The sequence below is a fragment of the Smaragdicoccus niigatensis DSM 44881 = NBRC 103563 genome, from assembly GCF_000380645.1.
Classification (GTDB): Bacteria; Actinomycetota; Actinomycetes; order Mycobacteriales; family Mycobacteriaceae; genus Smaragdicoccus; species Smaragdicoccus niigatensis.
Window position 1 is genome coordinate 1,030,069 of sequence record NZ_AQXZ01000019.1, and the last position, 55,439, is coordinate 1,085,507.

Below are 55,439 nucleotides of genomic sequence, written 5' to 3' on the forward strand. Positions count from 1 at the left end.
GGTGACCTCATCGTGGCCCGCTTCGATGCGAAATCTCGAAAGCTCGGTGATCGGTGCCGTCATCTCGATCAGGTGGGTGCCGACGATGCAACACACAGCGGTGAACTCCTCCATGTCCCACATGGCGAGCGCTTCCCGAATCAACGTCCGGCCGACCACGCCGCCCGCCACTCCATTCGACAACTGAACCGTGGCCCGACGACGGAACGGCGTGCGTCGAGAATCACCCAGCGCATCTTCGACCGTCGCGAAGCACGGAACGTACCGCTCGATTCGGTTGCGCGAGATGATCAACCGAACTTCGGGGTCGCTGGCCGCGATCGACAACGGGACCGCCGGCCAGGTCGCGATATGCCATCGCGCGCTCGTGAAGACGGCCCACGCCGACGGGGCCGGAACAGCCAACCGGTCGACGTTGACGATGATCGAACGTGGTTCGGCCACAGACTCTTTGATGATCGAATCGCGCAGGCTCAGATACGACGTCGAATCCAGGGTACCGGTTGGCTCCAACACGACGGCGCCGCCCAGCAGCCATCGCCGGTCGATCCGCAGCAGACTGTCCGACGCGCTCATCCGGCTCATCTTCTCTGGCTTGGGCTTCATACGCGGCGAGGTGTTGTCGGATCACCCGTATCGCATCTCTCCAGAGCACGCGGGCTCGCTGGGTCTGGGACCGCCTGTTCCCCTTCGAGATGCCCCCACCGGAGCCGTTTGAAACAGCATCCGTCGAAGTACACCGAAACAGTTCAGCGCGAGAGATTCAACGTCAGTTCGGTCAGCTTGGTGGCCGCCGCGCACGGGTCACCGTGCGGGAATCCGGGCACGTACTGCACCCACCATCCGATGATCCCGGAGTCGGGCGCACCGGCGGTCACTCCACACGAGTCCGGATCGTTCGGACGCTGCTCCTGGAGCGCCCTGCGGCCTTGGATGTTCGTCTCGGTGACGATGTACTTGAGCTTGTCGAGCGTCGCGCGCTCCACCTCGAGCGACCCGTTCTCGAACCAGTTGAACGTGACCTTGATGCTGCCGCTCGATCCGGTCACGTCCCAGCGGCAGATCGCACCGAAGAAGATGCGCTGGATATCTTCGCCACCAACAGCTTTGGTGATCTCCTCGTCGGTGACGGTGTCACATTCGGTGAGCAGGTTGCGGAACTGGCGGCCGGGCTGGTCGCCCTGGGCGACGTAGGCGTCCGTGGTCGGCGTGGGCGCTCCGCCGACCGGATAGGCCTTCCCGTCAGTGGTCTGGCTGCAACCGGTCAACGCGACCGCGCTGAGGGCAACCGCGAACAAGGCACGCTTGGCGATCATTTCGGCACCCTCGCAACGGTCAGGTCGGCGAGCTTCTTCGCGGAATCGCAGACATCGCCCGTAGGCGTGAATCCACCGTAGGACACCGACCAGTGAATGAAGTCGTCACCGAACTGGACGCCGATTTCGCACAGCCGCTCCGGAATGAACCCCTTGAACCCGGGATGGCCCTCGATCTCGATCTTCTCTGGCGTGCGGCCGATTCCGCCCGACCCTTGCGCCTCGCGGCCGATCGGGCTGCCGCGGTACCACGAGAAACTTACGTGCGGGACGGCGAGGCTGCCCGCCTCCCACACACAGCCCACCGAGTTGCGCGTGATGATGGGAAACGACGTCACACCGATGGCATCGGCGACCTCTTGGTCGGTCACGCCGCCGCACTCGCCGAAGAACGGTCCCAGCGCCGCCACCTTCGCCGACGACGGCCCTGCCCCAGAACTCGACGGCGTGTCATCTTTCGTCGAGGAGCATCCGCTCACGACAAGCGCCACTGCCACGAGCGCGACGCCGAGAAGCGGTCTGTTTCCCACGATCTTGACAATACCGATCGCCGGACGTGGCTGCCCGGAGGTTCTCACCGCCCAAAGGTTCATCTCAGGGCGAGCACGACCTTGCCGGCGGCCGTCCGATTCTCCAGCGACGCGATCGCCGCCGCGGCCTCGGCCACCGGCCGAACGATCGGCTTCGGCGCAGACAAGCGACCCGACGCGAGGAGCGGCTCCACCTCAGCCCATTGCTGGCGGAGGGAGCCGGGATTGGTGAACAGCCATGCGCCCCAGCCCACGCCACGCACGTCGATGTTGTTGAGCAGCAGTCGATTCACGCGAACCGTTGGAATCTCGCCGCCGGTGAATCCGATCACCAGAAGACGCCCTCCCGTGGCCAGACTGCGCAGGCTGTCGGTGAAGCGGTCGCCGCCGACCGGGTCCACGACGACGTCCACGCCGCGACCACCCGTCAGTCCCTTCACCGCGGCGAGCCAGCCCTCGGTGAGTACGACATCGGTGGCGCCGTTGGCCCGCGCCACCTCCGCCTTCTCCTCGGTGCTGACGACGGCGATCGTCCGCGCCGCCCCGAGTAGCGGCGCAAGGCGCAGCGTGGACGTACCGATTCCGCCGGCCGCGCCGTGTACGAGGACGGTCTCGCCGTCGAGCAACTGGGCGCGCGTGCGCAGTGCAAAGTGCACCGTGAGGTCGTTGAAGAGCAGGCCGGCGGCGCTCGTCAGCTCGACCGATTCCGGAATCGTGAACACCGACTGAGCGTCGACCGCCACGACCTCGGCCAATCCCCCACCGAATGGCGTCAGGGCCGCCACGCGGTCCCCCGCCGCAAAGCCCGAGCCCTCCGGTGCGGACCGAACGACTCCCGCGACCTCGTTGCCGGGGACGAACGGAAGGTTCGGCTTGTACTGGTAGAGGCCGCGGGTCTGGAGTGCGATCGGGAAGTCCACGCCCGCCGCCGCCACGTCGATGACGACCTTGCCGTCACCGTCCGGCTCCGGAATATCGACGACTTCCACTGCCTCCGGCCCATCGAGCCGGGAAATCTGGACTGCGCGCATGAATGCGAACATACCGACACCTTCACTGCGGCACGCGCATACGGTTAGTCACGTGACCAAGCGGGTTCTCATCCTCATGCGCCACGGAAAGTCCGCGTACCCCGAGGACGTCGACGATCACGACCGTCCGCTTGCCGGCCGCGGGCAACGCGAAGCCAAGCTCGGCGGCGACTGGATCCGCTCCTCGCAGCCGCAGGTCGATCTCGTCCTGTGCTCCACGGCAACCCGCACGCGGGAGACGCTCGCCGCGACCGGTATCGAGGCACCGGTCAACTACGAGCCGTCCATCTACGGGGGCAGCCCGCATCAGCTCATCGATCTCGTACGCGAGGTGGTCGAGCCCGCCGAGACCATCCTCGTCGTCGGCCACGCACCCGGAATTCCGTGGACGGCGTGGGAACTCGCGCACAATCGAGATTCCCTGGCAGCCGCGGAGATCAGCCAGAAGTATCCGACGTCAGCGATCGCCGTTCTCGAGTTCGACCGTGATTGGGGAGAGATCGGACCCGGCACCGGGGATCTCGTCCGGTTTCACGTGCCGCGCTAGCCGGCAGTTCAGGGTGCGTCTGCGAGCCGTCCAGCCATCCGCACACCAAACCCACAGAACCACCCCTACCAGCGTCGAATTTGGTGTGGAGCTGGCCAGCAGGGGTGTTTCTAGGGGAACTGCGCGTGCCGGATGCGTTCGCACACGGAGATCTCGTAGTCCGCGTAGAAACTCGACCGACCTAATTCCTGGCCACGCCGATGATCGACGTCGCGCCGCCAGACATCGTGCGATTCGAGATTCTCGAATTCGACGATGGACACCCGTTCCCCGTCCTCGGCCACGAACGTCTTGATCGAGACGAATCCCGGCATGGTCCGAGCCTTGTCTTCGAGGTAGTCGGCGGTCTCGTCGTAGCCGTTCGCAGCGGCGTCCGAACGAAGTCGAGAGCGGAACACGGTGACGATCATGTCCACAGCTTATTGACGCCAAAAGGCCGCCCATGCAATCGCATGAGCGGCCTCTTGACGTGCTTGTGGCTTAGCGGAAGTCGCCGTAGCCGTAGTCGTCCAGCGGAACGGCCACACCGGAGCTGACGCCGAAGCCATCCGGGCTGTAGTAAGTGTCGTCGTACGACGGCACCGCGTACGCAGCTGCGCGAGCTTCCTCGGTCGGCTGCACCTGGATGTTCCGGTAGCGGTTGATACCGGTACCAGCCGGGATCAACTTACCGATGATGACGTTCTCCTTCAGACCGATGAGCTTGTCCGAGCGGCAGTTGATGGCCGCGTCGGTCAGAACTCGAGTGGTCTCCTGGAAGGACGCCGCCGACAGCCACGAGTCGGTCGCGAGCGATGCCTTGGTGATACCCATGAGCACCGGACGACCCGAAGCCGGCTCGCCACCCTCGGCCACGACGCGACGGTTCGAGGATTCGAACTCGGCCCGCTCAGTGAGCGAACCGGGCAGGAACTCGGTCGAGCCGGAGTCGATGACCGTGACGCGACGGAGCATCTGGCGGACGATGACCTCGATGTGCTTGTCGTGGATCGACACACCCTGGCTGCGGTAGACCTCTTGCACCTGGTTCACCAGGTACACCTGGACCTCGCGCGAACCCTGGACGCGGAGAACCTCGTGCGGGTCGGCCGAGCCCTCGAGGAGCTGCTGTCCGACCTTGACGTGGTCACCGTTGCCGAGCGGACGCTCGCCACCGTCTTCGTGCTTGAAGACACGCAAACGCTGACGCTTCGACAGCTTGTCGTACACGACCTCTTCGCTGCCGTCGTCCGGCACGATGGTGATCTTGTAGAACCGGTCGTCGTCCTCGAGGCGAATGCGGCCCGCGACCTCGGCGATCGGTGCCTTGCCCTTCGGGATACGCGCCTCGAACAGCTCCTGGACACGCGGCAGACCGCCGGTGATGTCCTCTCCCGCGACACCACCCTGGTGGAAGGTACGCATGGTCAGCTGGGTACCCGGCTCACCAATCGACTGGGCCGCGACGATACCGACGGCTTCACCGATGTCGACGAGCTTTCCGGTCGCCATCGAACGGCCGTAGCAAACCGCACACACACCGGTGCCGGTGGTGCAGGTCAGGACCGAGCGAACCTTGACGTCGGTGACACCAGCACCGAGCAGCGCGTCGATCGCCGGGTCACCGAGGTCGTGACCACGGGTGACGACGACGTTGCCGGCTGCGTCCTTGGCGTCTTCGGCCAGGGTCCGAGCGAACGCGCTGGTCTCGACGTGCGGGGCACGAACGAGTCCGGTCGCGGTGGGCTCGGCGATCTTGACCATGATGCCGCGCTTGGTGTTGCAGTCCGTCTCGCGAACGATGACGTCCTGCGACACGTCGACCAGACGACGGGTCAGGTAACCCGAGTCAGCGGTACGGAGAGCGGTGTCAGCGAGACCCTTACGAGCACCGTGCGTGTTGATGAAGTACTCGAGAACGGTCAGGCCTTCCTTGAAGGAAGACTTGATCGGACGCGGGATGAACTCACCCTTCGGGTTGGTAACCAGACCCTTCATACCGGCCAGCGAGCGGACCTGCGTCATGTTTCCGGCAGCACCGGACTTGACGATGATCGGGATCGGGTTGTCGTCCGGGTAGTGCGCCTCCATGGCCTTACCGACCTCTTCGGTCGCCTCGGTCCAGATCTTGACCAGTGCCGAGTTGCGCTCGGTGTGGTTGAGAGCACCGCGCTGGTACTTCTTCTCGATCTGGTCGGCCTGAGCCTCGAACGCCTCCATGATGGCGGCCTTCTCCGGCGGCACCAGAACGTCGGACATCGACACGGTGACACCCGAACGGGTGGCCCAGTAGAAGCCGGCGTCCTTGAGCTTGTCGACGGTCTGCGCGACGACGATCATCGGGTAACGCTCTGCGAGGTCGTTGATGATCGCAGCCTGACGCTTCTTCGGCATCTGCTCGTTGATGAACGGGTAGTCCCGCGGCAGGAGCTCGTTGAAGAGCACGCGACCGAGAGTCGTGAACGCCGTCCACGGCTGACCGTGCGTCCAGCCCTCCGGGAACTGCGCAGCCTCGACCTCAGCCGACGGACGCTGCTCGGTGAGGCGGACCTTGATCTGCGAACGCATCGTGAGCACGCCACGGTCGACCGCCATCTGAGCCTCGGCCGGCGAGGAGTACACGCTGCGCTCCGGCTCGTCGCCCGACGCCGCCACGTAGGTGCCGGTGGCACCCTCTTCGAGCTTGGTCAGGTGGTAGAGACCGGTGACCATGTCCAGACGCGGCATGGCGAGCGGACGACCCGACGCCGGCGACAGGATGTTGTTCGACGCCAGCATGAGGATGCGAGCCTCAGCCTGGGCCTCCGCCGACAGCGGCAGGTGGACAGCCATCTGGTCACCGTCGAAGTCGGCGTTGAACGCCTCACAGACGAGCGGGTGCAGCTGGATGGCCTTACCTTCGACGAGCTGAGGCTCGAAGGCCTGGATACCCAGGCGGTGCAGCGTCGGTGCACGGTTGAGCAGAACCGGGTGCTCGGCGATGACCTCTTCGAGCACGTCCCACACGGCCGCGCGCTGACGCTCGACCATGCGCTTGGCGGACTTGATGTTCTGCGCCTGGTTCTGGTCGACGAGACGCTTCATGACGAACGGCTTGAACAGCTCGAGCGCCATGAGCTTCGGCAGACCACACTGGTGCAGCTTCAGCTGCGGACCGACGACGATGACCGAACGGCCCGAGTAGTCGACACGCTTACCGAGCAGGTTCTGACGGAAACGACCCTGCTTACCCTTGAGCAGGTCCGACAGCGACTTGAGCGGACGGTTACCAGGACCGGTCACCGCACGACCACGACGGCCGTTGTCGAACAGCGCGTCCACCGACTCCTGGAGCATGCGCTTCTCGTTGTTGACGATGATCTCGGGAGCACCGAGGTCGATCAGTCGCTTGAGGCGGTTGTTCCGGTTGATGACGCGGCGGTACAGGTCGTTGAGGTCGGACGTCGCGAAACGTCCACCGTCGAGCTGAACCATCGGGCGAAGCTCCGGCGGGATCACCGGAACGGCGTTGAGGACCATGCCCATCGGCGAGTTGCCGGACATCTGGAACGCGGCCACGACCTTGAGTCGCTTGAGCGCACGCAGCTTCTTCTGGCCCTTACCGCTACGGATCGTCTCCCGCAGGATCTCGGCCTCGGCCTCGATGTCGAAGCCCTCGATGAGCTTCTCGATCGCCTCGGCACCCATGGCACCGGTGAAGAACTCGCCGAAGCGGTCTTCGAGCTCACGGTAGATGAGTTCGTCGACGATGAGCTGCTTCGGAGCGAGCTTGACGAAGGTCGTCCAGATCTCGTCGAGGCGGTCGAGCTCGCGCTGAGCACGCTCGCGGAGCTGCTTCATCTCCCGCTCGGCACCGTCCTTGACCTTGCGGCGGACGTCAGCCTTGGCACCCTCGGCTTCGAGCTCGGCGAGGTCGGTCTCGAGCTTCTGGGCACGCGTGGCCAGGTCGATGTCTCGACGGTCCTCGACGCCCTTCTTCTCGACGCCCATTTCGGCCTCGAGCTGCGACTGGGCGTTGTGACGGCCCTCGTCATCCACCTTGGTGATGACGTACGCGGCGAAGTAGATGATCTTTTCGAGATCCTTCGGCGCCAGGTCGAGCAGGTAGCCGAGGCGGCTCGGCACACCCTTGAAGTACCAGATGTGCGTGACCGGAGCGGCGAGCTCGATGTGGCCCATACGCTCACGGCGAACCTTTGCGCGGGTCACCTCGACGCCACAGCGCTCGCAGGTGATGCCCTTGAAGCGGACACGCTTGTACTTACCGCAGTAGCACTCCCAGTCCCGCGTAGGACCGAAGATCTTCTCGCAGAAGAGTCCGTCCTTCTCAGGCTTGAGCGTGCGGTAGTTGATCGTCTCCGGCTTCTTGACCTCACCGTAGGACCACTGGCGGATGTGGTCAGCGGTGGCGAGGCCGATCCGGAGCTCGTCGAAGAAGTTGACGTCGAGCACGTAACTTCCTTTCCCCAATTGTTGGGTGTTGTTCTGCGTCAGGAAAGAACAGGGGCCCGGCGGCGGCTGGCGCCGCCGGGCTCGCGAAACCTAGTTCGCCAGGTGGTCTTCGAAGGTCGCCGAGGACTCGTTGCGGGACAGGTTGATGCCGAGCGTCGCGTTGGCGCGATCGAGCTCGTCGTCCTCACTGTCACCCATCGAGATGGCTGCACCGTCGCTCGAGAGAACCTCGACGTTCAGGCACAGCGACTGGAGTTCCTTCAGCAAGACCTTGAACGACTCCGGAATACCTGGCTCCGGAATGTTCTCGCCCTTGACGATCGCCTCGTACACCTTCACGCGGCCGACAACGTCGTCGGATTTGATCGTGAGGAGTTCCTGCAGCGTGTAAGCGGCACCGTAGGCCTGCATGGCCCAGCACTCCATTTCACCGAAGCGCTGACCACCGAACTGGGCCTTACCACCGAGCGGCTGCTGCGTGATCATCGAGTACGGACCGGTCGAACGCGCGTGGATCTTGTCGTCGACGAGGTGGTGCAGCTTGATGATGTACATGTAGCCGACCGAGACGGGGTACGGGAACGGCTCACCCGAACGACCGTCGAACAGCACGGCCTTACCGTCCTCGTTGACCATGCGCTCACCATCACGGTTCGGCAGGGTCGACGCGAGCAGACCGGTGATCTCGTCCTCACGGGCACCGTCGAAGACCGGCGTGGCCAGGTTGGTGTCCGCCGGAACCTCAGCGAGGTCTGCCGGCAGGTTCTTCGCCCAGTCCGGGCTGCCGTCGATCTTCCAACCGGTCTTACCGATCCAACCCAGGTGGGTCTCGAGGATCTGACCGATGTTCATACGACGCGGAACACCGTGGGTGTTCAGGATGATGTCGACCGGAGTTCCGTCGGGCATGAACGGCATGTCCTCGGCGGGGAGGATCTTGCCGATAACACCCTTGTTTCCGTGACGACCGGCGAGCTTGTCACCGTCCTGGATCTTGCGCTTCTGCGCAACGTAGACACGGACGAGCTCGTTGACACCCGGAGGCAGATCGTCGTCGTCCTCGCGGCTGAACACGCGGATACCGATGACCTTGCCGGACTCACCGTGCGGAACCTTGAGCGAGGTGTCACGAACTTCGCGCGCCTTCTCACCGAAGATCGCGCGGAGCAGGCGCTCCTCCGGGGTCAGCTCGGTCTCACCCTTCGGGGTGACCTTTCCGACGAGGATGTCGCCGTCGCGGACCTCGGCACCGATGCGGACGATGCCGCGCTCGTCGAGGTCAGCGAGGACCTCGTCGGAGACGTTCGGGATGTCCCGGGTGATCTCCTCGGCACCGAGCTTGGTGTCGCGAGCGTCGATCTCGTGCTCCTCGATGTGGATGGACGTCAGGACGTCCTCCTCCACGAGGCGCTGCGAGAGGATGATGGCGTCCTCGTAGTTGTGGCCTTCCCACGGCATGATCGCCACGAGAAGGTTCTTGCCGAGGGCCATTTCACCGTTCTCGGTGCAGGGGCCGTCCGCGAGGACCTGTCCACGCTCGATGCGGTCGCCTTCGTCGACGATCGGCTTCTGGTTCGCGCAGGTGCCCTGGTTCGAGCGCGTGAACTTGTTGAGCCGGTAGCCGCGGCGCGTGCCGTCGTCTGCCATGACGGTGATGTAGTCAGCCGAAACCTCTTCGACCACACCGGACTTGGTGGCGACGATGACCTCGCCGGCGTCGACTGCAGCACGAAGCTCCATGCCGGTACCGACGATCGGCGCCTCGCTGCGGATCAGCGGAACCGCCTGACGCTGCATGTTCGCACCCATGAGGGCACGGTTGGCGTCGTCGTGCTCGAGGAACGGAATCATCGCGGTTGCGACCGAGACCATCTGGCGCGGCGAAACGTCCATGTAGTCGACCTCGGTGGCCGGGACGAACTCGACTTCACCGGTCTCCTCGCCCTTGCGGCGAACGAGAACGCGAGGCTCCGTGAAGCGGCCCTCGTTGTCGATCGGCGAGTTCGCCTGTGCGACGACGTAGCGGTCCTCTTCGTCGGCGGTCAGGTACATGACCTGGTCGGTCACCTGGCCGCCGATGACCTTGCGGTACGGCGTCTCGATGAAACCGAACGGGTTCACGCGGGCGTACACCGACAGCGAACCGATCAGACCGATGTTCGGGCCTTCCGGCGTCTCGATCGGGCACATCCGGCCGTAGTGAGACGGGTGAACGTCACGAACCTCGAGGCCGGCGCGCTCACGCGACAGACCACCCGGACCCAGCGCCGACAGACGACGCTTGTGGGTCAGACCCGAGAGCGGGTTGTTCTGGTCCATGAACTGCGACAGCTGCGACGTTCCGAAGAACTCCTTGATCGCCGCCACGACGGGACGGATGTTGATCAGGGTCTGCGGGGTGATCGCTTCGACGTCCTGCGTGGTCATACGCTCGCGGACGACGCGCTCCATACGAGCCAGACCAACGCGGATCTGGTTCTGGATGAGCTCGCCGACAGTGCGCAGACGACGGTTACCGAAGTGGTCGATGTCGTCGGTGCCGACTGGAACCTCGACGCCGCCCGGGACGGTCATCATCTTCTCGCCCATGTGCAGGCGCACGAGGTACTCGACGGTGGCGACGATGTCGTCCTCGGTGAGAACCGTGTTGCTCGTCGGCTCGGACAGGCCGAGCTTCTTGTTGAGCTTGTAGCGACCGACGCGAGCGAGGTCGTAGCGCTTCTCCTTGAAGAACAGGTTCTCCAGAAGGGTCTGCGCGCTCTCCTTGGTCGGCGGCTCGCCCGGACGCAGCTTGCGGTAGATGTCGAGGAGGGCCTCGTCCGTACCCGCGATGTTGTCCTTCTCGAGGGTCGACATCATGATCTCGTACTGGCCGAAGCGCTCGGTGATCTGCTCGTTGCTCCAGCCGAGGGCCTTGAGCAGGACGGTGACCGGCTGACGACGCTTGCGATCGATGCGGACACCGACGGTGTCGCGCTTGTCGACGTCGAACTCGAGCCATGCACCACGGCTCGGGATGACCTTGACCGAGTGGAGTTCCTTCTCGGTGGTCTTGTCGATCGACTCGTCGAAGTAGACGCCCGGCGAACGAACGAGCTGCGAGACGACGACGCGCTCGGTGCCGTTGATGATGAAGGTGCCCTTGACGGTCATCATCGGGAAGTCACCCATGAAGACGGTCTGGCTCTTGATCTCACCGGTGTTGTTGTTGATGAACTCGGCGGTCACGAACAGCGGCGCGCAGTACGTGAGGTCCTTGTCCTTGCACTCGTCTTCCGAGGCCTTGACCTCGTCGAAGCGCGGGTCCGTGAAGGACAGCGACATCAGGCCGTTGAAGTCCTCAATCGGGGAGAGTTCGTCGAGGATCTCCTCGAGACCCCCCTTGATGACATCGTCACCGCGGTCCGTGGCGCGCTGACGCCAATCCGGCGCGCCGATCAGCCATTCGAAGGAATCCGTCTGGAGATCGAGTAGCCCGGGTACTTCGAGCGGCTCGTGAATCTTTGCAAAAGATGCCCGTTTCGGGGCTCCAGGGATTCCGGCAACTACTGCCTTGGTCTGGCTAGAGACTGCCAAGATGCGTCCTTCCAGCACCTCACGCGGACCGCGCAAGCGCGATCATCGCTGTCTGCTTTGTTCAGGGATTCGCTGGTTACAACCGGAACGAACCCACCGAAAACAAGCTTCGAGCGAACACACTTCTAGCTTTTTAGGGCCTAACAGTGTGGCTTTTGGCAGTGAAATCGGGAGGTGGACAGGAGGCAGCCAGCGCAACGACCAAACTTACACCGATTCCCGAACATTGTCTAATCCGGGGCACCAAGATTTAGGGGGTAGTCAAAACTACCACCGCTCGGACGCGATCGCGCCGCGTTTCCGTATTCAGCGTCTGCAACGTCACAACCGCAAGAAAACAGACTGCAGCCTGCGGATTCATGTTGCGTCGGCACTCCTTTGTCCCGAGACAAGAGTGACGCTTGGGTGCCACGGGCGTCAAGCCCCGGCGCCGCGTTTCACATTTATCGCGTGTGATTGTTGCTGTCCGGCAGACCGTTTGACCAACCCTCGACAGGCAGAAGGGACCACCGCAGCATCACTCGCTGCGATGGTCCCCTAGTCCGCTGTGTGGGCGCGAATCAGCGCCCGGCACCCATGGGCTGCGACGTCGCCTTCATGTCCTCGATGATGGCGTGCTGGGCCGCCGGGGGCAGGGTGTGCAGGATCTGGCGAACGCGCTCCTGGCGTCGGCCGAGGCCCTGCCGGTACGGCAGACCCGGGGTTGCGGTCATCTGCGGAATGATGCCTTCGATGTCCTCGACACCACCGGTGTTGTGGCCGGCGTCGGCGAGCGCCTGCTCGCGTGCAGCCTGCGCTTCGTCCTTCTCCTCCGACATACCGATCGGCCCGATCATGCGGCCGTTGAGGAACTGCTTGACGACCGGCTCGTCGCTGGTCAGCAGCACTTCGCGGGGTCCGAACATCACCAGGTTGCGACGGAACAGCATGCCGATGTTGTCGGGCACCGTACGGGCGAGGTTGATGTTGTGCGACACGATGAGGAACGTGGCGTCGATCTGCGCGTTGATGTCGAGGAACAGCTGGCTGATGTAGGTCGTACGGACCGGGTCCAGACCCGAGTCCGGCTCGTCGACGAGGATGATCTCCGGGTCGAGAACGAGCGCACGGGCGAGGCCGGCACGCTTGCGCATACCGCCGGAGATCTCACCGGGGAGCTTGTACTCCGCACCGGTCAGACCGACCATCTCCATCTTCTCCATGACGATCTTGCGGATCTCGGACTCGCTCTTCTTCGTGTGCTCACGAAGTGGGAACGCGACGTTGTCGAAGAGGTGCATGGAGCCGAACAGCGCGCCGTCCTGGAAGAGCACACCGAACTTCTTGCGAACCTCGTAGAGCTCCTTGTGGTGGCACGTCGTGATGTCGACGTTGTCGATGTAGATGTGCCCCTCTTCGGGCATCAGCAGCCCGATGAGCGACTTCAGGAACACCGACTTACCGGTACCGGATGGACCGACCATCAGGCTGATCTCACCCGGCGGCAGCGTCAGCGTGACGTTCTGCCAGATGTTCTGGCGACCGAACGACTTGGTGACACCCTCAACCCGAACTTCGAGCCCCATGTCGAACCTCCACGATTGAATCTGGTCGGCCGTTTGCAGAAATCACGCAGCCGAGTAGTGAGTGAACTGGATCACGTTGTTCCCATGATATGCAGGCTTCCGCGATTCGGGGGTGGGAGATTTGTGAAAAGTGTGACGCAATTTACGCGTGTTGCCTTGCGGCGACACCGTGTCGCACGTTCAATGTCCGGTTCGGCGCACGCTCAGCGGCGAAATTCGGGTATCACCCGCTCCGCGAACAAGCGGGCCGACGACTCGTCGTAGGCAAGGTCGGCGAAGTTCGTGATCGCATAGGCAAGCCCCAGGTCCTGCAATTTCTGTAACTGCTCCACGACCTGCTCGACGGTACCGACGAGTGGCCCGCTCCGGAACATTCCCGAAAAGCGGCGCAACTCGGATTCGGAGATGAGCGGACGGTAGTGCGCGTCGATCCAATCCAGCCTGTCGGCGACGTCCTTCTCGGTCTCTCCGATCACCACGTTGTAGTTCGCCGATCGGATGATCTCGTCGAAGTCGCGGCCCAGATCGCGGGCGTGCTCGGCCAGGATCGCCGACTTCTGGGCGAAGGTCTCCGGCGTGCCGTCGAAGTTCGTGTACTGCGCGTACTTCGCGGCGATCCGCAGCGTCTTCTTCTCGCCCCCGCCGGCGATCCACAACGGAATGCCGCCGGGTTGCCGGGGCAATGGCTGCACGATCGCGCCGTCGACCTGAAAGAACCGCCCGTCAAGCGTCACGTTCCCGGTGCGCCACGCCTGCGTGAAGATCTGGACGCCTTCCTCGAGGGCGCGCAGTCGATCACCCGCTCCGGGGAAGCCGTATCCGTACGCTCGCCATTCGTGCTCGTACCACCCGGCGCCGATGCCCATCTCGACGCGTCCGCCCGATACGTGATCGACCGTCGCGGCGACTTTGGCGAGGTAGGCCGGGTTCCGGTACGCGATGCACGTGCACATCTGGCCGAGCCGGATACGTTCCGTCGACGCCGCGAAGGCCGCCATGAGCGTCCACGCTTCGTGGGTTGCCTCCTGCGTCGGAGCCGGCACGGTGTGGAAATGGTCGTAGACCCAGAGCGAATCCCACGGTCCGGCGTCGGCTTCCTGCGCGAGGCGCTTGATCAGAGGCCACTGCTGCGCCGGTTCGACGCCGACGAGGTCAAGGCGCCAGCCCTGTGGGATGAAGATTCCGAATTGCACTCCCACAACGCTACTCACGCCGCGAAAAACCCGCAGGGAGCCAAAGGGTTGACTTCCGCCGAACCCCGTGCGGTGCTTCGGAAATGCAAAAACGCCCGGTCCGAAGACCGGGCGTTGACGCAGTAAGAAGTACTTACTTGACCGAGACGCTAGCGCCAGCGGCGACCAGCTTCTCCTTGGCAGCCTCAGCGGCTTCCTTGGCGACCTTCTCGAGGATCGGCTTCGGAGCACTCTCAACGAGGTCCTTGGCCTCCTTCAGGCCGAGGCCCGAAACGATCTCACGGACGACCTTGATGACCTGGATCTTCTTGTCGCCAGCGCCCTCGAGGATGACGTCGAACTCGTCCTGCTCCTCGGCAGCCTCAGCCGGAGCACCGGCAGCAGCGCCACCGGCAGCCGCGATGGCGACCGGAGCAGCAGCGGTGACCTCGAAGACCTCTTCGAACTTCTTGGTGAACTCCGACAGCTCGAGGAGGGTGAGCTCCTTGAAGGCGTCGATCAGCTCGTCAGTGGTGAGCTTCGCCATGATGGCGTTCCTTTCGTTGTCCCGTCGCTGATCCGCGACCGGGAATGGTTTGTGATGCGCGGTTGCGGATCAGCTATTCGGCGGCCGTGTCGGAAGCATCGGTGGCGGGAGCGCCACCTTCTTCTCCGGCCTTCTTTTCCTGCAGCGCCAGCGACAGGCGTGCAACCTGCGACGCCGGAGCGTTGAACAGGCCAGCAGCCTTCGCGAGGTTGCCCTTGAAGGCACCCGCGAGCTTGCTGAGCAGAACCTCACGCGAGTCGAGGTCTGCAATCTTGTTGACTTCGTCGACGGACAGCGTCTTGCCGTCCATGAAGCCACCCTTGACGATCAGCGCCTTGTTGTCCTTGGCGAATGCCTTGATGGCCTTCGCCGCGTCCACCGGCTCGCCCGTAACAAAGGCGATAGCGGTGGGGCCGACAAACAGGTCGTCGAGTCCGACGACGCCCGCTTCTGCAGCGGCACGCTTGACCAGGGTGTTCTTGGCGACGGAGTACGTGGCGTTGGCACCAAGTGCGCGACGCAGCTCGGTGAGCTTGCCGACCGACAGACCGCGGTATTCGGTCACGACGGCAGCCGACGAGTTCTTGAACTGCTCCGTGATCTCTGCGACTGCAGTGATCTTTGCGGCGTTTGCCATACTTCGCCTCCTCTCTGGTTCTCGAGTCCTACGTCCAGACGAGGCCAAAGCAGCGAAACGATTTAGGGCCGGAAACGACAGGAGCCCCGGACGCAGAGCGCACCGGGGCAAGAACACTTTCAGCCTGAGCTGAAGTCCCTTATCTCGATTCATCCTGCGTGGGTCGCCGGTCGGGCCGGACCTTCAATCGCTTTGCAGCGATGACCTACGGTCTTCGGTAGAACGTGATTGGGCGGCCATCGAATACTCGAAGGCCAGAAGTTAGAGTACGCGGCGAGGATTCGAAATCCAAAACGGAGGCAACGATGCCAACTGATCTGGAGATACGCGCGGGATTCGCCGACGCGAATGGGCTGAAAATCGCCTACGAGGACATCGGTAACCCGAACGATCCGCCGATGCTGCTGATCATGGGTTTCAGCGCGCAGTTGACCGCGTGGCCGCTACCGCTGGTGGAGCGATTGGTCGAGGGCGGCAATCGCGTCATCCGTTTCGACAATCGCGATATCGGCCTCTCGAGCAAGATCTCTGGGGCCCGCGTCGAAGGCAACAACCTGGTTCGCGCCGCACAATTCTGGACACTCGGGCGGCCCGCCAAGGTCCCCTACACCCTCGTCGACATGGCCAAGGACGCCGTCGGCGTGCTCGATCACCTTGGCATCGAGTCGGCGAACGTCGTGGGCGCCTCGATGGGTGGAATGATCGCCCAGATCGTCGCCGCCGAGCACGCCGACCGGGTCCGGACGCTCAGCTTGGTCTTCACCACGACGAACGAACCATTCCTGCCGCCGCCGTCCGCTCGCTGCTTCAACGCGCTCTTCGGCGGACCGGGAGCCAACGCCGGCCGGGCCGAACGGATCGATTTCTCCGTGCAATTCATGAAGAGCATCGGCGGACGCAAGTACCCGGTCAGCGATGCCAAAATCCAGGAAGAAGCCGAGAAGAACTACGAGCGCAGCTACTACCCCGCCGGAATCGTCCGGCAGCTGGCCGCGACGATCGGCACGGGCAGCCTCGTGCAGTACACCAAGCGGATCAAGAGTCCGACGGTGATTCTGCACGGCACCGACGACCCGCTCGTGCGTCCCCAAGGCGGCAAGGCGATCGCGCGCCGGATCCCGCACGCGCGACTTCACCTCATCGATGGCTGGGGCCACAACTTCCCCGAGGAGCTGATCCCCGACATCGCCGCGATTCTCGTCAACAACGCGGCGCAGGGTCGCTAGCCGACGCCTACTTCGTCGTCGGCGTCGCCTCGATCTTCGCCGTCACTTCGATCGTGGTCTTCGTCGCGCCGTCGATGTACTCGCAGGTGAACTTGTCACCCGCCGGCACCACCTTGAGGCCGGTTCCGCAGTTCACGGCGACCGGGTGACCAACCTCTTTGGTCTTCTGGTCCGTGAGGTCCTTGGACAGCTTCGCCAGGTCGTAGACCGCGTCGAGGCTCGTGATCGACTTGATCGATCCGTCTTGGAGCACAACGCCGACGCGGACCTTGTTGTTCTCCAGGTCCGCGGTGCAGACGTAGGTCTTGCCGTTCTCGGAGTTGTTCATCTGCTCCGGGCAGTGCACGGCCGACACCTTCTTGTTCAGACCGCTTTGCTCGTACGACTTGTTCAGTTCGTCGGCGACCGTCGTTTGCAGATCATCGACCGTGACTGGCTTCGAACACCCCGCGATCGCAAGGAGCGGGAGGGCAAGGACGGCAGCGAAACGGGCAGTGCGCATGAGATCTACCGTATTGGAGCGACGCCGAGTTCGCTTGTGGAGTAACGCATACAGCTACCTGGCGTCACTTGGATTCGTGGAGTTCCCAGCTCGTCGCGCCGTTCTCCCCGACGGTGACGATCATCGTGCCGGACTTGGTGCTCGACCGCATCGCGCACTCGAAAGTCCCGCCGGTGGGCACCTCGATGAATTCCGCGGACCCACAGTCGACGACCGCATCGCTCTCCGACAAGCTCTCCATCAGGTCGCGTTCGGTCTCCTTGGTGTCCAGGCGCTGCAGCTGGCCGCTGGTTCCCGCGGCCGTGGTCGTCTTCTCGGCGCTCACCGTCGTGCTCGCAGCGGGAGTGCTCGGCGCGGAACTGCACGCACCGAGAACCAGAGCCAGACCGCCGACGGACACGAGGAACGAAAGTCGCTTCACTCTGGGTGATGCTAGGGGCAGACCGCCGGGTTCGCCTGTCGAGCAAATCCGGGGCCAGACTTCCGCACACGAAAATCGCCGCCCAGGACGAATCCTGAGCGGCGACTTCACGAACTACGAGGTCTTAGTCCTCGAGCAGGTTACGCACACGGTTCGGGTCAACCGGGATGCCCGGGCCGAACGTCGTGGTGACGGTGATCTTCTTGACGTAGCGGCCCTTTGCGGTGGACGGCTTCGCACGCAGAACCTCATCGAGGGCAGCGCCGTAGTTCTCGACCAGCTTGCTGGTGTCGAACGAGGCCTTGCCGATGATGAAGTGCAGGTTGGCGTGCTTGTCAACGCGGAAGTTGATCTTTCCGCCCTTGATGTCGTTGACGGCCTTGGTGACGTCCGGGGTCACGGTGCCCGTCTTCGGGTTCGGCATGAGGCCGCGAGGTCCGAGGATACGAGCGATACGACCAACCTTGGCCATCTGGTCCGGCGTCGCGATCGCGGCGTCGAAGTCGAGCCAGCCGCCCTGGATACGAGCGATGAGCTCGTCCGAACCGACTGCGTCAGCACCAGCTGCTTCCGCCTCATTCGCCTTCTCACCCACGGCGAAGACGATCACTCGAGCGGTCTTACCGGTTCCGTGCGGCAGGTTCACGGTGCCGCGGACCATCTGGTCGGCCTTACGCGGGTCGACACCGAGGCGCATAGCCACCTCGACGGTCGCGTCGGTCTTGGTCGACGAGGTCTCCTTGGCCAGGTTGGCCGCCTCGAGTGGGCTGTACAGCTTGGTGCGGTCGATCTTCTCGGCCGCGGCGCGGTACGCCTTGCTTGTGTTTGCCATTTCTTACTGTCCTTCTGATGGTTCAGTCGTGGTGAACAGGCCTGGCCGGCCTTCCCACGTCGGCGCCGCTGACAATTCAGCAGAGCTCGAATGATTCTTAGTCGGTAACCGTGATGCCCATCGAACGAGCGGTACCGGCGATGATCTTCGCGGCCTGCTCGATGTCGTTGGCATTGAGGTCTTCGGACTTGGTCTTGGCGATCTCACGGACCTGGTCCATGGTGACCTTGGCGACCTTGACGCGGTGCGGCTCCTTCGAGCCCTTCTGCACGCCTGCAGCCTGAAGCAGCAGCTTCGAAGCCGGCGGGGTCTTGAGCTTGAACTCAAAGGTCCGGTCTTCGAAGACCGAGATCTCTACCGGGATGACCTGGCCACGCTGCGACTCGGTAGCCGCGTTGTAGGCCTTGCAGAACTCCATGATGTTGACACCGTGCTGACCGAGCGCGGGACCAACCGGAGGTGCCGGGTTAGCCATACCTGCCTTGATCTGCAGCTTGATGACCGCAGTGAGCTTCTTCCTCTTCTTGGGTGGCATTTCCTTATTCCTGTCTCATCTCTGCGGCTGTGACCACAGAGCCGGTAGCCGGAACGTGGGTTTCCGGCTGAAAACACTGCGCTGTCTGGGCGAGCGCCCAGAGCGGCGCAGTGTTAGATCTTGGCGACCTGGGTGAAGCCCAGCTCGACGGGGGTTTCACGACCGAAGATCGACACGAGGACCTTGAGCTTCTGGGCCTCGGCATTGACTTCGCTGATGCTGGCGGGCAGCGTCGCGAACGGACCGTCCATGACGGTGACAGATTCGCCGACCTCGAAGTCCACGAGGATCTTCGGCTTGGCGACGGCTTCCGCGATCGTCTCGTCGCCGGCGGCTGTCGCCGGCTTCTTGACTGCGGTGTCCTTGGGGGCAAGGAACTTGACGACGTCCTTGATGCTCAGCGGCGACGGACGCGAGGTCGCGCCGACGAATCCGGTAACACCCGGGGTGTTACGGACGGCCGACCAGGACGCGTCGTTGAGCTCCATGCGGACGAGGATGTAACCCGGCAGCACCTTGCGGTTGACCTGCTTGCGCTGGCCGTTCTTGATCTCGGTGACCTGTTCCTTGGGCACTTCGATCTGGAAGATGTACTCGCCGACGTCCAGGTTCTGAATGCGGACCTCGAGGTCCGTCTTCACCTTGTCTTCGTATCCGGCGTACGAGTGGATGACGTACCAGTGACCCGGCAGAGCACGCAGCTCGGTCTCGAGCGCCTTCACCGGGTCGACGACAGCAGCGTCGACACTGTCGACGGCCGTGCCCTCTTCGGGGAGGTCGTTTTCCGAGGTCATTAACGCGCTCGCTTCCTTCGCTTACGTGGGCGGTTTGGTTAACCGAAAAGCCAGGTGACGCCCTTGATGAACAGCACGTCGAGTCCACCGATGTAAGCCACCATGAAGACCACGAACACCAGCACGACGGCGGTGTACGTGACCATCTGCTTCTTACTCGGCCAGATGACCTTGCGCAGTTCAGCCAGGACTTCCCGGAGGTACTTACGAATGCGCTTGAAGATGTTCGGCCGAGCCGTATCCGTCTTCGACGCCTTCTTACTGCCGGTGGGAACGGCCTCGACGGCAGTCGACTCGACTGCCGTTCCGGCCGGGCGAGTGGTTCGCGTGGACCGCTTGCCGGTCGGCTTCGCGGTTGTGCCTTCGGGCTCCTCGCTCACCATTCACCCTCTCCGTCAGTTGCACCGTGGGCAGGGGCGACAGGATTCGAACCTGCGACCTGCGGTTTTGGAGACCGCTGCTCTACCAGCTGAGCTACACCCCTTCGGATTCCCCGGCCCTCTTCAGGACCTGGTAACCCACATTTCTTCCGGGATAACACAACACACGCGCTGCCTACTTCGCAAAGCTGGGCAGGGCAGCGCGCAGCACTTGAGTTACCTCGAATGCCTACTGTACTGGACGCCACGCTCTCGAAAGAAATCGCCGCGAGGCATCCAAGACAGGTCAGGCGAGACGGACCGTAGCCGTTGCCCGACCGAAGATCCGACGACCGTCCTGCCTGGCTGTGATGGCGATGACCGCGGTCCGGTCCTCGTCGTCGACCGACCGCACTCGACCAGAGAATTCGACCTCGGCAGCCTTGTCCGCCGCCACGTAGACCGGGCTGGTGAATCGGACGCTATAGGCCTTGACCGCGCCCGGGTCGCCCAGCCACGAGGTCACGAAACCGGCCCCGAGACCCATGGTCAGCATGCCGTGTGCAACGACGTTATCCAGGCCGGCGAGCTTGACGACTTCGTCGCTCCAGTGAATTGGATTTGCATCGCCGGAAACGCCCGCATAATTCACCAGATCGCCGCGAGTCAGTTTCACCACGCGTTCGGGCAATTCCTCGCCGACCGAGATCTCGTCAAACTTGCGTAACGCCATGCATCATCACTCCTCTGACAGCGTCCGAAACGTCGCTGTCGACGTCATCGCCGCTGCGCGCGATGAGCGTGGTGAAAGTCGTCTGAATGAGTTCGCCGTACTGATTCGTCACGAGATTCTTCGTGACGATGATGTCGGTTCCGGCCATCTGACGAAATGAATCGACATAAACATCGCAGGTGAGGCGATCGCCTACCTTGATCGGCTGGTGAAACTCCAGCACCTGATCGGTGTGCAGGATAGAGCTGAGGTCGTATCCGTGGATGAGGTCCTCGAACAGTCGCTTCTGCGCGATGATGCCGACCAACGAGATGAAGGTCAGCGGAGCGAGAAGACTATCGTGTCCGAGTTCCGCTGCATCAGCTTCGAACCAGTGGGCCGGGTGGAAATCCTGAACCGCGCGAGCGTATTCGCGAACCTTTTCTCGACCGACTTCATAAAAGTCGTCGACGCGATAGTGGGAACCCACCATCTCGGCCGCATTTCGCGTCGGGTTGAATTCGACCCGGGCCACCGACTCTGTCGAAGCGACTGCAGTAGAAACGCCATTCGTCACGAGCGAATTCACCTGTCTGGCCGTTGCCGATAAACGTCAGTTCGTAACGTACCGTCCCAACAGCCTGACAGTCGGTAGCGAACTACCGCGATTCGCGGTGCGCCCGGTGAGTGTTGCAGTTCGGGCAGTACTTCTTTATCTCGAGGCGATCAGGATCGTTACGCCGGTTCTTCTTCGTGATGTAGTTCCGGTGCTTGCACTCCTCGCACGCCAACGTAATCTTCGGGCGCACGTCCGAGCTCTTCGAGGCCACGCTTGCCTCCCCTCCCAGGTCGATTTCTCGATATAGTTACGACTTCCAGTCGGAAGCCGCTGTTGTAGCGATGGGCGGACTTGAACCGCCGACACAACGATTATGAGTCGTTTGCTCTACCGACTGAGCTACACCGCCTTGCGGCAAGGTGCACACCGAACCAGGCGCTGTAACACCAAACGCTGCGAGCCCCCTAACGGAATCGAACCGTTGACCTTTTCCTTACCATGGAAACGCTCTACCGACTGAGCTAAGGGGGCCTACCCCGTTTGCGTGGCTTTCGCCGTGCTTTCGGGGCCTAGAGAAGGTTACACACCGAAGGTTCCAACTGCCAAACCAGCATGTGAGGGCCCCCAGACCGGACCGGCCGGAGATCACAAAATGCCCCGCGACGGGGCTCTGCGAGCCTGGTCACGGGGCATTTTTGGAACCTGTGGCAGATGTAGGATTCGAACCTACGTAGCTTGCGCGACGGATTTACAATCCGCTCCCATTGGCCGCTCGGGCAATCTGCCATGCCAGATCAGACGAGTCCGATCCGGCGCTAACGAGGATACAACGAAGCGGGTGCCTCAATGCAAACCCGGTGGCCGGGGTACCTTTTCTATCGTTCTTATCGGCCCACCCAGCGCAACGCACAGGAGTGAAAGTGGCGGATTCGTCGTTCGACGTGGTCAGCAAGATCGATCGGCAGGAAGTCGACAACGCCTTGAACCAGGCGGCGAAGGAGCTTTCGCAGCGGTACGACTTCCGCGGCACCGGCGCCAAGATCGAATGGTCGGGAACCGAGGCGATCATCCTGCAGGCCGAGGCCGAAGAGCGCGTGAAGGCCGCTCTCGAGGTCTTCCAGGAGAAGCTAATCCGTCGCAACGTCTCGCTGAAGGCGTTCGACGCCGGCGACCCCGTCGCCTCCGGGAAGATCTACAAGATCACCGGCAAGCTCGTCGAAGGCATCAGCTCGGAGAACGCAAAGAAGATCTCGAAGATCATTCGCGACGAAGGCCCCAAGGGCGTCAAGGCCCAGATTCAGGGCGATGAGCTCCGCGTGAGCAGCAAGAAGCGTGACGACCTGCAGGCCGTCATCGCGTTGCTCAAGGGGCAGGAACTGGATATCGCCCTGCAGTTCGTGAACTACCGGTAGTTCCCGACTTACCCCACGCGTTCGATCGTGTAGGCGACGAGGCGGTTCATGGCCTCGTTCGCCGGGCCCTGCGGCAGCCGAGCAAGCTCTTCCTGTGCCTGCTTGGCATAGCCGGCCAGCGTTTCCTTCGCGTGCGCCATCGCGTCGGATGCGCGCAGCAATCTGAGCGCTTCGTCGACGTCGGCGTCGTCGGTGATCGGACCGGCGAGGAGCTCCCGCAGGCGGGCGCCTTCTGCGCTCGTGTCCGCGAGGGCGTAGAGCATCGGCAGCGTGCGCACGCCCTCGCGCAGATCCGTGCCCGGGATCTTGCCCGACTGCTCGGACAGCGAGCAGATGTCGATGAGGTCATCGGAGATCTGGAATGCGGTACCGACGATGTCGCCCAGACGCGCCAGGCGATCGATCTGCTCATGCTCGGCGCCGGAGCACGTGCCGCCGAAGCGGCCCGCGGCAGCGATGAGTGAACCGGTCTTCTCCCACACCACCCGCAGATAGTGATCCACCGGGTCGCGGTCCTTGGCGCCGATCGTCTCGCGCATCTGACCCGTCACCAGTTCGGCAAACGTCTCGGCGATGATGCGGACGGCCTCGGCACCAAGCGTCGAGACCAAGCGCGAAGCGTGCGCGAAAAGATAGTCGCCGGCGAGGATCGCGAAACTGTTCCCCCACCGTGCGTTGGCGCTCGGCGCTCCCCGACGCATGTCCGCTTCGTCCATGACGTCGTCGTGGTACAGCGTCGCAAGATGCACGAGTTCGACCACCGTCGCTGCGGTGATGATGTCGGGATCATCCGGATTCGGCCCGAGCTTGCCGCTCAAGATCGTGAAGAGTGGCCGGAATCGCTTTCCGCCGGCCTTGGCCAGGTGAAGTGCTGCTTCGGTGAGGAAGTCCTCACCGTCCGACAATTCGGCGATGAGAAGATCCTCGACACGGCGCAGGCCGTCGGCGACCGAAGCCGCCAGCGCTGGGTCGCCGAGATCCACCCCGGCAACGACGTTGCTCATGAGCACACCGTAATTCACGTGCCGTGCCAATTGCAGGTCGGGCCGTCACTTCACTCCGCGTTGACCCCTGCCAAGATGGATGTCATGAGCGACGTGAACTCGATGCCGGCCAGCACGGACGTCCTGGTCGTCGGCGCCGGACCTGCAGGTTCGTCGGCGGCCGCGTGGGCCGCCGCATCTGGTCGTTCGGTCCTGCTCGCGGACTCCGCAGTGTTCCCACGAGACAAGACCTGCGGCGACGGCCTCACTCCCCGTGCGGTGGCCGAGCTCGATCTTCTCGGGCTCGGTGACTGGGTCCGGGCTCGAAGCATCAGCAAGGGCCTGCGCATGTGCGGGTGGGGCAAGTCCGCCGAACTGCAGTGGCCGAAAGGCTCGTTCCCCGTCGTCGGCAGCGCCGTCCCGCGCACCGAACTCGACGACCGCATCCGCTTGAACGCCGTCGAGCGTGGCGCCGTGATGGCTCAAAGCGCGAAGGCCGTAAGCGTCGAATCGACGGACAACCGCGTCACCTCCGTGACGTTCAAGACCGCTGACGGTCTGCGCACGGTCAGCTGTCGCACTCTGGTCGTCGCCGACGGCGTGAAGTCGACGCTCGGCAAGCAGCTCGGCCGGGAATGGCACCAAGACCTCCCCTATGCGGTCGCCGCGCGCGCCTACATCAAGTCCGGGCGCAGCGACGATCCGTTCATCACCGGGCACATGGAGATCAAGGACCCGGCGGGTGGATTCGTGCCGGGCTACGGCTGGATCTTCCCGCTCGGGAACGGCGAGGTGAACGTCGGTCTCGGCTCGATATCCACCAAGAAGCGTCCCGCCCGCGTCGCTCTCCACCCGCTACTCGAGCAATATGCCGAGGAACAGCGCAAGGAGTGGGACTTCGTCGGCGAGGTCCGCGCCCTGCGTTCGGCGTTGCTGCCGATGGCCGGCAGCGTCTCCAATTTCGCGGGTAAGAACTGGGCCTGCATCGGCGATGCCGCGGCCTGCATCAATCCGCTCAACGGCGAAGGAATCGATTACGGCCTCGAAGGCGGTCGCCTACTCGCCGCGATGCTCGACGAGCCGGATCTGACGCAGGCCTGGCCGAACGAACTGCGCACCCACTACGGCTCGGCCTTCTCGATCGGACGTCGGGTCGTCGCATTGGGCACCCAGCCTGGCGTGTTCCGCGTCGGTGGGCCGCTCGCACTGCGGTCTCGACGGTTCCTGAACGTCCTGCTGCGCACGATGGGCAACCTCATCACCGAAGAGGACAAGGATCTCGTAGCGCGCATGTGGCGCACGGCCGGCCGGGTGTCGATGCGGTTGGATCAGCGCCCGCCGTTCAGCTGAGCGCACCCTGGTCGGGAACCGCGAATACGAAGCCGACTGACGTGGTACACCCACAATGTGGCGCTTGGTGATCAAATCCAGATCGGCCCGCTGACCCGCATGATCGTCGGCCAAGAGCTCATCATGGCGGCGGGCCAGCCGGACGTATGCAACGTGATCGTTCACCGCACCGGTGAGCTCTTGGTGGTCGTCGACACCGGTGCAACATCAGTCGTTCGAGACGCGATTCGATCCATTGCCGACGACCTGCGGCCCTGGTCGAAGGTCCTACTGCTCACGACGCACGCACACATCGACCACGTCGCGAACAACGACCTCATTCACGAGCTCGGAGCCGGTCTCGACCCAGCGGATGTGCAGCATTACGTCAGCGCCCACGATGCCGCCCAGTACCCCGCCAGCGTCGGCTATTGGGTGACGAGCATGTCGCGCGTGTCCGGATTGGCACCTGGCTTCGACGACCCGGAAGCCGCAGCGCGCCGGCTGCTGGGGTTGTTCGAGCCGGTCGTCGCGGTCACTGACGTCACGAGGACGTACGAGGAACTTCCGCTCGAGCACCTGACGATCGGTACTCAACATCTGTCGGGTTGGTCGTTCGCCGACGGTGCGGTTCAGGTTATCCGCTCGCATGGCCACTGCGCCGGGCACGTCGTCGTCTACCTGCGCGACGCCGGCCTACTGCACCTGTCCGACGAGCCGAACGGCCCCTGTGGGGCCCTGCATGACGCCAGCCAACTGAACATCTTCGCAATCGCCGCACAGGCCCTGACGCTCGTCGAAACCGGTGCCGTCGAGTCAGTCACGGTTGGGCATGAATTCACCGTGTACGACCGACCCGCGGCGGCCGCTCGCCTGACGAGGCTGCTTGAACATGCCTCGGCGATGGACGGCCTCGCGCAACGCCTCCTCACCGATGAGGTCGACGACATGTCCGCGTTCGCTCGCGACTTCATCGCGGGGTGTCAGGAGATCGGCGTCTCCGGCGCGAACCCGAACCCGATGTTCTTCACGATGATGGCGACGTCGAAGCTGCGAGAACTCGGCATGATCGTGAATGGTCAAGGTGCCCAACAGACGTGGCGACGGCCCCGGCTAATGGACTGATTCGCCCAGGACAAGTTCCACGCCGGAATGCCGGAAGACTTCGAGGAGTCCATTCCAGGTCTGCTCGGCAAGTGCCTTCTGCACATGGTGAAAGTCCATGAGCACGAACCGGAACGGCTCGTCCCGCGGAGTGCCGAAGCCGCCCCGCAGGCAGTCGGCTAGCGCGTCGAGGTTGCTGCCGAAGTATCCGCCCGGACCGTTGACCGCGCGACCGAGCTCATCGAAGAGCTCGGCCTTCGAATCGATCTTCTTTCCGTACAGAACGTAGGTCTTCATCGGCCCTCGATCTCGCAGAACGTCTCATAATGATCGCCCGTGTAGTACGCGGCCGGAGGATCATCGAGCGGAGTCCCACCCGTCACGATCCGGCGGGTGCCTCGATTCTGCGCTCCCGGAGTCGCCACCGTGTACTCGTGGTAGTACCCGCGCCCCATCTTCGGCAGGACGCCTTCGTAGTTGCCGAACACCGCGCCATCCTTGCCCGGATTGTCGAACGGTCCACCTTGTTCGATCCGATGCATCACGTCGGTTGCCTCCCGCGGGAGCGCGGAAAGCCGGCACGTGGCAAGACCGGATTTTGCACTGCCGGGCTCCGAGAGCGCGGTCATGGTGGCATGAATGTCGGTTGGTGCGGCCGTCGGTCCGCACCCGGTGAGGACGGTCAGCGCGATCGCGACGAGCGCGCCGCGATGGGTCAGCGACATTGCTAGCCCGCAGACCCCTCGGCGGGCACCGTCGGGCCCTCCGCTCCTCGCTCCTTCGTCGCTGCGATGCTCACGCCCTCCTCCTAGCCCGCGATGCCCTTGTGCAGCGCCACGATGCCGCCGGTCTGGTTCTTCCACGTCACGTCGGTCCAGCCCGCTGAGGTCATGATCTCGGCGAGCGCGGCCTGATCGGGCCATGCCCGAATCGATTCGGCGAGATAGACGTAGGCGTCCGGGTTGCTGCTCACGCGCACGGCGACCTTCGGGAGGGCCTTCATGAGGTACTCCATGTAGAGCGTGCGGAATGGCTTGATCACCGGCGTCGAGAACTCACACACCACGAGGCGACCGCCCGGCTTCACGACCCGGCGGATCTCGGCGAGACCGGCCTTGGTATCGACGAGGTTCCGCAGACCGAACGAAATGAGGGCGCCGTCGAACGAGGCGTCGGCGAAGGGCAGGTGGAGCGCGTCGCCGGCGACCATCGGAACGCCGCGATGCCTGCCTGCCTGGAGCATCCCCATCGAGAAGTCGGTGGCCAGGCACCAGGCCCCGGACTTCGTCAGCTCGACGGTCGAAACACCCGTGCCGGCGGCGAGATCGAGAATGCGCTCACCGGCCGCCGGAGCAAGCAGCTTCCGGGAGGCTCGGCGCCACAGCTTGTCCTGACCACCGGAGAGCACGGTGTTGGTGATGTCGTAGCGCCGCGCGACCGCGTCGAACATCGACGCAACCTCGTGCGGGTCTTTGTCCAGGTGGGCTCGCGTACCGCGAATTTCGGTCACCATCAAACGTTAACAGCGTGCCTCAGACCGCTGCCAGCTTCCGTCCCGAGCCGACGACCTCGCGGTAGTGGGTCATGAGTTCGGCGCACAGCGCGGGCCAGGTTCGAGGTATCACCGACTTGCGGGCGGCCTCACCGAACCGGGCGCGGAGCTCCGTGTCCCGAAGACTCTCGATGGTGCCTGGCAGCAGCTTCGTGAACCGGTCGACGGGCAGGAGATAGCCGTTCCGGAGGTGTGCAACGAGGTCGCGCGGTCCGCCCATGTCCGGAGCGATGACCGGCACGCCGGAGGACAACGCCTCCTGGACCGCCTGGCAGAAGGTCTCGTGCTCGCCGGTGTGGACGAAGACGTCGAGGCTCGCGTACGCCTTGGCCAGGTTGCGACCGCCCAGTTCACCGGTGAAGACGGCGTTCGGCATGAGTCGCTCGAGGCGGGCACGCTCGGGTCCATCGCCGACGATGACCAACTGCACGCGCTTGTCGCGGTTCAGGCACGCCAGTCGCTCGACGTGCTTCTCGGGCGCGAGACGGCCGACGAATCCGACGATCAGGCGGCCGTCCGGCGACCACTGCGCCCGGAGGTCGGCGTCGCGCTCGCCGGGGAAGAATCGGGCGCTGTCGACACCACGGGCCCAGCGGTGCACCCGCTCGATGCCGTGCTGATCGAGGGCGTCAACGGCCCAGGAGGACGGGGCAAGTGTTCGGTTCGCGCGGTTGTGCAGAACGCGGGTCCAGACCCAGGCGGCACGCTCGGCGAGCGCGAGGCCATAGCTTCCGGCGAATCCGGCCACGTCGGTCTGGAAGACCGCGACGGACGGGATGCCCAGGAAGTTGGCCGCGGCCAGTCCGGCGCCACCCAGGACGAACGGGGAAGCCAGGTGGACGACGTCGGGTTCGAAGTCCCGCAGGACGCGCACGATGGACGGCTGTGGCACACCGACCGGCAGCGACGCGATCTTGGGGACGAACAGGGCCGGCACACGGTGGATCGGCGTGCCCTCATGAACCGTCGGGGCCGGAGCGTGTCCGCTCGGCGTGTCGGGGGCGATGACGAGTGCCTCGTGACCGTTGCGGCGCAGGTACTCCAACACCCGCAACACCGAGTTCGTCACGCCATTGACGTTTGGCAGGAAGGATTCTGCAACGATGGCTATACGCACAATCCAAGATTCGCCGGTCCAGCCCACGGGACACTGACGTCGAAGTGACTGTTGGGCGACCAGTTTGGCAAATCTCAGGTGTCGTGTTGTGAGCGCGATCGCCGACGGGATGTCGCAGCGACGCGTGTCACACAACGCGCCATTACGCGTGACGCGCCGGTTGGCGGTACATCCTCTCGACGCCATAGAGCGACAGAGCAGCCAATAGCCAGGTCACGACGATGACACTCAGGGCCGGGATGATCGCGACCCGCGCGTCGCGGCCCGCGACGCGAACGAGATCAGGGTCGGCGCGCGAGTACTCGACCTCAATGTGCTGGCCGGCCGTGAGGTTCGTGGGATAGAGCACGCCGAGCTTGGGGTTGTGGGTGACACCATCGGGCGTCACGAAGCTGATCGCTGAGCGCAGCCGACCGGCCGAGATGACCTCCGCGGTCGTGACACCCTTATCGCCCGAGATCGTGAAGTCGTCCTTCCAAGCAGCCAGCACCAACAGGACCGCGAGTGCAGAAATCGAGATCGCGGCGATCTTGATTCCGCGACGGACGCTGTGCGCCATCGCCTCGATCCCGGCGACCTGAACATCGCCGGGCTGATACGGGGAAACCGATGGCCCGCTCACAGGCGCGAATTCACCGATGCATGCAGTTCGCGCAGGCTGGCGCGTTCGGTGGCCACCTCGAGAACCCTAATGCCGTGCGCGGGCTGGTCGAGGGCAATCGCCAGCTGCGCCGGGTCGAGACTCTGGTGCGGAATGCGGTACGCCCGGCACAGGGCCGCGAGATCCATCCCGTGCGGTGTTCCGAAGACGCGCTCGAAGACGCCGGCGAACTGTGGGTCGCCCTGTTCGAGCAGCTCGAAGATGCCACCGCCGTCGTCGTTGGCAACCACGATCGTCAGATCGGCGGGTCGCGGCTCCCCCGGTCCGATGAGAAGGCCCGACGCGTCGTGCAGGAACGTGAGGTCACCCATGAGGGCGAGCGTGCGCCCCGGATGGCCGATCGACGCGCCGATCGCGGCGGACACCGTGCCGTCGATGCCCGCGACCCCGCGGTTCGACAGAACCTTCACACCAGTTCGTGGTTGCGACACGAGCGCGGCGTCACGCACCGGGTTCGATGCGCCCAGCAGCAGTTGGTCGCCCTCGTGCAGCGAGTTCATGACGACCGCAGCGACATGCAGGCCGGTCGGTTTCGGGTGCGCGGCGAGTTGCTCGCGGACCGCACGGGACGCTCGTTTTTCGAGGTCGTCGCAACGTTTCAGCCATTCCGGGCTCGGTGCCCCGCTGATGACCGCGCGCGTCCCGGTCCCGACGACGTTGCCGGAGACGTCGGGCCAGCGCGGACCCGTTGTCAGGCCGTACACCGCGACGTTCGGGTCGGCGAGCAGGCGCGATACCGGACGGTGCAACGTGGGGCGACCGGTGACGATCGCCTGCTTTGGCTTGATCAGCGGCAGCGCGAGGGGGTGCAGTGCGGGGCCGTGCAGCGGGGCGGTCGGCTCCGCGACGGTCGGTACACCGGCGAGTTCGGGACGCAACGCCGATCCGTGGCCTGAGATGACGACCGTGTCCACCGTGAGGTCGATGTCGATCGGAACGTCGAGCGTGGCGTGCTGGGTTTCGGTCCAGGCGCGACCGTTCGGCCGGCCCGCCGGCGCGTCACCGACGGGCAGGATGTCGGGAACCAGCGGCTCACGAAGCGGAATGTCGAACTGCACGGGGCCAGCGTTCCCGGAGCGAGTACCGCGCGCTGCGGCAAGGACTCGGCAGACCGCCGATCGCCACTGACTGTTCTGGTCCTGCCCTGCTTCAGCGAGGCCGAGGCTGATCGTCGCGCGCACCTGGGTCCCGAACAGGCCCAACTGCTCGACCGTTTGGTTCGCGCCGGTGCCGAGCAGTTCATAGGGACGGTTCGCGCTCAGTACAACGAGCGGAACGCGCGCGTAGTTCGCCTCAAGCACTGCCGGGCCGAGGTTGGCAACCGCCGAACCCGAGGTCATGACCACCGGAACCGGTGCACCGGTCGACAACGCGAGTCCGATCGCGAGAAAGCCGGCAGTCCGCTCGTCGATGCGCATGTGCAGTCGAAGGCGCCCATCGGTGTCGGCGGCCTGCAACGCGAAGGCCAGCGGCGCATTCCGCGATCCTGGGCACAGCACGACATCGCGCACTCCGCCGCGGACGAGTTCGTCGACGACGACGGTGGCCTGGACCGTTGACGGGTTCACGACTACAGGTTAAGCGCTCCCCAGCAGCGCGAGACGCGGTCCCGCCACCAGATCGCTCGATCGGCGGATGCGGCGAACTTCACGAGCAGTTCGGGAGAGGGAATTCGGCGTTCGACCATCAGCTCGCCGTTCTGCCAACGAATGCGTTCGCCCACGTCAGCGACCAGAAGTTCACCCGTCGCGAGACCGCAGGCGAACGGCAGCCGCGGGAGGGCCGCCGCAGTCGCAAGTCCGGCCGAGATTCCGATCACGGAGTCGATCGCACTGGAGATGACGACCGGAATTCCCAGGTCGTCGAGCTGACGGGCGATCGACACCGTGGCATTGACGCCGCCGAGCGGCGCCACCTTGAGCACGGCGACATCGCAGGCACCCGCGTGCGCGACGCGCAGCGGGTCAGATGCTTTGCGAATGCTTTCGTCAGCGGCAATCTGCACGTCGGGCAATCGACGACGGAGTTCGCTCAGTTCCTCGACGGTCGCGCAGGGCTGCTCGGCGTACTCGAGCGCACCGAACGCGGAGAGCGCGTTGACGGCTTCGTCGACGGACCAACCGCCGTTGGCATCAACTCGAACATTGGGGACGAACTCCCGCACGGCGCGGACGCGCCGGACGTCGTCAGCAAGGCTTTGACCGCGTTCGGCGACTTTGACTTTCGCTGTTTTGGCACCAGGAAATCGCGCTAAGACTGCCGGCACGTCCGTGGCATCGACCGCCGGAACCGTCGCGTTGACGGGTATCGAGGTGCGCAGGCCAGCCGGGGTCGGCGCCCAGGCGTAATCGACCGCCGAGCGCAACCAGTGCTTGGCTTCCTCGGTTTCGTATTCGACGAACGGGGCGAACTCGCCCCAGCCGAGTGGCCCCTCGATGAGCGCAACCTCGCGAGCGGTGATCCCGCGAAACGGCACCGCGAGCGGCAGTTCGACGACGCGCAGGCCTTCGAGCACGTCCTTCAGAGGCGGCAGCACGCGGTAACCATAACCAGGTTGCCGCCCCTCGAGGCCGTCACTCGTGCGGTGGTTCCTGCGGTTCCGGAGACTCCTGCGGCTTCGAAGACGCTTGCGGATCTGGAGCCCCCTCGCGTGCCGGCCGTTTCGGCAAGTCCGCTTCGTCGACCGGATGGTTGTGCTCAGGCTTGAGGTTCCCGTCCTTATCGACCCAGTCGGTGAAAGCGGTGCCGGACAACGCGCCGTGTGTCCCGGGCACCACGACCGACTTGCGCGCGTCCGGTTCGTACAGGTCTCGATCCTCGCGTGCCTGGTCCGCGTTGGACTTCGCGGTTTCGTGATTGCTTTCAACTGTCATACGAGTGGAGTACCCGGCCTCAACCACCGCAGACAGCCTTCTCGGCACCCCGACCCTCGGACGATAGGGTCATCCGCATGACGTTCAACCCGGAACTCTGGCGCACGGTCCCTGGATTCGAGAATCTGACCGACATCACCTACCACCGGTACGCCGGTCCCGGCGCGGACAAGAACGGCACGGTCCGCGTCGCGTTCGACCGCCCGGAGGTTCGCAACGCATTCCGGCCGCACACCGTCGACGAGCTGTACCGGGTTCTCGACCACGCCCGCATGACGTCCGACGTCGGCGCGGTGCTCATCACCGGCAACGGCCCGAGCCCGAAAGACGGCGGCTGGGCGTTCTGCTCGGGCGGTGACCAGCGCATTCGCGGTCGCGTGGGGTACCAGTACGCCTCCGGCGAGACCGCGGACACCGTCGACCCCGCACGCGCCGGCCGTCTCCACATCCTCGAAGTCCAGCGGCTCATCCGGTTCATGCCGAAGGTCGTCATCGCGCTGGTCAACGGCTGGGCGGCCGGCGGTGGGCACAGCCTGCACGTCGTGTGCGACCTGACCCTCGCGAGCCGCGAGCATGCGCGTTTCAAGCAGACCGACGCGGACGTCGGCAGCTTCGACGGTGGCTACGGCAGCGCCTATCTCGCAAAGATGGTCGGACAGAAGTTCGCGCGCGAGATCTTCTTCCTCGGTCGGCCGTACACCGCGGACGACATGCACAAGATGGGTGCGGTCAACGCGGTCATCGACCATGACGCGCTCGAAGAAACCGCCATTGCGTGGGCCGCCGAGATCAACGGCAAGTCCCCGCAGGCACAGCGGATGCTCAAGTACGCGTTCAACCTGCTCGACGATGGTCTCGTCGGCCAGCAATTGTTCGCCGGTGAGGCCACGCGCATGGCCTACATGACCGACGAAGCCGTCGAAGGACGGGATTCATTCCTGGAAAAGCGGGAACCCGACTGGAAGCCGTTCCCCTGGTACTTCTGAGAAAACGTACCGAGCGGTATTTAAACGTGCCACCAGGTATTGCAACCCTCAATTGACCGGCGGTAACGTCGATCCATGCCGACAGGCATGCAGACGTCGAGGTTCCTCTCTAAAACAAGGAATCGCTTAGCAGTCCCGATTCAAAGCTCGACTGCACTGTCCGCTGCATCCACACCAGATTTCTCGAAGGCCACCCACAGCTTCGCAGCTGCCCGGGTGGCCTTTGTTGTGTGGCCATAAGGCGGCCATCGCGAAAGATTCACGATCGCAAGGAGTTTCCGGCATGACCACACAAATGGCGACAACCGAGATCCCGGGGCCACGCGGGCTACCCCTATTGGGGAATGCCTTCGACATCGACTCGCACCACCCGTTCGAATCGCTGATGGCCTTGTGCCGGAAGTACGGACCGATCATCAAGCTGTCGACTCCGGCTGGGTCGCGCTACATCGTGTCCGGCGCGAAGTTGGTGGAAGAGGTGTGCGACGACGCCCGCTTCGACAAGAAGGTCACCGGCGGTCTGTCCAACGTCCGCAAGGGCGGCACCGGCAACGGCTTGTTCACCGCCGATACCACCGACCCGCTGTGGAGTCGCGCGCACAACATCCTCATGACGCCGTTCAGCCTGCAGTCGATGCGCGACTACATGCCGATGATGCTCGATATCGCGGGCGAACTGTGCGAGAAGTGGGAGCGGTTGAACCGCGACGACGAAGTCGACGTCCCGGCTGACATGACGCGACTGACGTTGGACACGATCGCCCTTTGCGGGTTCGACTACCGCTTCAACTCGTTCTACCGGGACACCCAGCACCCGTTCATCGAAGCGATGGTCCGCACCCTGGCCACGTCGCAGGCACGCGCTCAACAACTGCCGATCCAGTCGAAGCTGAATTTCCGCGCACAACGACAGCTCGATAAAGACGACGCCTACATGAACAGCCTGGTCGATCGACTCATCGCCGAACGGCGCGCTGAGGGCGCCGCCGGAAAGAGCGACGATCTCCTCGGCCGGATGATCAACGGCGTCGACAAGACCACCGGCGAGAAGCTCCCGGACGACAACATCCGGGCACAGTGCATCACGTTCCTCATCGCCGGTCACGAGACGACGAGCGGCCTGCTCTCGTTCGCGATCTACTACCTGCTCAAGAATCCGCAGTTCATGCGTAAGGCCCGCGAAGAGGTCGACAAGGTACTCGGCACCACGGCCGAGCCGACGTTCGAGCAGGTACATCGACTGATCTACGTCCGGCAGGTGCTCAGCGAGGCTCTGCGTCTGTGGCCGACTGCACCAGGCTTCACGCGCGCACCGTTCGAAGACACCGTCATCGGCGGCAAGTGGTCTATTCCGGCGGGCACTCCGCTGATTGTGCTGACCCCGATGCTGCACCGCGACAAGAGCGTGTGGGGACCCGACGCTGAGGATTTCAATCCCGATCACATGGCCGCGGAGCGCATGGCGGCGATCTCGCCGAACGCCTACAAGCCGTTCGGCACCGGACAACGCGCGTGCATCGGCCGGCAGTTCGCGATGCAGGAAGCGGTCCTCGTCCTCGGCATGCTCCTGCAGCGCTTCGAGCTCATCGATCATCTGAATTACCAGCTGGAGACGAAGACGACGCTGACGGTCAAACCAGACAAGATGCACATTCGGGTCCGGCCGCGCACCGACCAGTTCGTGAAGTTGCCCGGGAAGATGCGGGTTACGGCGGAACAGACGGGCACTCCGCAACCCAAGATGGCCGCGCAAGGGAACCACCACAACACTCCCCTCACGGTGGCCTTCGGGTCGAACCTCGGAACTGCGGAGGGGATCGCAACCAAGCTGGCACAGGAAGGCACTGACCGTGGCTACTCAGTCACGCTGTGTTCGCTCGACGAGATCGCGGGCAAGCCGCCGAGCGGCGCGTTGGTCGTCGTGGCCGCCTCGTACAACGGCACCCCTACCGACAACGCAGGCAAGTTCTGCGCCTGGCTACGCAGCGCTCCCGCCGGCTCGTGCAGCGGGACGCAGTACACCGTCTTCGGCTGCGGCAGCAAGGAGTGGGCGTCGACCTACCAGGCTGTGCCGTGGATGATCGACGACAAGCTGGCAGCGGCGGGCGCCACGCGGATGCATGAGCGAGGCGAGGGCGACGCCAGCGGCGACTTCGACGCCGCGTACCGGACCTGGCATGACGGCCTGTGGGACGCCATTGGCGGCGGTCTCGGAGTGTCGGCGGATTCGGCTAAGCCGACCACGACGACCACTCGGCTGACGATGACGTTCGAGAACCGTCAACTCGCGAACCCGGTGATCAAGTCGTTCCTGGCGCAGCCTTCGCTCGTCCGGGCGAACCGGGAACTCCACTCGCCGTCGGACACCAGGTCCACCCGCCACATTGATGTCGAGTTGCCGGTCGGTGTCGCATATCAAGCTGGCGACCACCTCGGAGTGATGCCGCGCAACAGCATCGACAACATCCGGCGGGTCATGAACCACTTCCAGCTCGATGGCGGCATGTTCGCCACGATCACGATGGACGGCGGCAACTACACCCACCTGCCGATCGGCGAGCCGACGCCACTGCTCGGGATTCTCAGCAGCTGTGTCGAGCTTCAGGACATCGCTTCGCGCGAAGGCATCGAAGTACTGGCCGAGCACACCGACGATGACGCCGAGCGTGCTGCGCTCAAGGCGCTGATCAGCGATGACGAGCGATACAAAGAGGAGGTACTCACCCCGCGCCGGTCGCTGCTCGACCTCGTGGAGAAGTACCCGTCGTGTTCGATCCCGTTCGAGACGTTCCTCGGGCTGCTGCCGCCGCAGCGTCCCCGGTACTACTCGATCGCGTCGTCGCCGCTGGTAGACGCGAAAATCGCGAGTATCGCCACCGGCGTGCTGTGCGCACCTTCCCGCAGCGGAGTCGGGACCTTCAATGGTGTCTGCTCGAACTACCTGGCCAACAACCCGGCGGGTAGCACGGTGTTCACGTTCGTTCGGCGACCCACGATCGAGTTCCGGCCGCCGGAGAATCCGCACGTTCCCATGATCATGGTGGGAGCCGGAACCGGACTCGCTCCGTTCCTCGGGTTCCTGCAAGAGCGCGCGACCCAGCGTGAGCAAGGTGCACCGATCGCCCAGTCGATGGTCTTCTTCGGCTGCCGCCATCCGGAGCATGACTTCATCTACGGCGAGGAGCTGCAGGAGTACGACCGGCTCGGTGTCGCGAAGTTGCGCACGGTCTTCTCCCAGCAGCCGACCGATGGGCGCAAGTACGTCCAGCACGAGATCGAGGCCTGTGCCGATGAGGTGTGGGAGATGCTCGAGAAGGGCGGGGCGGTCTTCGTCTGCGGGAACGCGAACACGATGGCGCCCGGAGTGCGCGCTGCGTTCATGAAGATCTACCGAGACCGCACCGGAGCCGACGAGGCCGGCGGCCAGGAATGGCTCGCAAACCTTCGCAAGGAGAACCGCTACGTCGAGGACATTTGGGGAGGGTAGAACACCCTAAATGGAGCATCGACCCGGTAACTATTTCTGGGGTAGTTGTTCATCTGGAATTCCCCGTAGGCAAGACTGACACTTTGTGAGCGCAGAACTCGTCGTACTCGGCATTGTGGTCGGTACCGCACTCGCGTTCGACTTCACTAACGGGTTCCATGACACCGCGAATGCGATGTCCGCGTCGATCGCGACCGGGGCCTTGAAGCCCCGCGCCGCAGTCGCACTGTCGGCTGTGCTCAACCTGGCCGGAGCGTTCCTGTCTGTAGAAGTCGCAGCGACCGTGGGTAAGGGAATCATCAACATCGACCAGATCGATGGATCCCAGCTGCTGACCGTGGTCTTCGCAGGCCTCGTCGGCGGCATCCTGTGGAACGTCTTCACGTGGCTCCTCGGCATTCCGTCGAGTTCGTCGCATGCGCTGATCGGTGGTCTCATCGGCGCGACGGTGATCGCGGCCGGGTCCGGCGGAGTCGCGTGGACCAGCGGCGTCATCGCAAAGGTGCTCATTCCGGCGATCTTGGCGCCGATCGTGGCGTCGATGATCGCGGCGCTGGGCACGAAGTCGGTCTACTGGGTGACCCGGAAGGTCGCCGACAAGCCGCGCGACGACGGCTTCCGGCTGGGCCAGATCGGTTCCGCGTCACTCATCTCGCTCGCGCACGGCACCAACGACGCGCAGAAGACAATGGGCGTCATCTTCCTCGCGCTCGTCGCGCACGGCAGCCTCACTGCCGACGATCCGCTTCCGTTCTGGGTCAAGCTGACCTGTGCACTGGCGATCGCCGCGGGTACCTACCTCGGTGGTTGGCGCATTATTCGCACCCTCGGCAAGGGTCTGGTCGACATCCGGTCGCCACAGGGCTTCGCGGCGGACTCGTCGTCCGCGGCGATCATCCTGACGTCGAGCCACTTCGGTCTGCCGCTGTCGACCACGCACACGGCCACCGGTTCGATCCTCGGCTCCGGCATCGGACGCGGCGCCGAAGTGCGGTGGAACGTTGCGGGGCGCATGGTTGTCGCATGGCTTTCGACACTGCCACTGGCGGGCCTCACCGGCGCCGCATGCTGGTTCGTCGCCGACCTGATCGGTGGCATGGCCGGCGTCATGGTGGTCTTCGGTGCGCTCGCCGTTGCGTGCATCGCGATGTACATCCGGAGCCGCCGCAACCGGGTGGACAGGAGCAACGTCACGTCCGAATGGACGAGCGGGTTGGCCCCCGACGACACCACGCACATGAGCGGGAAGGCGTGACATGGACCTCGTGATCAAGACCGCGAATTCGCTGTGGCAGGTCGTTCTCATCGGACTGCTGTTCGGCGCCGGTCTCCCCACCGTGTTCGCCTTCGGAGTGCGATTCCTGGCTCCCTCGGCGCAGGTCGTCGATCGGGGCGGTCAGGACTCGGCCATCACCCGACGCAGCCCGCTCGCGTTGGTGGCCGGCATCATCTGCCTGGCCATTGTCGTCGTGGCGGTGATCCTCGGAATCCTGTTCATCATGAAGAACTTCCTCGACCACGATCTTGGAATCAAGATCTTCTGACCAGCTGAGGAGGTATCGGCATGCTCGGTTCACACCTGACGGCACCGCTGCGGGCCGTGCTGCAGTGGCTGAAGGCGGGATTTCCGCAGGGGGTCCCCCAGAGTGACTACGCGGCGGTTTTCGCCGTGCTTCATCGTCGTTTGACCGACGTCGAAGTCACTCAGATCGCGGCTGAGTTCACCGAGACGCATGCCGACGAGCCCGTCACGACGGCGCAGATTCGCGAAGCGATCGCCGAGGTCGCGATGGAGGAGCCCGGCGCCGACGACATCGCGCGTGTCACGCAAACGCTCAAGGACGCTGGTTTCGCGGTCGAGGACTAGCGGCTTCTGATGCCCCTGCTCGAAGTGCTGCCGATCCCGGCGGGGCCGGCGGTCGTCGACATCATGCCGAGGCTCGTGGACGCCATGGCTGGAACGGCGGCGGCCTTCTTGCCGGTTCCGGCCGACGATCCACTGGAGACTGAGCGGCTGACCGCCACGCTGCGCCCGGGCCTGCAAATCGACTCTGAGGTCGCCCTTGTCGTCGCGACGTCCGGCACCACCGGTGTTCCCAAGGGCGCAATGCTCACCGCTGCGAATGTGCGAGCGAGCTCAACGGCCGCGCTGGATCGGCTCGGCGGTCCCGGCCAGTGGCTTCTCGCGCTTCCGGCGTTTCACATCGCCGGTCTCGGAGTCCTCTTTCGCAGCATCGTCGCCGAAACCGAACCTGTTGTCTTGGATGTGACGGACGGACTCTCCCCCGACGCTTTCGAGAAGGCGACGGCGCGGCTTGACGGCGGCCGAAAGTACACGTCGCTCGTGCCAAATCAGCTGCTCAAACTTCTTGACTCCGAGCCCGGGCGAAATGCCCTCATCAGCTACGACGCAGTGCTCGTCGGTGGAGCGGCGACGCCCGCACATGTCGTCCAACGTTGTGCAGAAGTCGGTGTCCGACTGGTCCGCAGCTACGGGATGAGCGAAACCTGCGGCGGCTGCGTCTACGACGGCAAGCCGCTCGACGGCACGCTGCTGCGCATCGACGACGGCCGAATCGTCATCGGCGGCCCGACCGTCGCGAAGGGCTACCGCGGACTGACGCACGAGGCGTTCTCAGAGCCCGGTTGGTTTCGCACTTCTGATCTCGGGGCGGTCGTCGACGGCACACTCGTCGTTCACGGACGCGCCGACGGTGCGATCACCTCCGGCGGGTTGACCGTTGTGCCCGAGGTCGTGGCCTCCGCAATTGCCGCGCATCCCGCGGTGCAGGACTGCGTGGTTGTCGGTCGAGCCGATGAGCGACTCGGCGAACGGGTCGCCGCTGTCGTCGTCGTTCGCGATGGGTTGGAAATCACACTCGACGACGTCCGTGCGCACGTCGCCGCAGCTCTCGGGCCATTTGCCGCCCCGCGCGAACTGCACGTTGTCGCCGCTTTGCCGATGCTGGCGTCGGGCAAGCCGGACCTCGCCGGGATCCGCAAGATCGTCGGCTGAGAGGATGGCGGCGTGACCACTGCCGCGCAATGGATCGAAGGGGCGCGTCCCCGAACCCTGCCGAATGCGATCGCCCCCGTCATCGCGGGCACCGCATGCGCTGTCGAAGCCGGTGGCTGGTTGTGGTGGAAGGCGCTGCTGGCGCTCGTTCTGTCGGTGTCGTTGATCGTCGGCGTGAACTACGCGAACGACTACTCCGACGGAATCCGCGGCACTGACGACGATCGCGTCGGACCGCAGCGTCTCGTCGGCGGCAAGCTCGCCACCCCGACGGCGGTCCGGAATGCCGCGTTCACCGCCCTCGGGATCGCGGCGGTTGCCGGAACTGTTCTGTCTCTTACGTCGGCGTGGTGGCTGCTGCTCGTCGGCGTGGGTTGCCTCGCCGGCGCTTGGTTTTACACGGGCGGCCGGAACCCCTACGGATACGCCGGATTCGGGGAGATCGCGGTCTTCGTGTTCTTCGGCCTGGTCGCGGTCCTCGGTACGCAGTTCGTCCAGGCGGGACGCGTTGACCTCGCCGGACTGGGTTGCGCGATCGCAGTCGGATGCTTCTCGAGCGCCGTGCTGGTCACCAACAACCTGCGCGACATCCCGACGGACACACTCTCTGGCAAGAACACGCTCGCGGTTCGTCTAGGCGACGCAGGCACCCGCCGACTGCACATGATCCTCATCGCGACGCCGTTCGTCATCAGCGTTCTGCTGACGCTTTCGACGCCGTTCGCGCTCGCCGGACTGGTTGCGATCCCATTAGCCCTGCGGGCGAACGCGCCCGTACGCAATCGCGCCAATGGAATGGCACTACTCCCCTCGCTGCGCGACACCGGGCTCGCCATGTTGGCGTGGTCGATCCTCACCGGCGTCGCGTTCGTGGTGGCTGAGCTGTTCTAGCCCCGCTCAGGTTCCGGCAGGAAGATTCCCAGCACCCAGTTGACGATCCAGATGACCAGTCCGGCCTTGATCGCGGTCCACAGCCCGTCGACGTGAAGTCCGTAGCCGCTGAACTCGCTCAGCCACGACGTCAACAGCACCATCAGGCCGTTCACCACGAGGAGGAACAGCCCGAGCGTGAGGATGATGAACGGCAGCGAAAAGAAGCTCACGAGAGGCTTCACCAGCGCGTTGACGATGGTGAACACCAGCGCGATTCCCATGAACACCAGAACCACCGTGAGGCTGTCACGAGGCTCGGGCATCGTCACCTCGACACCGCTGACCCACCGCGAAGCAAGCCAGATCGCGACCGCGTTGCTCGCCAGCACCAGAAGAAGCGTCATACGCCCATGGTGACAGATATCAGGCCGCGCGCGAGGTGAGAGCCTCCACACGCTGACGAAGAACAGCAATCGGTATATGCGCCTCGATCATTGTGGTCACCTTGGCATTTGGCGCTCTCAAGATCCCCAGCAACAAATGCTCCACGCCGATCTCATGCGACTTCAAGCGGATGGCCTCACGGAGTGAGAGTTCGAGCGTTTTCTTGCCGTCACTGGTGACGCGCGAGCGCGGCTTACCGAACCACGATCGACTGCGCGGCGGCTCCCGGTCGAGCGCCCCTTCCCCGAATGTCGACTCGAGTGATCGGCGCACGGCATCGAGGTCGATTCCGATGGATCTCAGCGCCTCGGCATCGACATCGCCGAGAGGACCTTCGTCGGCGCGCAACTCGCCCCGCACATCGTCGGCGGTGATGCCGACTTCGGAGAGAAGGTCCCGCAATGGACCATCCGCATGCTGGACCACACCGAGAAACAGGTGCTCGACGTCGATCGACTGCTTCGTCTGCGCGAGGGCGGACCGCACGACGGCCCGTGCCGACGTGGTGAATCGCTCAAACATGCTGGGACCTTTCTGCTCGTTGGTACTTCTGATGAACGGCCTGCCGGCTGACTTCGAGGGCGTCCGCGATCGCCTGCCAGGACCAGCCCTGGCTTCTCGCGTTGCGAACCTGGATCGCTTCGAGCCGTTCGAGAAGGCGGCGAAGGGCAAGGACGGCCCGCAGTCCGACACTCGGATCCGCGCTGCCGGCTGCCGCCGCCAAGGTCGTGGCTTCACTCATGACGTCAATGTATGTTGACAGTCCGAGCGTGTCAACAAAAATTGACAAACCCAGGGATTTACTCGGGCCAGACGCCCGATCGGGCGAATTCGTCGAGGGTCGCCTGCGGGCCACGGAGATCGAGCCCTTGAGCATCAACCCAGTCGTCACTGAAGTACGTGTCCGCGTAGCGATCACCGCCGTCGCACAGCAGCGTCACGATGCTTGCCCGAACACCCGCGCGTACGTATTGCGCCACCAGGCCGAACGCGCCCCACATGTTCGTGCCGGTGGACCCGCCGACCCGACGACCGATGACCTCGCTGACCCGCCGCGCGGTCGCCACCGACGCCGCATCCGGAACCTGGATCATGCGGTCCACGGACGTCGGAATGAAGCTCGGCTCGACGCGCGGCCGCCCAATACCCTCGATGCGCGATGCCCCGCCCGTTGCTTGCGGGTCCGAATTCGCGAATCCCGGATAGAAGGCCGAGTTCTCCGGGTCCACCACGGCCAAGCGCGTGGCGTGGCGTCGATAGCGGATATAGCGCCCGATCGTCGCGCTCGTGCCACCAGTGCCGGCACCCACGACAACCCACGCCGGAACGGGATGCTCTTCCTTCATCATCTGCTGGTAGATCGACTCAGCGATGTTGTTGTTGCCTCGCCAGTCGGTCGCCCGCTCAGCGTGAGTGAACTGGTCCATGTAGTGGCCGTTCAACTCACGCGCCAACCGGGCCGCCTCCGAGTACATCTGGTCCGGTTCGGTGACGAAGTGACAGCGGCCGCCCTGGGATTCGATCAACGCCACCTTCTGCGGCGACGTGCTCGCCGGCATGACCGCGATGAACGCGAGGCCCAGCAATTGAGCGAAATACGCCTCACTGACGGCAGTCGAGCCGGACGACGCCTCGACAATCGTGGTCGATTCGTCGATCCAGCCATTGCACAGTCCGTACAAGAACAGCGAACGGGCCAGCCGGTGCTTGAGGCTGCCCGTGATGTGGGTGGATTCGTCCTTCAGATAGAGCTGGACACCCCACGCCACCGGCAAGGGGTAACGGATCAGATGGGTGTCGGCGCTGCGTTGCGCGTCAGCATCGATCAACCGGATCGCATTGGTGATCCAGTCGCGCGAGAGGCTTCGGTCGCAAACGGTCAATCGTTGCCGCCGGAGAGCCGTGCCCGCAGGTCCTGCTTCTGCGTGCGGCGCGCTTCATCGACTTCGGCGATCCGCTCGTTGATCCGGCGGCGCAGCGGGGCGAACAGAACCATCGACAGTGGCAGTGCGATCACCACAGCGAACAGCGCTGCAACGAGAAGCGGAATCTCAATCGTCACTTTGCCGATGGCCACGATCGCGGCCGTCAGCACCACGACAACCCCCAACCGCAGCAGGCTGAAAACCGCCAAGTCGCGGACCAGACCACTCTTGGATGCGTTCGTCATGCAACAACGATATCCGCTGAGTGGCGCCTGAGAAGATCGCGGGGCCCATGTCCAGTCTGAGGCTTTTGTCTATTACCTCCCCTTTACCAACTTTAGAAGGTTCGAGTACCCGGGGGTCGAGGTGTCACCATTGCTCGCATTCGGGAGAAATTCGACAGGAGAGATCAGATGACTGCAATCCTTATGGGCGCACCAGACAAACTCCTGACCCCAGGACAGGTCGCCGCGCTGTTTCACGTAGACCCCAAGACGGTCACTCGTTGGGCCCACGCCGGCCGCCTTGGCTCCGTACGCACACCCGGTGGGCACCGCCGTTTCCGCGAGGCTGAAGTCATGACTCTGCTCGCCTCGCTGACCACCGAGGCGACGCGGCCATAGGACATATACCCAAAGGGACAAAACCGGCTAACCTCAAATCGAGGAGGTGAGCGTCCCCCATGATGCAACTGTTGGCGGTCATCGGACTCATCACAGTGGTCGTGCTGATGTGGAAAGCGTTCGGTCCACAGCCTGGTGAGCGCACGAATGTCGGAGTCCGGGGCCCGGACGACGATCCCGAGTTCCTCTGGCGACTCAAGCGTGATGTGCAAAAACACCACGACGAGGACAAGCCCGAGTAACCCGGGATCGAGTGACTAAGCCGCCGTCCAGTCGGCGATCCGCTCGAACATGACGCCGGTCAGGATGACCAGACTGATTGACTCTCCGTTCGGAACGTCGAACTGGATCGTTCCGCGTACCTTTTCGCCTGCCTTCGCGTCGGTGTAGGTCAAGTCGTCGTCAGCGCCATTAAAGAAGTCCGGACTCAACGTCGTGCCACTTGCCGACCGCGCCGAGAAATACAGCGGGTTGACGTGCCACGTGCCGGAGATGACCTCGATCTCGACCGAGATCTGCATCATCGTGCCGTGGGGCTTCACATAATCCGCGGGCTGACCAGACTGCAGATCCTTCACCGTGATGATGGCCGTTCCGTCATCAGTCGTGACCTTGATGCGGTCGCCGATCTTCGCCTTGCCGAGCGCATCAGTGCCGGTCAGCACGGCCGAGCTGCTGGCGTTCGCCACCGGCTCGTTGCTCTTCGACGGTGCGAACACGAGCACCAGGACCACGAGCAGAACAAAAACGCCGACCACCGAGAGCGCGATGTTGCGATTCTTGTTCGACTTGGGCGGTCGCGGCGCCGGGTAGTAGGTCGGGGCGGCGAACTGCAGTTGCGGCTGGTGGCCGCCCCAGGGCTGACCCTGCTGCGGCGCTCCCCACGACGGCTGCGGCGGCGGGTAGTGGCCAGTAGGCGGAGCCTGGTTCGGCCAGTGCTGCGGCGGCGGGAACTGCTGGTTGGGACCATACGGGTAGGACATCAGACGCTAATTCCTCAAAAAGACGAAGGTTCGTCACCCGTATCTGAATAGGACCATTCGGGCGTTAACGACGACCCGTTCATGTCCGTCGTTCAGCGGACACCCGCGATGTACCCAGGCGCGCCTGCCTGCTGCGGTTGGACCGACATCGTTTCACTGCCGGGCTCCAGTCCACGCGAGCCGTCGAACGTCGTCGAGATCGCGACCGAACCGAGGATGAACAGCAACCAGATTGCCAGCGTGACAACGATGTTGACGGCGAGGTTCGGTAGCCGAACAACAGGCGGAAAGTCCGGTTGCGGCAGGTACCGAGGCGGCTGCGAGACGACTGGAGCCGGTGGCGGCGGATAGTTCCACTGCTGGAACGATGGCCGCGGGTACTGCTGGTACTGCGGGCCGAACGGGGACGACATGGGGAGACAATCTGCTAGCGGGTGCTTCAACTCCAATATCGGTTGTGCACAGCTATTGGTTAGCGGGTTGTGATGGTTGTCCGCTGATCGACCGACGCTCGCAGCTCATGTGCGACCGCGCCACCCAACGGGAGTGGGGCAAACTACACCCAGGGTGGCTTTCCCCTGGTAATCGCCCGACAGATGCTTGGATCTATGCAAGACATGCGACCAAGTGCAGTAGCGAGGTGGAAGAAGTTCCGGCGCGCTGGCTGGACCGGGTTCACCTTCATCTACGGACTGCTGTATGCGCTCGTCGCGGCCGCAGCCGCCGGCGTCGTGTTGGCCATCGCTGGGGACTTCGACTGGCTCACGGCCACCTTCACCTTCATCTTCATGGTTCCCATCGGCCTCTATTTTGGAAATCGGACCTGGTATCGGTACGAGGCGGCGTACGTGCAGGCGGTGGGCTATGAGAACGCTGGACAGTGAGAGCATCGTGGTGGGCATCAACGAGTTATCGGGTATCGCGCGTCGCGAAGTCACACAATTAGGTATGGGAGCTATGCCACCCGGCGCATGGCCAGTGATCCTCTTCGGCGTCGTATTCTGGGGTCTATTTTTCTTCGCGATCGTGCGGGCGCGCAAGCGTCGCCGCCGAGAGGCGCAGGCTCGTTGGGAGTGGGAAGAGCGCCAAGGGAAACCAACCGTTAGATCCCAGCGACTAGACCATCTGCCGCCTCGGCAATGCGATGCGGACGATGCCGAACTGGCGGAACTAGCCGAAACAGCGGACTTTGAGCAGGCCCAAAGAGAAGTTAACCGGCAGCCGCCCCGCAACGAGGGTGGCAGCGGCTACTTCGGCCCGGGCGGTCCCTTCTGACAGAGCGCGTGGAGCGACACGTGCTACTAGCTCAACCCGGCGTACGAGTGCAGACCACTCACCACCATGTTGATGATGAACAGGTTGAACATCATCCCGACGAAGCCGGCGACGTTGATCCAGGCCGCCTTCGTGTCCCGCCAACCGGACGTCGCGCGAGCGTGCAAGTACGCCGCGTAGACGACCCACGTGATGAACGAAACCGTCTCCTTGGGGTCCCATCCCCAGAACCGGCCCCACGCGGCTTCGGCCCAGATCGCGCCGAGGATGACGCCAGCGCCGAAGATCGGGAATCCGATGATGCTGGTTCGGTAGGCCAACCGGTCGAGCGTCTCCGCGTCCGGCAGGCGGCGGGTGATCGCTTCGATGCCCTTGCGGTCCGCATGGGTACGCAGCAGGAACAGCAGGCTGCAGACGCCCGCGACCATGAAGACACCGGCACCCGTGCTGACGACGGTCACGTGAATCGGCAGCCAATATGAGCGCAGAGCCGGCACCACCGGCGCCGCATCCGCGTACAAGATCGTGCCCGCGAGGAACATCAGGATGACGACCGGGACCAGCAGGAACGCCCACATCTGACGGTACTTCTCACCGCGCAGGAAGATCATTCCGACGACCATCGCCGCGGCGCACGCCATCGTGACGAACTCGTACATGTTGCCGAGCGGGAAGCGGTGGGTGGCGAAACCGCGAAGAACTATGGCCCCGACGTGGGCACCGATTCCGACGACGAGGACCGACGCACCCATGTTGCCTAGACGCTCACCAAGCGGCTTCTTCGGAACGGTCTCGATGCGACCTGGCCCCGTCGGCGCACCGACAGTCACGAGCGTTCGCTCAGTGGCCTTCGTACGGGTGAGCGCAAAGTTGGCCACGAACAAGAAGAGTGCGAGCACGTATACGGCGAAGGCCGACTGGAATGCCAGGTTCGCGTATCCAGCCAGTGACTCGTTGACGTTCTCCGTCACCTGATCCTCCGTCTCACAATCCCTCGAGCAGGCGCTTCGGCAACCGCTCGAATTCCGGTCCCCAGCCAGCGCCGTCCGTGCGGGCGAGGCCACCGATCTCCACCACCGTAGGCCCACCCTCGGCGCCAGGGTAAACCCGCACCCACAAGCGGCGACGCTTGATGAGCAAGGAACCGAGCAACCCGGTCATGAGGGTCAGCGCCGAGACGAGAACCCACACCTGCGACGGGTCATGCGACACCTGGAGGTTGACGAATTCCTTGGCCCCGTCAAATCGCACGATCGAACCATCGGACAGCGTCGCGGTCTCGCCCGGCCGCAGGTTCACCCGCGCCTGCTTGACGAGCCGGCCGTCGTCGATAAGCGTGCGATCGAGTGTGAACAGGCCCTGGGGGCGACCGGTGTCGAGACCGGTGTCGCCGAGGTAGATGTCGACCGCCACCGCCGGGCTGATCATCGCCGGGAAGCCGGACGACAGGATCTTCCCGTCGAACACTGCCGACGGCGCGAACAGGCCCTCGACGGCGATCTGGTGCTTACGTCGCTCGAAGTCGTTGGGGTACATGCCGCCCGGCGGGTCGAAGCGGTGCACACCACTCGAGAGGAACGTCGTCGCGCTCTCCGGCATCCACTGGAGGGTCTCGGTTCGCGTCTGCCCGTTCGGATAGATGACCGTGAACGTCGGCGCAAAACCATGGCCCTGCAGGTAGACCCGGTCGCCAGCGACCCGCAGCGGGTGGTTGACCTGCAGTGTGTCGGGGCGCCACGTACCGGTCGCGAGGTCGTCTCCCTGCTGATACCGGATCTTCGCGGTGAACATCTCGGCCTGACCGTTTTCGAGGTAGTCAGCCTTGAACGAGTCGACCGTGATGCAGATCGGAGTCAGTCCGGTGCCATCGACGAGGTTGCCGGCACGGAAGGTGTCGAATGCGGCGGGCGCGGTCGAGCAGACGCCCGGTCCCCCGTCGGCGATGACGATGACATTGCCCTCGTAATAGAGCATCTTGCCGGCCGCGAGCGCCGCAAGCAGACCGACCAGAGCGAAGTGGAACAGCAGGTTCCCGAGTTCGTGCAGGTATCCCTTCTCCGCACTGACGGTCACCTCGCCCGCATGCACCGAACGACTGGGGTCGCGGTGGATCGCCGTGCGCCACCCGCGCAGCCGCTTGGCCGCGGTTTCCGCGACCTCATCCGGAGTCGCAGCGACCGTCGTTTCGAAGTGCTTGGGCAGACGAGAGAGGTTTCGCGGGGCCGCAACGAGCGGCGCGCCCAGCGTCTTGGCCTGATCCAACGCCCGCGGAAGGATGCACCCGATCAGCGAGATGAACAGCAGCGCATAGATGCTCGTGAACCAGAAGCTGCTGAACACGTCGAACAGCTGGAGTCGATCCATCCATGGGCCGAGCGTCTGGCTGGTGGCGAGGTACTGGTCGACCTTCTGTCGATTGAGCGATCGCTGTGGGAGAACTGCTCCGGGGATCGCACCCAGCGCCAGCAGGAACAGCAACGCGAGCGCGGTCCGCATGCTCGTCAGTCCGCGCCACGTGTTTCGCACCAAAGCCCACGCCCGCTGCCACAGCGGCGGGGGGCTCACCGGTGGACCGGCCATGCTCGGTCGCTCAATGAGATCTGTCATATCGGCAGCGTCGCGTTCGATACGAACACGTCCCGAATCCAACTCACGAAGAGTCCCCACATTCCGGTCAGGAGCGCGATACCCACCGCAACGAGTGTCACCCCGCCGATGATCTGAATCGTGCGGGCATGGCGTCGAAGCCAACCCACACCTCGAAGCGCTCGGCTCGAACCCAAGGCCAACAGCACGAACGGAAGTCCGAGGCCCAGACAGTACGCGATGATCAAGAAGGTGCCGCGGGTCGCGCTCGTGCCCTCAGTGCTCGTGGCGACGGACAACACACCGGCCAGCGTCGGTCCGATGCAGGGCGTCCAGCCGAGTGCGAATACCGCCCCGAGAAGCGGCGCCCCCACGATGCTCGTGAGCCATCGCGGGGTGAACCGCACGTCGCGCTGCATCATCGGGACCAATCCCAGGAAGACCAAGCCCATGAGGATTGTGACGACGCCGCCGATCCGTTGCAGGACGTCGTTGTTGATCGTCAAGGCAGTCGTCAGGCCGAAGACGGCAACCGTGGCCAGTACGAAAACAGTCGTGAAGCCGAGGACGAACAGACCCGCGGCACCGGCCACGCGCCACCGTCCGGGCTTGGTGTTCGGTGTTTCGCCAACCAACCCGGCGAGATACGACAGGTAACCCGGCACGAGCGGGACCACACACGGCGACGCGAACGAGACCAGCCCGGCGAGTGCGCACGCACCGAGCGCGAGAAGCAGAGGGCCCGTCGAGGCGATCGAGCTGAAGGTGTCGCCGACGTTCACTCCTTCGCCAACCTCTCGACAACCGGCTGGAGGTCCTCGACCGTCAGCGCCTTGAGGAAGACCGCAGCGACGCGATGCTGGCGATCAAGGACGAGTGTCACTGGAATGACGCTCGCCGGAAAATGTGCGCCGAATGCGATGACGGTCCGCATCGCGGGGTCCCAGATCGACGGGTAGCCGACCTTCCGGTCGACGACGAAGTCCTGTGCCTTGTCCTTCTGCGGATCACGCACGTTGACACCGAGGAACGCGACGCCCGAGTCCTTCGTCGCGTCGTAGACCTTTTCGAGCTGGTCCGCTTCCCCTCGGCAGGGCCCGCACCATTGGCCCCACAGGTTGAGAACGACGACCTTGCCGTCGAAGTCGGAGAGCGACACCGTCTTGCCGTCGTTCATCAGGTCCGGGCCGGCGAGCTTGCCGATGGTTCCGCGCGTGGCAGGCGGGTCGTAGAAGATCTCCGTCTTGCCGCCGGGCGAAACGAAGTCGAACGTACCTGCGCCGGCGGTCACCGCATCTTTGCCGGCACAGGCAGTCAGCCCGAAAAGGGCCGTGAGCAGCACCGCGAGGAAGACCCGCGGCCGCATCCGAATTGGGCTCAGCCCAAATCTCATGCGCCTGTCTTTCGCGGGTCCGAGGTTCCGGCGGGCTCGGAGTAGACGATGTCGACGAGTTCGTCGCCGATGAACACCAGCGACGTCAGCGACGCGAGCGAGCACTGGCGCTTGCGCGGGTCGTGCCACAGTCGCTTACCCTCCGAGGACAGGCGAGCCGTCCACACCGGAAGCTGGTGTGAAACCAGCACGATCTCGTGCCCGGCTCCCGCAAGACGGGCCTTCTCGATCGCGCCGGCCATACGAACCGCGATCTCGCTGAAAGGTTCGCCCCAGGACGGCTTGAAGGGGTTGCGCAGGCGCCACCAGTACCGCGGGTTGCGCAGCGCGCCATCTCCCGCCGCCACCTTGAGCCCTTCGAAGCTGTTGGCGGCTTCGATGAGGTCAGCGTCGGTGTTGATCGACAGTCCGTGCTCGGCGGCCACCGGCGCGGCGGTCTCCTGCGCGCGCTGCAGCGGCGAAGCGACGATCAGCCGAACATCATGACCAGCGAGAGCCGCACCGACCTTGGCAGCCTGCTCGTGGCCGAGTTGCGACAGCCCGAAGTTCGGCAGGCGTCCGTACAGAACACCGGTCGGGTTGTGCACCTCACCATGCCGCAGCAAGTGAACGATCGTGCGCGACTTGTCGGACTGGTCCGACAGCGCGTTGTCGATACGCGGCGGGTGCGGGGCTACGGGCTTCATTGGCGCTCCTGCATTGTCTGAACGTCTTAGGGCTTTACAGCTGCCGCGGCGGCCCGGGCAGCCAGCGGCATGGCCGCAGCGATGATCTCGAAGGCGCGATCGTCGAGCGCTGCCGAAACAAACCATGATTCGTAGGCGCTCGGCGGCGCGTACACACCATGATCGAGCAGCGCGTGGAAGTACGCCGGGAAACGCCACGTCTCGCTGGCCTGCGCGGACGCGTAGTCCGTGACGGGTGCATCGGCGAAGAACACGCTCACCATGTTGCCTGCGAATTGCACCTGGTGGCTAACTCCCGCCGCCTCGAGTGATTCACCCATCAGTTTTCCGAGCAGCGCGGCATTGCGATCGAGCGCTGCGTAGACGTCCGCGTCCGCGGCGCGCAGCGTCGCCAAGCCCGCGGCGACCGCGACCGGGTTCCCCGAGAGCGTTCCCGCTTGGTAGACCGGCCCCTGCGGAGCCAGACGGGCCATGACCTCCGCGCGGCCACCGAACGCCGCGGCCGGGAGCCCACCACTCATGACCTTGCCGAACGTGAAGATGTCGGCGTCGACGGGGTCGACGCCGTAGTAACCGGCGGCGCTCACGCGAAAACCGGTCATGACCTCGTCGGAGATGAACAACGCACCGTTCTTCGCGGTGATCGCACGCAGTCCGGCGTTGAACCCGGGACCCGGCGGGACGACACCCATGTTGCCGGGCGCGGCCTCGGTGATGACACACGCGATTTCGTCCGGATTCGCAGCGAAGGCGGCTTCGACGGCCGCGAGGTCGTTGTACGGGAGAACGATCGTGTCGGCGGCGGAGGCGCCTGTGACACCAGGCGAAGTCGGCAGACCGAATGTCGCAAGACCCGAACCCGCTTGGGCGAGAAGGGCATCCGAGTGTCCGTGGTAGCAGCCGGCGAACTTGATGATCTTGGCCCGACCAGTGAAGCCGCGTGCGAGTCGAATCGCGCTCATCGTGGCCTCGGTACCCGAGTTCACGAGGCGGACGCGCTCGACCGGCTTCACGCGGCGCGCGATCTCCTCCGCCAGCACGATCTCGGCTTCGGTCGGCGCACCGAACGACAACCCACCGACCGCCGCCTTCTGCACGGCTTCGACGACCGCGGGGTGAGCGTGCCCAAGGATCATCGGACCCCACGAGCAGACCAGGTCGACGAGGTCGTTCCCGTCCGCATCGGTGAGCGTGTAACCGGACGCCTTCGCAATGAAACGAGGGGTGCCGCCGACTGCCGCGAAAGCGCGAACCGGCGAGTTGACGCCGCCCGGAATGATGCCGTTGGCGCGGGCGAACAGTTCTGCGCTTTTTTGGGTGCTGGATCTCGGAGTGCTCGGTGCCACGGTTCTTCAGTGTTCCAGACGCCCGCGCTCGGACTGTCGGCCGTGGTGGAATCGGGTCATGAGGCTGCCGCCCCCACGCATCGCATTGGCTGCGACATCCGTTCGGAACAGTGTTCTGAAGTTCACTCGCGCGGTCGTCCCGCCCGGAGCCGCGGTTCTCGAGATGGTCCAGGGCGCCTGGAACGCACAGGCGCTGTTTACGGCGGCAAAACTCGGCATTTCGGACGTGCTCGCCGACGGCCCGAAGTCCGCTCGCGAGGTTGCCGAGACGATCGGCGCGGACGCGGACGGAGTAGCGCGGCTGATGCGCCACCTGACGACGATGGGGCTGTACAAATCGACACGCTCCGGCGCATTCCGCCTGACGCCGATGGGCGACGTCCTGCGAACCGGTACGCCAGGTTCGATGCGCGACATGGTGCTCTGGGTCGGCGCTCCCGAGCATCGCGACGACTGGGACGAACTCCCCTACTCCGTCATGACCGGCAAGACCGGAGTCTCGAGAATTCGCGGCAAAGGTCTTTTCGAATACTTCGACGACAATCCCGAGTTGTCCGAGACATTCAATGGCGCAATGACCTCGGTGTCCTCGTTGGTCGACGAATCGGTGCTCGCGGCGTACGACTTCTCGGGTCTCGGGACGATCGCCGACATCGGCGGTGGCCACGGCAGCTTCCTGTCCGACATCGTCTCCAGCACCCCGGGCACACGAGGCATCCTTTTCGATCTGCCGTCGGTCGTTGCGGGGAACGTCTTCCACCAGCGTGGCCTGGCTGATCGCTGCGAGGCCGTCGCCGGCTCATTCTTCGAGTCGATCCCCGCCGGCGCCGACTGCTACATCCTCCGGATCGTCATTCACGACTGGGCCGAGGAGGAGTGCCTGACGATCCTCGGCAATGTTCGGCGAGCCATCAAACCGGGCGGACGTCTGCTCCTGGTGGAACTCGTTCTGCCCGACGATCCATCGACGCCGCACCCAGGCACACTCACTGACCTCGAGATGCTCGTGTCGGTCGGCGGCCGCGAGCGGACCCGGGCCGGCTACGCCGAACTGTTCGCCAAGGCGGGGTTCGAGCTCGCGCGAGTGGTTCCGACGGCAACGCCGATGTCGGTCGTGGAGGGCAGGCCGGTCTAGTCCGTCGCGTTCTGGTCGGCGATTCGGCGTTCTAACGCCTGTCCGGCGGGGAGCTGGGCCACCAAGGCACGGAGCACTGGCATAGCGGCGGCAACCTGATCGTCGCGTACGAGAAACGCCAGGGCCTGGTAGAGGTTCTGCTCGATCTGCCCCACGGTTCGCGCAGCGTCGACGCCCGCCGACGTGAGGGACAGGACAGTGGTGCGCCGGTCGGACCCGACTGTCGATTCCACGAGCCCCTTCTGGGTGAGCGTGCTCATCAGCCGGCTCGGACTGCCCCCTTCGCAGACGAGACGCTGCCCGATTTCTCGCACGGTCAGCGGCCCTGTCGAGTCCCGAAGAACCGCGATCGCCTCGGCTTGTGACGGCGTCAGATCGTGGGGCTTGAGCGCTGCCGCAAGCGCCCGCTGACCCTCGCGCTGGGCCGCTAGGACGAGGTAGCGGAATTCCTCAAACGAGTCCACGGTCACAAGTTCACCATATAGCCAATACGTGACACGTCATGTATTCTCATGACGTGTCACCTAATAAGTGACCAGTCGCCTCACCGAAAGAAGACCGCCATGTCGACCACCCAGCCCACGCTCGTCACCGTTCCCTGCTTCTCCGGCGCCCCGTGGGACGAGCAGCAGCTCGCCGCACTCAAGGCCGCGTACCCGGTGCGCACGATGCGACTGCCCGAGGGACTCGACGACGTCGAGCGCTACGCCGACTTCGTCGCCACCCAGGTCGAGGACCTCGATGACTACGTGCTCGTCGGCGATTCCTTCGGCGCGGTCATCAGCCTCACCCTCGCGCTGCGCCAGCCGACTGGACTTCGTGGACTGGTGCTCTCCGGCGGGTTTGCCGCGAACCCGCTCCCGCGCTGGAAGAACACCGCCGGTCGCGCGGCGCACTACGTGCGCGGAGCGGCCTACCGCAACGGCACGCTGCGCTACCACGCCAGCACGCTCGCTTCGAAGTACGACCGGGATGCCGAGGTTCCGCTCACCCAGAAGGACTATCGCCAGCTGTTCGTCGAGAACACCCCGGCCGAGTCCTACAACGCCCGAGTCGCAAGCGTCATCTCCTTCGACGTACGGGACCAGCTCGGAAAGGTCAACGTTCCGACCCTGCTCACCACCCCGGAAGACGACCAACTCGTCGGCGAACACGCCGCTCAGCAGCTACGCGAAGGCCTCCCGAACGCCCGCGAGGTCGTGCTCGCTCGGACCGGCCACATGTTCCGGTTCACGCACCCGAACCTCTACGGCAAGACCATCGTCGAGTTTCTCGAAGGCGTCCATAGCTAACTCGCAGCATTTGTCCGAATTCGTTGGGCGACCAGGAATCTGGAACTCGTTGCGACAACCTCGTCACAAAGCCCGGCGGACCCCGGACCTTTGCTTTTAGGGTTGGCTCATGACGACGCTGGGTTCGGAACTTCGCAAGGCTCTCGACGGCTACTGGCACGCGGAACGCGAAAAAGCACGAGTCGAATTGAATCGACCCGAGTTCGCACCGCACTACATCCCGGACGTTGCCGAGGCCCGCAAGGTCGCCCTCAGCCAGATGCAGGTCCTCGCGGCCGAGGGGTTCCCCGGTCACGGCTTCACCGAGGCGCAGGGTGGTACCGGGCAGATCGGCCGCGCGGTGGTCAGCATCGAGTTCCTGGCCATGAGCGACCTCTCGCTCATGGTGAAGGCCGGAGTGCAGTGGGGCCTCTTCGGAGGTGCCATCGCCAACCTGGGTACCGCGTCGCACCACGACAAGTACTGCCGGCCGCTCCTCAACCTCGATCTCGTCGGCTGCTTCGCCATGACAGAGACCGGTCACGGTAGCGATGTTCAGCACCTGGAGACGACCGCGACATACGACCCGGCGTCGCAGGAATTCGTCATCAACTCGCCGACCCCGTCGTCGCGCAAGGACTACATCGGTGGCGCGGCCCAGCACGCCAAGGTCGCCGCGGTCTTCGCGCAGCTCATCACCGGCGACGAGAGCCAGGGGGTGCACTGCTTCGTCGTCCCGATCCGGGACAACAAGGGCAAGGACCTGCCGGGAGTCACGACGTCAGACTGTGGCTACAAGGGTGGTCTCACGGGTGTCGACAACGGTCGAATCATGTTCGACAACGTGCGCGTCCCCCGCGAGAACCTGCTGAACCGCTACGGCGACGTCGCCGAGGACGGCACGTACACGTCGCCGATCGACAGCTCGAACCGCCGCTTCTTCACGATGATCGGCACCCTTGTCCGCGGCCGCGTCACGGTCGGTGGCTGCGCCTCCGCTGCGACTCGCGTGGCGCTGACCATTGCCGGCCGGTACGCACTGACACGACGTCAGTTCAGCCGTCCGGACGGCGGCGAAGTACTCCTC

General features: G+C 64.3%; 62 protein-coding genes and 4 tRNA genes (2 of these 66 only partly in view). 19 read left to right on the plus strand and 47 right to left on the minus strand.

What is annotated here, in order from left to right:
- The 4 genes from F600_RS0125860 to F600_RS0125875 all read right to left on the minus strand — a co-directional run.
- Positions 1-606, minus strand: the 5' portion of a protein-coding gene (locus F600_RS0125860) for an STAS domain-containing protein (RefSeq protein WP_018163579.1). The gene continues 177 nt to the left of window position 1, outside the view; 606 of the gene's 783 nt are visible here — the first part of the coding sequence; its start codon is at positions 604-606; the stop codon falls past the left edge of the window.
- 143 nt (positions 607-749) lie between these two features.
- Complete coding sequence (locus tag F600_RS0125865; RefSeq protein WP_018163580.1) at positions 750-1,316, minus strand: DUF3558 domain-containing protein; 567 nt, start codon at positions 1,314-1,316, stop codon at positions 750-752.
- Positions 1,313-1,909 (minus strand): DUF3558 domain-containing protein, encoded by a 597-nt coding sequence (locus tag F600_RS0125870; protein WP_018163581.1) that lies wholly within the window; start codon positions 1,907-1,909, stop codon positions 1,313-1,315. Before F600_RS0125870 ends, F600_RS0125865 begins: the two co-directional genes overlap by 4 nt.
- A complete protein-coding gene (locus tag F600_RS0125875; protein ID WP_026306965.1) occupies positions 1,906-2,877 on the minus strand; it encodes an NADPH:quinone oxidoreductase family protein in 972 nt (323 codons plus the stop codon). Before F600_RS0125875 ends, F600_RS0125870 begins: the two co-directional genes overlap by 4 nt.
- 76 nt (positions 2,878-2,953) lie before the next feature.
- Between F600_RS0125875 and F600_RS0125880 the strand changes: the two genes are divergently transcribed.
- Positions 2,954-3,424: a SixA phosphatase family protein gene (locus F600_RS0125880; protein ID WP_040632704.1), complete on the plus strand. Its 471-nt coding sequence runs from the start codon at positions 2,954-2,956 to the stop codon at positions 3,422-3,424.
- 110 nt (positions 3,425-3,534) lie between these two features.
- Here F600_RS0125880 and F600_RS0125885 read toward each other — a convergent pair whose 3' ends face one another.
- From F600_RS0125885 to rplJ, 7 genes are all read right to left on the minus strand, one after another.
- Complete coding sequence (locus F600_RS0125885; RefSeq protein ID WP_040632705.1) at positions 3,535-3,834, minus strand: antibiotic biosynthesis monooxygenase family protein; 300 nt, start codon at positions 3,832-3,834, stop codon at positions 3,535-3,537.
- Positions 3,835-3,904: 70 nt separating this feature from the next.
- Positions 3,905-7,855 carry a DNA-directed RNA polymerase subunit beta' gene (locus F600_RS0125890; RefSeq protein WP_018163585.1) on the minus strand — a complete coding sequence of 1,317 codons (3,951 nt, stop codon included), beginning with the start codon at positions 7,853-7,855 and terminating at the stop codon, positions 3,905-3,907.
- A 90-nt stretch (positions 7,856-7,945) separates the two neighbouring features.
- Positions 7,946-11,449: a DNA-directed RNA polymerase subunit beta gene (gene rpoB / locus F600_RS0125895; RefSeq protein ID WP_018163586.1), complete on the minus strand. Its 3,504-nt coding sequence runs from the start codon at positions 11,447-11,449 to the stop codon at positions 7,946-7,948.
- Between the two features lie 542 nt (positions 11,450-11,991).
- Positions 11,992-12,996 carry an ABC transporter ATP-binding protein gene (locus F600_RS0125900; RefSeq protein WP_018163587.1) on the minus strand — a complete coding sequence of 335 codons (1,005 nt, stop codon included), beginning with the start codon at positions 12,994-12,996 and terminating at the stop codon, positions 11,992-11,994.
- Positions 12,997-13,199: 203 nt separating this feature from the next.
- Complete coding sequence (locus tag F600_RS0125905) at positions 13,200-14,189, minus strand: LLM class F420-dependent oxidoreductase (protein ID WP_026306967.1); 990 nt, start codon at positions 14,187-14,189, stop codon at positions 13,200-13,202.
- Positions 14,190-14,322: 133 nt separating this feature from the next.
- Complete coding sequence (rplL, locus tag F600_RS0125910) at positions 14,323-14,715, minus strand: 50S ribosomal protein L7/L12 (protein ID WP_018163589.1); 393 nt, start codon at positions 14,713-14,715, stop codon at positions 14,323-14,325.
- Between the two features lie 73 nt (positions 14,716-14,788).
- Positions 14,789-15,352 (minus strand): 50S ribosomal protein L10, encoded by a 564-nt coding sequence (rplJ, locus tag F600_RS0125915; protein ID WP_018163590.1) that lies wholly within the window; start codon positions 15,350-15,352, stop codon positions 14,789-14,791.
- Positions 15,353-15,675: 323 nt separating this feature from the next.
- On the opposite strand from rplJ, the gene F600_RS29900 reads away from it, so the two are divergent.
- Positions 15,676-16,578: an alpha/beta fold hydrolase gene (locus F600_RS29900; protein WP_370670703.1), complete on the plus strand. Its 903-nt coding sequence runs from the start codon at positions 15,676-15,678 to the stop codon at positions 16,576-16,578.
- A gap of 7 nt (positions 16,579-16,585) precedes the next feature.
- On the opposite strand, the gene F600_RS29905 is transcribed toward F600_RS29900, so the two are convergent.
- The 13 genes from F600_RS29905 to F600_RS0125985 form a co-directional block, all read right to left on the minus strand.
- Positions 16,586-17,080: a DUF4333 domain-containing protein gene (locus F600_RS29905; RefSeq protein ID WP_018163592.1), complete on the minus strand. Its 495-nt coding sequence runs from the start codon at positions 17,078-17,080 to the stop codon at positions 16,586-16,588.
- A gap of 64 nt (positions 17,081-17,144) precedes the next feature.
- A complete protein-coding gene (locus tag F600_RS0125930; protein ID WP_018163593.1) occupies positions 17,145-17,501 on the minus strand; it encodes a hypothetical protein in 357 nt (118 codons plus the stop codon).
- 124 nt (positions 17,502-17,625) lie between these two features.
- A complete protein-coding gene (gene rplA, locus F600_RS0125935) occupies positions 17,626-18,333 on the minus strand; it encodes a 50S ribosomal protein L1 (RefSeq protein ID WP_018163594.1) in 708 nt (235 codons plus the stop codon).
- Positions 18,334-18,430: 97 nt separating this feature from the next.
- The gene (rplK, locus tag F600_RS0125940; protein WP_018163595.1) at positions 18,431-18,868 is read right to left on the minus strand and encodes a 50S ribosomal protein L11; all 438 of its coding nucleotides are present in this window, start codon (positions 18,866-18,868) and stop codon (positions 18,431-18,433) included.
- Between the two features lie 113 nt (positions 18,869-18,981).
- Entirely contained in the window at positions 18,982-19,662 is a 681-nt protein-coding gene (gene nusG / locus F600_RS0125945) for a transcription termination/antitermination protein NusG (RefSeq protein ID WP_018163596.1), read from the minus strand.
- A 38-nt stretch (positions 19,663-19,700) separates the two neighbouring features.
- On the minus strand, positions 19,701-20,045 hold the full coding sequence (gene secE / locus F600_RS0125950; protein ID WP_018163597.1) for a preprotein translocase subunit SecE: 345 nt from the start codon (positions 20,043-20,045) through the stop codon (positions 19,701-19,703).
- Positions 20,046-20,073: 28 nt separating this feature from the next.
- Positions 20,074-20,146: transfer RNA gene (locus F600_RS0125955), tRNA-Trp, on the minus strand.
- 182 nt (positions 20,147-20,328) lie between these two features.
- Positions 20,329-20,754, minus strand: coding sequence for a (3R)-hydroxyacyl-ACP dehydratase subunit HadB (hadB, locus tag F600_RS32520; protein WP_018163598.1), 426 nt, complete (start codon positions 20,752-20,754; stop codon positions 20,329-20,331).
- A complete protein-coding gene (hadA, locus tag F600_RS32525) occupies positions 20,735-21,226 on the minus strand; it encodes a (3R)-hydroxyacyl-ACP dehydratase subunit HadA (RefSeq protein ID WP_081629044.1) in 492 nt (163 codons plus the stop codon). The genes hadB and hadA overlap by 20 nt, the downstream gene beginning before the upstream one ends.
- A gap of 166 nt (positions 21,227-21,392) precedes the next feature.
- On the minus strand, positions 21,393-21,563 hold the full coding sequence (gene rpmG / locus F600_RS0125970; RefSeq protein WP_018163600.1) for a 50S ribosomal protein L33: 171 nt from the start codon (positions 21,561-21,563) through the stop codon (positions 21,393-21,395).
- Between the two features lie 65 nt (positions 21,564-21,628).
- Positions 21,629-21,701: transfer RNA gene (locus tag F600_RS0125975), tRNA-Met, on the minus strand.
- A 49-nt stretch (positions 21,702-21,750) separates the two neighbouring features.
- A tRNA-Thr gene (locus F600_RS0125980) sits at positions 21,751-21,823 on the minus strand.
- A gap of 174 nt (positions 21,824-21,997) precedes the next feature.
- A tRNA-Tyr gene (locus F600_RS0125985) sits at positions 21,998-22,078 on the minus strand.
- Positions 22,079-22,212: 134 nt separating this feature from the next.
- Here F600_RS0125985 and F600_RS0125990 point away from each other — a divergent pair.
- Positions 22,213-22,704, plus strand: coding sequence for a YajQ family cyclic di-GMP-binding protein (locus F600_RS0125990; RefSeq protein ID WP_026306968.1), 492 nt, complete (start codon positions 22,213-22,215; stop codon positions 22,702-22,704).
- An 8-nt stretch (positions 22,705-22,712) separates the two neighbouring features.
- Here F600_RS0125990 and F600_RS0125995 read toward each other — a convergent pair whose 3' ends face one another.
- Entirely contained in the window at positions 22,713-23,708 is a 996-nt protein-coding gene (locus F600_RS0125995) for a polyprenyl synthetase family protein (protein ID WP_040632713.1), read from the minus strand.
- Between the two features lie 75 nt (positions 23,709-23,783).
- On the opposite strand from F600_RS0125995, the gene F600_RS0126000 reads away from it, so the two are divergent.
- Together F600_RS0126000 and F600_RS0126005 are read left to right on the plus strand one after the other, a co-directional pair.
- Complete coding sequence (locus tag F600_RS0126000; protein ID WP_018163603.1) at positions 23,784-25,037, plus strand: geranylgeranyl reductase family protein; 1,254 nt, start codon at positions 23,784-23,786, stop codon at positions 25,035-25,037.
- A gap of 57 nt (positions 25,038-25,094) precedes the next feature.
- Positions 25,095-26,141 (plus strand): MBL fold metallo-hydrolase, encoded by a 1,047-nt coding sequence (locus F600_RS0126005; RefSeq protein ID WP_018163604.1) that lies wholly within the window; start codon positions 25,095-25,097, stop codon positions 26,139-26,141.
- Here the strand turns inward: F600_RS0126005 and F600_RS0126010 are convergent.
- The 8 genes from F600_RS0126010 to F600_RS29910 all read right to left on the minus strand — a co-directional run bounded on the left by F600_RS0126010 (position 26,130) and on the right by F600_RS29910 (position 32,323).
- Positions 26,130-26,417, minus strand: coding sequence for a barstar family protein (locus F600_RS0126010; protein ID WP_018163605.1), 288 nt, complete (start codon positions 26,415-26,417; stop codon positions 26,130-26,132). The genes F600_RS0126005 and F600_RS0126010 overlap by 12 nt on opposite strands.
- Positions 26,414-26,749 (minus strand): guanyl-specific ribonuclease, encoded by a 336-nt coding sequence (locus F600_RS0126015; protein ID WP_174523562.1) that lies wholly within the window; start codon positions 26,747-26,749, stop codon positions 26,414-26,416. The genes F600_RS0126010 and F600_RS0126015 overlap by 4 nt, the downstream gene beginning before the upstream one ends.
- A gap of 179 nt (positions 26,750-26,928) precedes the next feature.
- Positions 26,929-27,630, minus strand: coding sequence for a demethylmenaquinone methyltransferase (locus F600_RS0126020; protein ID WP_018163607.1), 702 nt, complete (start codon positions 27,628-27,630; stop codon positions 26,929-26,931).
- A gap of 22 nt (positions 27,631-27,652) precedes the next feature.
- Positions 27,653-28,789 (minus strand): glycosyltransferase family 4 protein, encoded by a 1,137-nt coding sequence (locus F600_RS0126025; protein WP_026306971.1) that lies wholly within the window; start codon positions 28,787-28,789, stop codon positions 27,653-27,655.
- 142 nt (positions 28,790-28,931) lie between these two features.
- Positions 28,932-29,348, minus strand: coding sequence for a DUF3592 domain-containing protein (locus F600_RS0126030; protein ID WP_026306972.1), 417 nt, complete (start codon positions 29,346-29,348; stop codon positions 28,932-28,934).
- 59 nt (positions 29,349-29,407) lie between these two features.
- Positions 29,408-31,018 carry a 2-succinyl-5-enolpyruvyl-6-hydroxy-3-cyclohexene-1-carboxylic-acid synthase gene (gene menD / locus F600_RS0126035; protein ID WP_026306973.1) on the minus strand — a complete coding sequence of 537 codons (1,611 nt, stop codon included), beginning with the start codon at positions 31,016-31,018 and terminating at the stop codon, positions 29,408-29,410.
- A 2-nt stretch (positions 31,019-31,020) separates the two neighbouring features.
- A complete protein-coding gene (locus tag F600_RS0126040) occupies positions 31,021-31,986 on the minus strand; it encodes an o-succinylbenzoate synthase (RefSeq protein ID WP_018163612.1) in 966 nt (321 codons plus the stop codon).
- 37 nt (positions 31,987-32,023) lie between these two features.
- On the minus strand, positions 32,024-32,323 hold the full coding sequence (locus F600_RS29910) for a hypothetical protein (RefSeq protein WP_018163613.1): 300 nt from the start codon (positions 32,321-32,323) through the stop codon (positions 32,024-32,026).
- A 77-nt stretch (positions 32,324-32,400) separates the two neighbouring features.
- Between F600_RS29910 and F600_RS0126050 the strand changes: the two genes are divergently transcribed.
- The 7 genes from F600_RS0126050 (at position 32,401) to F600_RS0126080 (ending at position 40,703) form a co-directional block, all read left to right on the plus strand.
- Positions 32,401-33,309 carry a 1,4-dihydroxy-2-naphthoyl-CoA synthase gene (locus F600_RS0126050; protein WP_018163614.1) on the plus strand — a complete coding sequence of 303 codons (909 nt, stop codon included), beginning with the start codon at positions 32,401-32,403 and terminating at the stop codon, positions 33,307-33,309.
- A 283-nt stretch (positions 33,310-33,592) separates the two neighbouring features.
- Positions 33,593-36,796 (plus strand): bifunctional cytochrome P450/NADPH--P450 reductase, encoded by a 3,204-nt coding sequence (locus F600_RS0126055; protein WP_026306974.1) that lies wholly within the window; start codon positions 33,593-33,595, stop codon positions 36,794-36,796.
- A gap of 85 nt (positions 36,797-36,881) precedes the next feature.
- A complete protein-coding gene (locus tag F600_RS0126060) occupies positions 36,882-38,051 on the plus strand; it encodes an inorganic phosphate transporter (RefSeq protein ID WP_018163616.1) in 1,170 nt (389 codons plus the stop codon).
- Between the two features lies 1 nt (position 38,052).
- Positions 38,053-38,340 (plus strand): hypothetical protein, encoded by a 288-nt coding sequence (locus F600_RS0126065; RefSeq protein WP_018163617.1) that lies wholly within the window; start codon positions 38,053-38,055, stop codon positions 38,338-38,340.
- Between the two features lie 20 nt (positions 38,341-38,360).
- The gene (locus F600_RS29915) at positions 38,361-38,663 is read left to right on the plus strand and encodes a DUF3349 domain-containing protein (RefSeq protein ID WP_018163618.1); all 303 of its coding nucleotides are present in this window, start codon (positions 38,361-38,363) and stop codon (positions 38,661-38,663) included.
- Between the two features lie 9 nt (positions 38,664-38,672).
- Positions 38,673-39,812: an o-succinylbenzoate--CoA ligase gene (menE, locus tag F600_RS0126075; protein WP_018163619.1), complete on the plus strand. Its 1,140-nt coding sequence runs from the start codon at positions 38,673-38,675 to the stop codon at positions 39,810-39,812.
- A gap of 12 nt (positions 39,813-39,824) precedes the next feature.
- Entirely contained in the window at positions 39,825-40,703 is an 879-nt protein-coding gene (locus F600_RS0126080) for a 1,4-dihydroxy-2-naphthoate polyprenyltransferase (protein ID WP_018163620.1), read from the plus strand.
- On the opposite strand, the gene F600_RS0126085 is transcribed toward F600_RS0126080, so the two are convergent.
- From F600_RS0126085 to F600_RS0126105, 5 genes are read right to left on the minus strand one after another with little or no spacing between them, the layout of a single operon-like run.
- Positions 40,700-41,089, minus strand: a complete 390-nt coding sequence (locus F600_RS0126085; protein ID WP_018163621.1) for a phage holin family protein — start codon at positions 41,087-41,089, stop codon at positions 40,700-40,702. The genes F600_RS0126080 and F600_RS0126085 overlap by 4 nt on opposite strands.
- A gap of 19 nt (positions 41,090-41,108) precedes the next feature.
- Positions 41,109-41,651 carry a Clp protease N-terminal domain-containing protein gene (locus F600_RS0126090; protein ID WP_018163622.1) on the minus strand — a complete coding sequence of 181 codons (543 nt, stop codon included), beginning with the start codon at positions 41,649-41,651 and terminating at the stop codon, positions 41,109-41,111.
- Positions 41,644-41,871, minus strand: a complete 228-nt coding sequence (locus F600_RS0126095) for an HTH domain-containing protein (RefSeq protein ID WP_018163623.1) — start codon at positions 41,869-41,871, stop codon at positions 41,644-41,646. The genes F600_RS0126090 and F600_RS0126095 overlap by 8 nt, the downstream gene beginning before the upstream one ends.
- A 58-nt stretch (positions 41,872-41,929) precedes the next feature.
- Positions 41,930-43,012 carry an L-cysteine desulfhydrase Cds1 gene (gene cds1, locus F600_RS0126100; RefSeq protein WP_018163624.1) on the minus strand — a complete coding sequence of 361 codons (1,083 nt, stop codon included), beginning with the start codon at positions 43,010-43,012 and terminating at the stop codon, positions 41,930-41,932.
- A complete protein-coding gene (locus tag F600_RS0126105) occupies positions 43,009-43,299 on the minus strand; it encodes a DUF4229 domain-containing protein (RefSeq protein ID WP_018163625.1) in 291 nt (96 codons plus the stop codon). Before F600_RS0126105 ends, cds1 begins: the two co-directional genes overlap by 4 nt.
- A gap of 168 nt (positions 43,300-43,467) precedes the next feature.
- Here F600_RS0126105 and F600_RS0126110 point away from each other — a divergent pair, with 168 nt between their 5' ends.
- Together F600_RS0126110 and F600_RS0126115 are read left to right on the plus strand one after the other, a co-directional pair.
- Complete coding sequence (locus F600_RS0126110; RefSeq protein ID WP_018163626.1) at positions 43,468-43,677, plus strand: BldC family transcriptional regulator; 210 nt, start codon at positions 43,468-43,470, stop codon at positions 43,675-43,677.
- A 59-nt stretch (positions 43,678-43,736) separates the two neighbouring features.
- Positions 43,737-43,919 carry a hypothetical protein gene (locus F600_RS0126115; protein ID WP_018163627.1) on the plus strand — a complete coding sequence of 61 codons (183 nt, stop codon included), beginning with the start codon at positions 43,737-43,739 and terminating at the stop codon, positions 43,917-43,919.
- A 15-nt stretch (positions 43,920-43,934) separates the two neighbouring features.
- Here F600_RS0126115 and F600_RS30935 read toward each other — a convergent pair whose 3' ends face one another.
- Both F600_RS30935 and F600_RS0126125 read right to left on the minus strand, forming a co-directional pair.
- Positions 43,935-44,660 (minus strand): DUF4352 domain-containing protein, encoded by a 726-nt coding sequence (locus F600_RS30935; protein ID WP_018163628.1) that lies wholly within the window; start codon positions 44,658-44,660, stop codon positions 43,935-43,937.
- 92 nt (positions 44,661-44,752) lie between these two features.
- A complete protein-coding gene (locus tag F600_RS0126125; RefSeq protein ID WP_018163629.1) occupies positions 44,753-45,073 on the minus strand; it encodes a hypothetical protein in 321 nt (106 codons plus the stop codon).
- Positions 45,074-45,268: 195 nt separating this feature from the next.
- Here F600_RS0126125 and F600_RS0126130 point away from each other — a divergent pair, with 195 nt between their 5' ends.
- Positions 45,269-45,544 carry a hypothetical protein gene (locus F600_RS0126130; RefSeq protein WP_026306975.1) on the plus strand — a complete coding sequence of 92 codons (276 nt, stop codon included), beginning with the start codon at positions 45,269-45,271 and terminating at the stop codon, positions 45,542-45,544.
- On the plus strand, positions 45,525-45,935 hold the full coding sequence (locus tag F600_RS0126135) for a hypothetical protein (protein ID WP_018163631.1): 411 nt from the start codon (positions 45,525-45,527) through the stop codon (positions 45,933-45,935). Before F600_RS0126130 ends, F600_RS0126135 begins: the two co-directional genes overlap by 20 nt.
- Before the next feature lie 26 nt (positions 45,936-45,961).
- On the opposite strand, the gene ccsB is transcribed toward F600_RS0126135, so the two are convergent.
- The 6 genes from ccsB to hemL are packed head-to-tail and all read right to left on the minus strand — an operon-like array spanning position 45,962 to position 51,946.
- Positions 45,962-46,906: a c-type cytochrome biogenesis protein CcsB gene (ccsB, locus tag F600_RS0126140; protein ID WP_018163632.1), complete on the minus strand. Its 945-nt coding sequence runs from the start codon at positions 46,904-46,906 to the stop codon at positions 45,962-45,964.
- Between the two features lie 13 nt (positions 46,907-46,919).
- Positions 46,920-48,542 (minus strand): cytochrome c biogenesis protein ResB, encoded by a 1,623-nt coding sequence (resB, locus tag F600_RS0126145; RefSeq protein ID WP_018163633.1) that lies wholly within the window; start codon positions 48,540-48,542, stop codon positions 46,920-46,922.
- Complete coding sequence (locus F600_RS0126150; RefSeq protein ID WP_018163634.1) at positions 48,539-49,303, minus strand: cytochrome c biogenesis CcdA family protein; 765 nt, start codon at positions 49,301-49,303, stop codon at positions 48,539-48,541. The genes resB and F600_RS0126150 overlap by 4 nt, the downstream gene beginning before the upstream one ends.
- Positions 49,300-49,914, minus strand: coding sequence for a TlpA disulfide reductase family protein (locus F600_RS0126155; protein ID WP_370670702.1), 615 nt, complete (start codon positions 49,912-49,914; stop codon positions 49,300-49,302). Before F600_RS0126155 ends, F600_RS0126150 begins: the two co-directional genes overlap by 4 nt.
- A complete protein-coding gene (locus tag F600_RS0126160) occupies positions 49,911-50,600 on the minus strand; it encodes a histidine phosphatase family protein (RefSeq protein ID WP_018163636.1) in 690 nt (229 codons plus the stop codon). The genes F600_RS0126155 and F600_RS0126160 overlap by 4 nt, the downstream gene beginning before the upstream one ends.
- 26 nt (positions 50,601-50,626) lie before the next feature.
- Positions 50,627-51,946, minus strand: a complete 1,320-nt coding sequence (gene hemL, locus F600_RS0126165) for a glutamate-1-semialdehyde 2,1-aminomutase (protein ID WP_018163637.1) — start codon at positions 51,944-51,946, stop codon at positions 50,627-50,629.
- A gap of 58 nt (positions 51,947-52,004) precedes the next feature.
- Here hemL and F600_RS0126170 point away from each other — a divergent pair, with 58 nt between their 5' ends.
- Positions 52,005-53,081, plus strand: a complete 1,077-nt coding sequence (locus F600_RS0126170) for a methyltransferase (RefSeq protein ID WP_026306977.1) — start codon at positions 52,005-52,007, stop codon at positions 53,079-53,081.
- Here F600_RS0126170 and F600_RS0126175 read toward each other — a convergent pair.
- On the minus strand, positions 53,078-53,551 hold the full coding sequence (locus tag F600_RS0126175) for a MarR family winged helix-turn-helix transcriptional regulator (protein ID WP_018163639.1): 474 nt from the start codon (positions 53,549-53,551) through the stop codon (positions 53,078-53,080). The genes F600_RS0126170 and F600_RS0126175 overlap by 4 nt on opposite strands.
- Before the next feature lie 93 nt (positions 53,552-53,644).
- Here F600_RS0126175 and F600_RS0126180 point away from each other — a divergent pair, with 93 nt between their 5' ends.
- Positions 53,645-54,373, plus strand: a complete 729-nt coding sequence (locus tag F600_RS0126180; RefSeq protein WP_018163640.1) for an alpha/beta fold hydrolase — start codon at positions 53,645-53,647, stop codon at positions 54,371-54,373.
- A gap of 109 nt (positions 54,374-54,482) precedes the next feature.
- Positions 54,483-55,439, plus strand: partial view of an acyl-CoA dehydrogenase family protein gene (locus F600_RS0126185; protein ID WP_018163641.1) — the 5' portion only. 948 nt of this gene lie beyond the right edge of the window; the window shows 957 of its 1,905 coding nt (coding positions 1-957); its start codon is at positions 54,483-54,485; its stop codon lies beyond the right edge, outside the window.

Coding starts and splice junctions, on each gene's coding strand:
- F600_RS0125865 (WP_018163580.1), bottom strand. CDS start 1,316: ATGATCGCCAAGCGTGCCTTGTTCGCGGTTGCCCTCAGCGCGGTCGCG.
- F600_RS0126055 (WP_026306974.1), top strand. CDS start 33,593: ATGACCACACAAATGGCGACAACCGAGATCCCGGGGCCACGCGGGCTA.
- nusG (WP_018163596.1), bottom strand. CDS start 19,662: ATGACCTCGGAAAACGACCTCCCCGAAGAGGGCACGGCCGTCGACAGT.
- F600_RS0126115 (WP_018163627.1), top strand. CDS start 43,737: ATGATGCAACTGTTGGCGGTCATCGGACTCATCACAGTGGTCGTGCTG.
- F600_RS0126105 (WP_018163625.1), bottom strand. CDS start 43,299: ATGACGAACGCATCCAAGAGTGGTCTGGTCCGCGACTTGGCGGTTTTC.
- F600_RS0126050 (WP_018163614.1), top strand. CDS start 32,401: ATGACGTTCAACCCGGAACTCTGGCGCACGGTCCCTGGATTCGAGAAT.
- F600_RS0125995 (WP_040632713.1), bottom strand. CDS start 23,708: ATGAGCAACGTCGTTGCCGGGGTGGATCTCGGCGACCCAGCGCTGGCG.
- hadB (WP_018163598.1), bottom strand. CDS start 20,754: ATGGCGTTACGCAAGTTTGACGAGATCTCGGTCGGCGAGGAATTGCCC.
- F600_RS0125900 (WP_018163587.1), bottom strand. CDS start 12,996: ATGGGGCTCGAAGTTCGGGTTGAGGGTGTCACCAAGTCGTTCGGTCGC.
- F600_RS0126030 (WP_026306972.1), bottom strand. CDS start 29,348: ATGGCGCACAGCGTCCGTCGCGGAATCAAGATCGCCGCGATCTCGATT.
- menE (WP_018163619.1), top strand. CDS start 38,673: ATGCCCCTGCTCGAAGTGCTGCCGATCCCGGCGGGGCCGGCGGTCGTC.
- F600_RS0126090 (WP_018163622.1), bottom strand. CDS start 41,651: ATGTTTGAGCGATTCACCACGTCGGCACGGGCCGTCGTGCGGTCCGCC.
- F600_RS0125885 (WP_040632705.1), bottom strand. CDS start 3,834: ATGATCGTCACCGTGTTCCGCTCTCGACTTCGTTCGGACGCCGCTGCG.
- rplJ (WP_018163590.1), bottom strand. CDS start 15,352: ATGGCAAACGCCGCAAAGATCACTGCAGTCGCAGAGATCACGGAGCAG.
- hadA (WP_081629044.1), bottom strand. CDS start 21,226: ATGGTGGGTTCCCACTATCGCGTCGACGACTTTTATGAAGTCGGTCGA.
- F600_RS0126085 (WP_018163621.1), bottom strand. CDS start 41,089: ATGACGCTTCTTCTGGTGCTGGCGAGCAACGCGGTCGCGATCTGGCTT.
- F600_RS29905 (WP_018163592.1), bottom strand. CDS start 17,080: ATGCGCACTGCCCGTTTCGCTGCCGTCCTTGCCCTCCCGCTCCTTGCG.
- F600_RS0126180 (WP_018163640.1), top strand. CDS start 53,645: ATGTCGACCACCCAGCCCACGCTCGTCACCGTTCCCTGCTTCTCCGGC.
- F600_RS0126015 (WP_174523562.1), bottom strand. CDS start 26,749: ATGACCGCGCTCTCGGAGCCCGGCAGTGCAAAATCCGGTCTTGCCACG.
- F600_RS0126000 (WP_018163603.1), top strand. CDS start 23,784: ATGGATGTCATGAGCGACGTGAACTCGATGCCGGCCAGCACGGACGTC.
- F600_RS0126155 (WP_370670702.1), bottom strand. CDS start 49,914: ATGAGATTTGGGCTGAGCCCAATTCGGATGCGGCCGCGGGTCTTCCTC.
- F600_RS29915 (WP_018163618.1), top strand. CDS start 38,361: ATGCTCGGTTCACACCTGACGGCACCGCTGCGGGCCGTGCTGCAGTGG.
- F600_RS0126130 (WP_026306975.1), top strand. CDS start 45,269: ATGCAAGACATGCGACCAAGTGCAGTAGCGAGGTGGAAGAAGTTCCGG.
- F600_RS0126135 (WP_018163631.1), top strand. CDS start 45,525: ATGAGAACGCTGGACAGTGAGAGCATCGTGGTGGGCATCAACGAGTTA.
- F600_RS30935 (WP_018163628.1), bottom strand. CDS start 44,660: ATGTCCTACCCGTATGGTCCCAACCAGCAGTTCCCGCCGCCGCAGCAC.
- F600_RS0125880 (WP_040632704.1), top strand. CDS start 2,954: ATGCGCCACGGAAAGTCCGCGTACCCCGAGGACGTCGACGATCACGAC.
- F600_RS0126010 (WP_018163605.1), bottom strand. CDS start 26,417: ATGAAGACCTACGTTCTGTACGGAAAGAAGATCGATTCGAAGGCCGAG.
- F600_RS0125870 (WP_018163581.1), bottom strand. CDS start 1,909: ATGAACCTTTGGGCGGTGAGAACCTCCGGGCAGCCACGTCCGGCGATC.
- F600_RS0126125 (WP_018163629.1), bottom strand. CDS start 45,073: ATGTCGTCCCCGTTCGGCCCGCAGTACCAGCAGTACCCGCGGCCATCG.
- rplL (WP_018163589.1), bottom strand. CDS start 14,715: ATGGCGAAGCTCACCACTGACGAGCTGATCGACGCCTTCAAGGAGCTC.
- resB (WP_018163633.1), bottom strand. CDS start 48,542: ATGACAGATCTCATTGAGCGACCGAGCATGGCCGGTCCACCGGTGAGC.
- rplK (WP_018163595.1), bottom strand. CDS start 18,868: ATGCCACCCAAGAAGAGGAAGAAGCTCACTGCGGTCATCAAGCTGCAG.
- secE (WP_018163597.1), bottom strand. CDS start 20,045: ATGGTGAGCGAGGAGCCCGAAGGCACAACCGCGAAGCCGACCGGCAAG.
- rplA (WP_018163594.1), bottom strand. CDS start 18,333: ATGGCAAACACAAGCAAGGCGTACCGCGCCGCGGCCGAGAAGATCGAC.
- F600_RS0126065 (WP_018163617.1), top strand. CDS start 38,053: ATGGACCTCGTGATCAAGACCGCGAATTCGCTGTGGCAGGTCGTTCTC.
- F600_RS29910 (WP_018163613.1), bottom strand. CDS start 32,323: ATGACAGTTGAAAGCAATCACGAAACCGCGAAGTCCAACGCGGACCAG.
- F600_RS0126095 (WP_018163623.1), bottom strand. CDS start 41,871: ATGAGTGAAGCCACGACCTTGGCGGCGGCAGCCGGCAGCGCGGATCCG.
- F600_RS0125875 (WP_026306965.1), bottom strand. CDS start 2,877: ATGCGCGCAGTCCAGATTTCCCGGCTCGATGGGCCGGAGGCAGTGGAA.
- F600_RS0126160 (WP_018163636.1), bottom strand. CDS start 50,600: ATGAAGCCCGTAGCCCCGCACCCGCCGCGTATCGACAACGCGCTGTCG.
- F600_RS0126170 (WP_026306977.1), top strand. CDS start 52,005: ATGAGGCTGCCGCCCCCACGCATCGCATTGGCTGCGACATCCGTTCGG.
- F600_RS0126110 (WP_018163626.1), top strand. CDS start 43,468: ATGACTGCAATCCTTATGGGCGCACCAGACAAACTCCTGACCCCAGGA.